Annotated in this window: 48 protein-coding genes (1 of these 48 cut by a window edge); 27 read left to right on the forward strand and 21 right to left on the reverse strand. The window is 33.9% G+C overall.

Annotated features, from left to right (window positions below; all coding sequences use genetic code 11):
• On the reverse strand, positions 1-5 hold the 5' end (the start) of the coding sequence (locus NCC77_RS03600) for a hypothetical protein (protein WP_349306036.1). 349 nt of this gene lie to the left of the window's left edge; the window shows 5 of its 354 coding nt (coding positions 1-5); the start codon lies at positions 3-5; the stop codon falls past the left edge of the window.
• 221 nt (positions 6-226) lie between these two features.
• On the opposite strand from NCC77_RS03600, the gene NCC77_RS03605 reads away from it, so the two are divergent.
• Positions 227-541 (forward strand): HPF/RaiA family ribosome-associated protein, encoded by a 315-nt coding sequence (locus tag NCC77_RS03605; protein ID WP_095929746.1) that lies wholly within the window; start codon positions 227-229, stop codon positions 539-541.
• A gap of 100 nt (positions 542-641) precedes the next feature.
• Here the strand turns inward: NCC77_RS03605 and NCC77_RS03610 are convergent, their stop codons facing one another.
• Entirely contained in the window at positions 642-1307 is a 666-nt protein-coding gene (locus NCC77_RS03610; protein WP_250834388.1) for a hypothetical protein, read from the reverse strand.
• A 244-nt stretch (positions 1308-1551) separates the two neighbouring features.
• Between NCC77_RS03610 and NCC77_RS03615 the strand changes: the two genes are divergently transcribed.
• From NCC77_RS03615 to NCC77_RS03635, 5 genes are all read left to right on the forward strand, one after another.
• Complete coding sequence (locus NCC77_RS03615; protein WP_250834389.1) at positions 1552-2040, forward strand: nuclear transport factor 2 family protein; 489 nt, start codon at positions 1552-1554, stop codon at positions 2038-2040.
• Between the two features lie 263 nt (positions 2041-2303).
• Positions 2304-3686, forward strand: coding sequence for an ammonium transporter (locus NCC77_RS03620; RefSeq protein ID WP_250834390.1), 1383 nt, complete (start codon positions 2304-2306; stop codon positions 3684-3686).
• 138 nt (positions 3687-3824) lie between these two features.
• Positions 3825-4502, forward strand: coding sequence for a tRNA (guanosine(46)-N7)-methyltransferase TrmB (gene trmB / locus NCC77_RS03625; RefSeq protein WP_095929742.1), 678 nt, complete (start codon positions 3825-3827; stop codon positions 4500-4502).
• Between the two features lie 43 nt (positions 4503-4545).
• On the forward strand, positions 4546-5181 hold the full coding sequence (locus NCC77_RS03630; RefSeq protein WP_250834391.1) for a LysE family transporter: 636 nt from the start codon (positions 4546-4548) through the stop codon (positions 5179-5181).
• A 140-nt stretch (positions 5182-5321) separates the two neighbouring features.
• Complete coding sequence (locus tag NCC77_RS03635) at positions 5322-5648, forward strand: MGMT family protein (RefSeq protein WP_111286436.1); 327 nt, start codon at positions 5322-5324, stop codon at positions 5646-5648.
• A gap of 258 nt (positions 5649-5906) precedes the next feature.
• Here the strand turns inward: NCC77_RS03635 and NCC77_RS03640 are convergent, their stop codons facing one another.
• Both NCC77_RS03640 and NCC77_RS03645 read right to left on the reverse strand, forming a co-directional pair.
• Positions 5907-7232 (reverse strand): sensor histidine kinase, encoded by a 1326-nt coding sequence (locus tag NCC77_RS03640; protein ID WP_250834392.1) that lies wholly within the window; start codon positions 7230-7232, stop codon positions 5907-5909.
• 99 nt (positions 7233-7331) lie between these two features.
• Complete coding sequence (locus tag NCC77_RS03645; RefSeq protein ID WP_250834393.1) at positions 7332-8684, reverse strand: sigma-54-dependent transcriptional regulator; 1353 nt, start codon at positions 8682-8684, stop codon at positions 7332-7334.
• A 160-nt stretch (positions 8685-8844) separates the two neighbouring features.
• Here NCC77_RS03645 and NCC77_RS03650 point away from each other — a divergent pair, with 160 nt between their 5' ends.
• The 3 genes from NCC77_RS03650 to NCC77_RS03660 all read left to right on the forward strand — a co-directional run bounded on the left by NCC77_RS03650 (position 8845) and on the right by NCC77_RS03660 (position 13503).
• Positions 8845-10089 carry an efflux RND transporter periplasmic adaptor subunit gene (locus NCC77_RS03650; protein ID WP_250834394.1) on the forward strand — a complete coding sequence of 415 codons (1245 nt, stop codon included), beginning with the start codon at positions 8845-8847 and terminating at the stop codon, positions 10087-10089.
• A 142-nt stretch (positions 10090-10231) separates the two neighbouring features.
• Positions 10232-10939 carry an ABC transporter ATP-binding protein gene (locus NCC77_RS03655; RefSeq protein ID WP_250834395.1) on the forward strand — a complete coding sequence of 236 codons (708 nt, stop codon included), beginning with the start codon at positions 10232-10234 and terminating at the stop codon, positions 10937-10939.
• A 134-nt stretch (positions 10940-11073) separates the two neighbouring features.
• Entirely contained in the window at positions 11074-13503 is a 2430-nt protein-coding gene (locus tag NCC77_RS03660; protein ID WP_250834396.1) for an ABC transporter permease, read from the forward strand.
• 65 nt (positions 13504-13568) lie between these two features.
• Here the strand turns inward: NCC77_RS03660 and NCC77_RS03665 are convergent, their stop codons facing one another.
• Positions 13569-15170 (reverse strand): L,D-transpeptidase family protein, encoded by a 1602-nt coding sequence (locus NCC77_RS03665; RefSeq protein WP_250834397.1) that lies wholly within the window; start codon positions 15168-15170, stop codon positions 13569-13571.
• A 419-nt stretch (positions 15171-15589) separates the two neighbouring features.
• Between NCC77_RS03665 and NCC77_RS03670 the strand changes: the two genes are divergently transcribed.
• The 4 genes from NCC77_RS03670 (at position 15590) to NCC77_RS03685 (ending at position 18168) form a co-directional block, all read left to right on the forward strand.
• Positions 15590-16717 (forward strand): Mrp/NBP35 family ATP-binding protein, encoded by a 1128-nt coding sequence (locus tag NCC77_RS03670; protein WP_095929733.1) that lies wholly within the window; start codon positions 15590-15592, stop codon positions 16715-16717.
• 141 nt (positions 16718-16858) lie between these two features.
• Positions 16859-17098 carry a NifU family protein gene (locus NCC77_RS03675; RefSeq protein ID WP_095929732.1) on the forward strand — a complete coding sequence of 80 codons (240 nt, stop codon included), beginning with the start codon at positions 16859-16861 and terminating at the stop codon, positions 17096-17098.
• Between the two features lie 216 nt (positions 17099-17314).
• Positions 17315-17794, forward strand: coding sequence for a hypothetical protein (locus NCC77_RS03680; RefSeq protein WP_095929731.1), 480 nt, complete (start codon positions 17315-17317; stop codon positions 17792-17794).
• Positions 17795-17850: 56 nt separating this feature from the next.
• Positions 17851-18168 (forward strand): 2Fe-2S iron-sulfur cluster-binding family protein, encoded by a 318-nt coding sequence (locus NCC77_RS03685; RefSeq protein WP_095929730.1) that lies wholly within the window; start codon positions 17851-17853, stop codon positions 18166-18168.
• Positions 18169-18215: 47 nt separating this feature from the next.
• Here NCC77_RS03685 and NCC77_RS03690 read toward each other — a convergent pair whose 3' ends face one another.
• The 6 genes from NCC77_RS03690 to NCC77_RS03715 form a co-directional block, all read right to left on the reverse strand.
• Entirely contained in the window at positions 18216-18770 is a 555-nt protein-coding gene (locus NCC77_RS03690; protein ID WP_250834398.1) for an SMI1/KNR4 family protein, read from the reverse strand.
• A 24-nt stretch (positions 18771-18794) separates the two neighbouring features.
• Positions 18795-19463: a hypothetical protein gene (locus NCC77_RS03695; RefSeq protein WP_250834399.1), complete on the reverse strand. Its 669-nt coding sequence runs from the start codon at positions 19461-19463 to the stop codon at positions 18795-18797.
• A gap of 12 nt (positions 19464-19475) precedes the next feature.
• Positions 19476-20156 carry a DUF6058 family natural product biosynthesis protein gene (locus tag NCC77_RS03700; RefSeq protein WP_250834400.1) on the reverse strand — a complete coding sequence of 227 codons (681 nt, stop codon included), beginning with the start codon at positions 20154-20156 and terminating at the stop codon, positions 19476-19478.
• A gap of 109 nt (positions 20157-20265) precedes the next feature.
• Complete coding sequence (locus tag NCC77_RS03705; protein ID WP_250834401.1) at positions 20266-21255, reverse strand: aspartate-semialdehyde dehydrogenase; 990 nt, start codon at positions 21253-21255, stop codon at positions 20266-20268.
• Positions 21256-21430: 175 nt separating this feature from the next.
• Positions 21431-21811 (reverse strand): large conductance mechanosensitive channel protein MscL, encoded by a 381-nt coding sequence (gene mscL / locus NCC77_RS03710; RefSeq protein ID WP_250834402.1) that lies wholly within the window; start codon positions 21809-21811, stop codon positions 21431-21433.
• A gap of 201 nt (positions 21812-22012) precedes the next feature.
• Positions 22013-24484, reverse strand: coding sequence for a bifunctional UDP-N-acetylmuramoyl-tripeptide:D-alanyl-D-alanine ligase/alanine racemase (locus NCC77_RS03715; RefSeq protein ID WP_250834403.1), 2472 nt, complete (start codon positions 24482-24484; stop codon positions 22013-22015).
• Positions 24485-24804: 320 nt separating this feature from the next.
• Between NCC77_RS03715 and NCC77_RS03720 the strand changes: the two genes are divergently transcribed.
• Positions 24805-25410 carry a hypothetical protein gene (locus NCC77_RS03720; RefSeq protein WP_250834404.1) on the forward strand — a complete coding sequence of 202 codons (606 nt, stop codon included), beginning with the start codon at positions 24805-24807 and terminating at the stop codon, positions 25408-25410.
• Here NCC77_RS03720 and NCC77_RS03725 read toward each other — a convergent pair.
• Positions 25405-26109, reverse strand: coding sequence for a porin family protein (locus NCC77_RS03725; protein WP_250834405.1), 705 nt, complete (start codon positions 26107-26109; stop codon positions 25405-25407). The two genes, NCC77_RS03720 and NCC77_RS03725, sit on opposite strands and share 6 nt — an antisense overlap.
• A 221-nt stretch (positions 26110-26330) precedes the next feature.
• Here NCC77_RS03725 and NCC77_RS03730 point away from each other — a divergent pair, with 221 nt between their 5' ends.
• From NCC77_RS03730 to NCC77_RS03745, 4 genes are all read left to right on the forward strand, one after another.
• Positions 26331-26684, forward strand: coding sequence for a hypothetical protein (locus NCC77_RS03730; protein WP_250834406.1), 354 nt, complete (start codon positions 26331-26333; stop codon positions 26682-26684).
• 164 nt (positions 26685-26848) lie between these two features.
• Positions 26849-29056 (forward strand): TonB-dependent receptor, encoded by a 2208-nt coding sequence (locus NCC77_RS03735; protein WP_250834407.1) that lies wholly within the window; start codon positions 26849-26851, stop codon positions 29054-29056.
• A gap of 252 nt (positions 29057-29308) precedes the next feature.
• Positions 29309-31411, forward strand: a complete 2103-nt coding sequence (locus tag NCC77_RS03740) for a prolyl oligopeptidase family serine peptidase (RefSeq protein ID WP_250834408.1) — start codon at positions 29309-29311, stop codon at positions 31409-31411.
• Between the two features lie 331 nt (positions 31412-31742).
• Positions 31743-32738 (forward strand): Gfo/Idh/MocA family protein, encoded by a 996-nt coding sequence (locus tag NCC77_RS03745; protein WP_250834409.1) that lies wholly within the window; start codon positions 31743-31745, stop codon positions 32736-32738.
• 109 nt (positions 32739-32847) lie between these two features.
• Here the strand turns inward: NCC77_RS03745 and NCC77_RS03750 are convergent, their stop codons facing one another.
• Positions 32848-33780, reverse strand: a complete 933-nt coding sequence (locus NCC77_RS03750; RefSeq protein WP_250834410.1) for an outer membrane beta-barrel protein — start codon at positions 33778-33780, stop codon at positions 32848-32850.
• A 177-nt stretch (positions 33781-33957) separates the two neighbouring features.
• On the reverse strand, positions 33958-38493 hold the full coding sequence (gene dnaE, locus NCC77_RS03755; protein WP_250834411.1) for a DNA polymerase III subunit alpha: 4536 nt from the start codon (positions 38491-38493) through the stop codon (positions 33958-33960).
• Between the two features lie 343 nt (positions 38494-38836).
• Between dnaE and NCC77_RS03760 the strand changes: the two genes are divergently transcribed.
• The 6 genes from NCC77_RS03760 to leuB all read left to right on the forward strand — a co-directional run bounded on the left by NCC77_RS03760 (position 38837) and on the right by leuB (position 46456).
• Complete coding sequence (locus tag NCC77_RS03760) at positions 38837-39640, forward strand: SDR family oxidoreductase (RefSeq protein ID WP_250834412.1); 804 nt, start codon at positions 38837-38839, stop codon at positions 39638-39640.
• 284 nt (positions 39641-39924) lie between these two features.
• Positions 39925-40845, forward strand: a complete 921-nt coding sequence (locus tag NCC77_RS03765) for a helix-turn-helix domain-containing protein (protein ID WP_250834413.1) — start codon at positions 39925-39927, stop codon at positions 40843-40845.
• A gap of 518 nt (positions 40846-41363) precedes the next feature.
• Positions 41364-42758 (forward strand): 3-isopropylmalate dehydratase large subunit, encoded by a 1395-nt coding sequence (gene leuC, locus NCC77_RS03770; protein WP_035646080.1) that lies wholly within the window; start codon positions 41364-41366, stop codon positions 42756-42758.
• A 172-nt stretch (positions 42759-42930) separates the two neighbouring features.
• Positions 42931-43527, forward strand: coding sequence for a 3-isopropylmalate dehydratase small subunit (leuD, locus tag NCC77_RS03775; protein WP_250834414.1), 597 nt, complete (start codon positions 42931-42933; stop codon positions 43525-43527).
• Between the two features lie 244 nt (positions 43528-43771).
• A complete protein-coding gene (locus tag NCC77_RS03780; RefSeq protein ID WP_250834415.1) occupies positions 43772-45292 on the forward strand; it encodes an alpha-isopropylmalate synthase regulatory domain-containing protein in 1521 nt (506 codons plus the stop codon).
• Between the two features lie 108 nt (positions 45293-45400).
• Entirely contained in the window at positions 45401-46456 is a 1056-nt protein-coding gene (gene leuB, locus NCC77_RS03785; protein ID WP_026727055.1) for a 3-isopropylmalate dehydrogenase, read from the forward strand.
• 118 nt (positions 46457-46574) lie between these two features.
• Here leuB and rbp read toward each other — a convergent pair whose 3' ends face one another.
• Positions 46575-46919: an RNA-binding regulator gene (gene rbp / locus NCC77_RS03790; protein WP_250834416.1), complete on the reverse strand. Its 345-nt coding sequence runs from the start codon at positions 46917-46919 to the stop codon at positions 46575-46577.
• A gap of 113 nt (positions 46920-47032) precedes the next feature.
• Positions 47033-47524 carry a DUF6252 domain-containing protein gene (locus NCC77_RS03795; RefSeq protein WP_250834417.1) on the reverse strand — a complete coding sequence of 164 codons (492 nt, stop codon included), beginning with the start codon at positions 47522-47524 and terminating at the stop codon, positions 47033-47035.
• Between the two features lie 190 nt (positions 47525-47714).
• On the opposite strand from NCC77_RS03795, the gene NCC77_RS03800 reads away from it, so the two are divergent.
• From NCC77_RS03800 to NCC77_RS03810, 3 genes are all read left to right on the forward strand, one after another.
• Positions 47715-48275, forward strand: coding sequence for a 30S ribosomal protein S16 (locus NCC77_RS03800; protein ID WP_248729074.1), 561 nt, complete (start codon positions 47715-47717; stop codon positions 48273-48275).
• A gap of 15 nt (positions 48276-48290) precedes the next feature.
• Positions 48291-48815 (forward strand): ribosome maturation factor RimM, encoded by a 525-nt coding sequence (gene rimM / locus NCC77_RS03805; RefSeq protein WP_095929708.1) that lies wholly within the window; start codon positions 48291-48293, stop codon positions 48813-48815.
• Between the two features lie 76 nt (positions 48816-48891).
• Positions 48892-49599: a tRNA1(Val) (adenine(37)-N6)-methyltransferase gene (locus tag NCC77_RS03810; RefSeq protein ID WP_250834418.1), complete on the forward strand. Its 708-nt coding sequence runs from the start codon at positions 48892-48894 to the stop codon at positions 49597-49599.
• Positions 49600-49652: 53 nt separating this feature from the next.
• Here the strand turns inward: NCC77_RS03810 and NCC77_RS03815 are convergent, their stop codons facing one another.
• From NCC77_RS03815 to NCC77_RS03835, 5 genes are all read right to left on the reverse strand, one after another.
• On the reverse strand, positions 49653-51305 hold the full coding sequence (locus NCC77_RS03815; RefSeq protein WP_250834419.1) for a S41 family peptidase: 1653 nt from the start codon (positions 51303-51305) through the stop codon (positions 49653-49655).
• Positions 51306-51356: 51 nt separating this feature from the next.
• A complete protein-coding gene (locus NCC77_RS03820) occupies positions 51357-52646 on the reverse strand; it encodes an HlyD family secretion protein (RefSeq protein ID WP_250834420.1) in 1290 nt (429 codons plus the stop codon).
• Positions 52647-52648: 2 nt separating this feature from the next.
• Positions 52649-54841 carry a peptidase domain-containing ABC transporter gene (locus NCC77_RS03825; protein ID WP_250834421.1) on the reverse strand — a complete coding sequence of 731 codons (2193 nt, stop codon included), beginning with the start codon at positions 54839-54841 and terminating at the stop codon, positions 52649-52651.
• Positions 54842-54953: 112 nt separating this feature from the next.
• Complete coding sequence (locus NCC77_RS03830) at positions 54954-56042, reverse strand: DUF6625 family protein (RefSeq protein ID WP_250834422.1); 1089 nt, start codon at positions 56040-56042, stop codon at positions 54954-54956.
• 8 nt (positions 56043-56050) lie between these two features.
• Positions 56051-57613 (reverse strand): TlpA family protein disulfide reductase, encoded by a 1563-nt coding sequence (locus NCC77_RS03835; RefSeq protein WP_250834423.1) that lies wholly within the window; start codon positions 57611-57613, stop codon positions 56051-56053.
• Between the last annotated feature and the right edge of the window lie 58 nt (positions 57614-57671).

Consider the following 57671-nt stretch of genomic DNA (forward strand, 5'->3'; position numbering starts at 1 on the left):
TTCATATTTTTTGCATTTAGGAACTCCAAATATATGAAAAACAAAAACAAATTGTAAGTTTTTTCTTTATTTAAAAATTAAAGTACTCTAAGTATATTTTCTCCAAATCGAAATTACAAAATTGAAAAATAAATCAATTTAAAATTTCATAATATTTCCTTAACCTACTTGTCTTTTCTCACAAAAATGGGTAAGTTTGAGAATGAATCATTAAATTTTATTTGTTATGAAAGTACAAATCAACACCGACAAAAACATTGAAGGAAGTGCAAGATTAGAAAGTTATTTTTCTGGAGAAGTAGAAAAAAGCTTAGACCGTTTTCAAGATAAAATTACTCGCGTAGAAATTCATTTTGGAGATGAAAATGGAGAAAAATTCAGCTTGCATGACAAAAAGTGTGTGATTGAAGTTCGTCCTGTAAAACTACAGCCAATTACGGTTACAGAACACGCCGAAAGTCTTGAAAAAGCTTTTAGCGGTGCATTGGCCAAAGCTAAAAAGACATTGACGAGCACTTTCGAGAAGATAAAAGAACATTAATATAATAAGTTGCAAAGTAACAAAGTAACAAAGTGACAAAGATTCCAAGAAAACTTAGAATCTTTGTCACTTTGTTACTTTATTACTTTGTCACTTTCACTTACGATTTTGGCAACGGTGCGCCAACTGCAATATCGCAACGGTGGCCTGGTTTTCCGTGTGGCGGGTTCATTCCGTCTGCTACTGTCGCTTCAGTACCTTCTGTGCTTAACAAAGCTGGAACTGGGTTTGATGCTGGCGGAGTAACCGTAAAATTTTGCGTAACTGTTCCGCTTTGAGCGGTATTTGAAGCTGTTGTTTTTGTAGTTTTTGCAGGAGCAGAATTTAAAGGTGCTCCAACAGGAATATCACATCTATGTCCTGGCTGTCCGTGTGGCGGATTCATTCCTTTTGCTACTTTAACTGGAGCAGCAGTTGTAGTCGTAACCATTTTCTGCTGAGTCGGATTTACCTGAACGGTTTGTGCTTGAGTTGCCTGCGCTTGCTGTGTTGGTGCCGAATTTAAAGGCGCCCCAACCGCAATATCGCAACGATGTCCCGGCTGTCCGTGAGCAGGGTTAATTCCTTTCGTATCGCTTAAAACTGTATTTGGGTTTGTTGCAGGTGCTTGCACCACTGGCGCCGCAGTTTTAGTTGTATCTTTTGCAAGTCCTAATCTTACTAATTCTGATGTTGCTGTACTTTCTTGCGGTTCTAATTCCTTTTTACAAGAAACAAAAAGTAAAGAAGTAACAGCTATTGAGCTTAGAAGTATTTTTGGATTCATGACTGGGGTATTTTTATTGATGAATCAAATATAGTGGTTTTTGAGATATTACACCATATAAGTAATGTAAGATAATTTAAGCTTTACTTACACATGCCACAAAGGCACCAAGGGCGCAAAGTTTTATTTTAAAGATTCTTAGTGCCTTGGTGCCTTTGCGGCAATAATTCGTTTTCTTTAGTTTTCTTATATCACTTATATGGTTCAAAAAAAATTATACCTTTAAACTCAAATAACATATCTCATGAAAAAAACACTTTTACTTCTTTTATTCGTTGCTTCTTTTGCCAATGCACAAGCAGACAAAAACAAAATCAATCAGACTCTTGACGCGTGGCACAAAGCTGCTGGCGAAGTAAAATTTGATGCTTACTTTAATACATTGGCAGACGACGCAATTTACATCGGAACCGATGCAACCGAGAATTGGACTAAAAAAGAATTTGCCGTTTGGGCAAAACCCTTTTTCGACAAAGGAACTACATGGAATTTTAAAGCTTTAGAGCGTCATATCTTTTTTGATAAAAGCGGAAAGATTGCTTGGTTTGATGAACTGCTAGACACACAAATGAAAATTTGCCGCGGTTCTGGGGTTTTAATAAAAGTAGGGAACGAATGGAAAATTCAGCATTATGTTCTATCGATGACCGTTCCGAATGACGAAGTTGATGCTGTAACCAAAATAAAAGCACCAATTGAAGACGCTTTGATTGCAAAACTTCAGAAAAAATAAAACATTTTACGGTTTTCTTATTATAAACATAACTTTTTGAGCACTTTAGAAGCACTGTTAGCAGATTATTTTTAATTAATTCGGCAAAAACAGTGCTTTTTTGTAACTTTAGAATAAGATACTGTCAAAAAAACGAGTGGTATTTTACAAAATTCATCAAAATAAAACCTACACCTCTATTTTATCAGCCTTAAAAACAAGAATATTTATTTTTTTCTAACTTTGACCCCAAAAAAAATAGGGTTAAACAAAGTATTTTAAAAATGAAAATAGAAAAACGCTGGATTATCTCCTTTATCATGATAAGCGTCGTATGTACGATAGGAGCTTTTTGGCCAACAGTTACCGAAAATAATTATGTTTTATCAGAATTTGGAACGACAGATCATATTGTTCCTGCCGATGTTGCCTGGATGCTTACTTCAAGCTGTCTGGTTTTAATCATGACACCAGGATTGTCTTTCTTTTATGGCGGAATGGTAGGAAAGAAAAACGTTATTTCGACTATGCTTCAAAGTTTTATCTGTCTAGGTGTCGTTACGCTTTTATGGGTTGTAGTTGCATTTAGTCTTGCTTTTGGAGAACCGGTTGGTTTTGGTTCTGGAGATCATTTTTACAGCTTTTTTGGTAATCCGACCACTTTTGCTTTTATGGATTATGTTGGCGTTCTGCCTCATAAACAATTGGCCAATACGATTCCGTTTATGCTTTTTGCTTTGTTTCAGATGAAATTTGCCATCATTTGTCCTGCAATTATCACAGGTTCGTTTGCAGAGCGCGTTCGTTTTATTTCTTATTTAGTTTTCATTAGTTTATTTACCATTTTTATATATGCTCCTTTATGTCACGCGGTTTGGTACCCAACGGGCATTTTAGGAAGTTATTTTGGCGTTAAAGATTTTGCTGGAGGAACTGTGGTGCACATGAGTTCTGGTTTTGCAGCTTTGGCGGGAGTTATTGTTTTAGGAAAAAGAAAAAACAGCCAGCATATTCCAACCAATATTCCATTTGTATTATTAGGAACAGGAATGCTTTGGTTTGGATGGTTCGGTTTCAACGCTGGATCTGCTCTAGCGGCCAACGGAACTGCGGCTATGGCTTTTGCTACAACGACAACTTCATCGGCTGCAGCGATGTTAACTTGGATTTTCTTTGACAGAATGAACGGAAGAAAAGTTTCTGCCCTTGGCGCTTGTATTGGTGCTGTTGTTGGTCTTGTTGCCATTACGCCTGCTGCAGGATTTATTTCGGTGCCAGAAAGTATGTTTTTCGGTTTCATTACGGCTCTAGTCTCTAATACCGCTGTAAATTGTAAATATTCTAAAAAATTCGACGATACGCTTGACGTTTTTGCTTGTCACGGTGTGGGCGGAATTATGGGAATGATCCTAACCGCTATTTTCGCTCACGGCGAAAATGCAAGTTTACTTCACGGCGGATGGAATGTTTTCGGACATCACATGATGGCATTGGTTCTAGTTTCAGTCTTTACTTTCTTTGGAGCTTATTTCTTGTTCAAAGTAACCAATTTCATTATTCCGCTAAGAGTTTCAGAAGAATCAGAACACATCGGATTGGATTTATCTCAACATGATGAAACTTTAGATCCGAAATCAAAACCAATTACTGAGCCTCATTACGGTTAAAAATATTTTTTTCAGCCACGAATTCACGAATTATTTTAAAAATAAAATTCGTGAATTCGTGGCGGAAAACTTTTTAAACCTAATTACGCTATTTTCATTCGTTTATATTCCTTAATTTTGCGGAAAATTTTTGTAAAAGTGGGAAGTAAAAATAAACTAAAAAGATTCAGAGAAAACGAAACATTTCAAAACGTTTTTCAGCCAACCAGAGAAGAAGTTGTAGGCGATTTAATGCCTTTAAAAGGAAAATGGAACTCTGATTTCTTTAAAAATGACAATCCATTAGTTTTAGAATTAGGATGTGGAAAGGGAGAATATTCTGTTGGATTAGCAGAAAAATACCCAAACAAAAATTTTATCGGAATTGATATTAAAGGTGCGCGTTTCTGGCGTGGTGCCAAAACTGCTGTTGAAGACGGACTTCATAATGTTGCTTTCGTACGTACACAAATCGAATTGATCAATCATATTTTTGCTGAAGGCGAAGTAGACGAAATCTGGATTACTTTCCCAGATCCGCAGATCAAATACAAGAGAACCAAACACAGAATGACCAATTCTGAGTTCTTGAAATTGTACAAAAAAATCCTAAAAAAAGACGGTGTTGTAAACCTTAAAACCGATAGCGAATTTATGCACGGTTATACGCTTGGACTACTTCACGGAGAAGGTCACGAAGTTTTATATGCCAACCATAATGTTTATAAAAACGAAGGAAGCCCAGAAGTTGTAACTTCTATACAGACTTTTTACGAAAAACAATATTTAGAAATTAATAAGGCAATTACGTATATTCGTTTCAAAATTAAAGACTAACTTTAATTTTGAAACCTTTTATCTAACCGATTTTAATAACTAAATGACCTATCTTACCCCATTACTTTCAGGCTTTATTGCTGCAGCCATCGGGACTGTTCCGCCAGGATTGCTCAACATGACAGCTGCGAAAATAAAAATAAAAGAAGGCAAAAAGAATGCTTTATGGTTTGTAATCGGGGCTGTTTTAGTTATTTTTTTTCAAGCTTATGTTGCCGTATTATTTGCTCGCGTCATAGACAATCGTCCAGATGTTGTAACCTTATTGCGTGAAGTTGGTTTTGTCATTTTTTCGATTTTAACTATTTATTTTTTATTTTTTGCAAAAGATCCGATAGCAAAGAAAAAAACGAAAATCAAAAAGAGTAAAAAAAGCAGTTTCTTTCTCGGAATGCTACTTTCTGGATTAAACTTCTTTCCGATTCCGTATTATGTTGTCGTAAGTGTTACTCTGGCTTCATACAATCTTTTTACATTTCAAAACCCGATTATACTAACATTTGTATTAGGTTCTGTTCTTGGGGCTTTCGGAATTTTATACAGCTATATTGCTTTCTTCGGAAGAATAGAAAAGAAAACCGATTACTTCATGAGAAACATGAATACCATTATCGGGACCATTACTGGATTAGTTGCTCTAGCAACACTTTTTAATATCCTGAATTACTACTTCGGATAATTTTTATAGCCACAGATTAAAGGGATTAAAATGATTTTTTTCTTTGTGGTTAATTATTTCTCACGCAGATTTTGCAGATTTTAGCAGATTAATAGTAATTTTAAAATCTTTATAATCCTTTTAATCTGTGGCAAAACATCATGGCAGAAGAGAATTTTTTTGAAAGAGTTTATGTAATCGCCAGACAAATTCCATTTGGAAAAGTTACTTCTTATGGCGCTATTGCAAAAGCTTTGGGCACAGCTCGTTCCGCACGAATGGTCGGTTGGGCAATGAATGCCTGTCATAATATGGATGATGTTCCTGCGCACCGAGTGGTAAACCAAAAAGGTCTTCTAACAGGAAAACATCACTTTGACGGAACCAATTTAATGCAGCAACTTTTAGAAAATGAAGGCATAAAAGTGGTCAATAATCAGATTGTAGATTTTGAAAAACATTTTTGGAAACCGGAAGTTGAATCGTAAAAATCATTTTCACCATATAAGTGATATAAGTTCATTTTAGCAGAAAGAATTTATATTTTTATTTTCTCTCGCAGATTTTGCAGATTAAACAGATTTATCGTTCAATAAAAAAAGAAAATCTTCCGAATCTGCAAAATCTGCGGGAACAAAAAAAACTTCAAGACTTTGCGAGATTAACACAATTCTCTTTATGTAGACGCACTGCAGTGCGTCTCTACGATAAAATCTTCGCGTCTTTGCGACTTTGTGGCAAACCCACTAAATCAAGCAAATCACAAAACTTGTTTTATCTTCATCGGTTTGATAGCTTAGATAACCTCCGTGCGCTTCAATTATGTTTTTAGAAAGCGTCAAACCAATTCCAGCTCCATCTTTTCTGGTGGTGAAAAACGGAAGAAAAACTTTATCTCTAATTTCCGCATCTACTCCTTTTCCGTTATCTGAAATCACAATGAAAAAACGATTATTTTCAGTATAGCTCGAGATTATTAATTTCTTTTCTGTTTTCTCTTTTAAAGCATGAATACTATTGGTAATCAAATTGATAATCACCTGCTCCATCTGATTTTTATCAATCATAATAGAACGTGAACTGTGTATCTCATTCATTAATTCTATTCTTTCTTCCTTCAAGATCGGACTCATAATTCGAAGGCAATCTTCAAACAGAGCATTGATTGGCGTCATTTGTTTATTCGGCGTTGGCAGCATTGCCAGTTTACGATAATTCTCGACAAAAAACTGTAAATGATCGCTTCTATTTATGATTGTCGAAATACTGCTTTTGATATCTTCAAAATCGTCATCTTCCAATTCATCCTGATCTACAATATGAAGCAAATTCTGCGAAAGCGCACGAATAGGCGTTAGTGAATTCATTAATTCATGCGAAATAATTTTCATCAGATTAATCCATGCTTCTTTTTCTTTTTTCTCAATAACGCGCTGAATACTGTCTAGTAAAATAATAAAATACTCTTTGTTATAAGTCTGCGTAAGAGAAGTTTGCAGCATAAAAGTCTGCAGATCCTGATCTTCAATTTTAATTGAAATGGCAGTTTTTAATTCTGTAAAACCAACCTTTTCAATTTCGCCACACAAACTTGGAAGATAATTTTTAAGGTATTTCCAATGACTTACTTTTGGCACTTTAAAAAGATTCGAAAAACAGTCATTCATTATAAAAATGGACCAATCCTCATTTTCTTTTTCTAAGATTAAAGCAGCGGTATCAATACTGTTCAGAATCGAACGGTAGATTAATTCTTTGGATATCTGCTCTTGTTTCTGAACCTTTAAAGTATCATACAAAAGATATAGACTATTAAAATTGTCTTTTTTATATTCTTCTGGAAAATGGGCAGAAAAGTCATCATGAAGAATTGAATTTATCGTTTTATCATAAAACAGCAACTGGTTTTTGACAAAAAAATACATTTCGATTAGAAAAATCAAAACGAAAACACCAACCAATAAAGCGTTGTATTGAAATCCTTTGTACAACAATAGCGCACTGCAAAGAAAGAGCGCCATGACAAACACAACTCTTATGAACAAGGCATTATAAAATTTCCAGTTTTTCATTTATTATTTTTTTTTGCCACAGATTAAAAGGATTAAAAAGGATTTTTTATTTTAAATCTGTGAAAATCCTTTTAATCTGTGGCAAAATTATTATTCGTTCTAATTCTTCAAATCGTATTTTTCTATTCTTCTGTACAAAGCAGCACGAGACAAACCTAATTCCTCTGCAGTTTTACTGATGTTTCCGTTGTGTTTAAAAAGTGCTTTTTCAATTGCTCCCTTCTCCATTTCCGATAACGGATTTTCATCATTTTCCTGAATTTCTTCAAAGTCCAAAATATCCAGATCCATTACCGAAATGGTATTGTTTTCAGCTAAAATCAGAGCGCGTTCAATTTTGTTTTCCATTTCTCGAACATTCCCTTTCCATGGATATTTTTCCAAATACAAGAGAACATTATCTTCAAAGCGCCAATTTTCCTGATTGTATTTTTCGGCAATCTGTTCCAAAATAAAATTAGCCATCGGTACAATATCGTCTTTTCTTTCTCTTAAAGAAGGCAGATTGATTTCCATGGTATTAATTCGGTACAGCAAATCTTCACGGAACGTTTTATTTTTGACTTCTGTTTTAATATCACTGTTCGTTGCGGCAATAACGCGAACATTCAGTGGTCGTGGTTTGCTTTCGCCTAAACGCGTTACGGTTTTGGTTTGTAAAACGTGCAATAATTTAGCTTGAAGATGCAAGGGAATATTTCCGATTTCGTCTAGAAAAATTGTTCCGTTTGATGCATTTTCAAAACGTCCCGGAGTATCAATTTTAGCATCAGTAAAAGCACCTTTGGCATAACCAAAAAGCTCGCTTTCAAACAGATTATCGCTTAGAGAACCTAAATCTACATGTACAAAAGGCTCGTTTTTCCTCTCAGAATGCTGATGAATAAATTCGGCAAAAACATATTTTCCTGTTCCATTTTCGCCCAAAATCAAAACATTGGCATCTGTTCGGGCTACTTTTTCGGCTATAGAATACGCTTGTTTTATTTTAGCTGAAGTGCCGACAAAATATTTCTTTTCGGTCTTTTCTATTTTTTCTAAAGTTGTTTTTTTGCCGTTTTTTCTGCTTTCCGTAACCGCTTTATCAATAACTTCTAACAGCTTTTCGTTATTCCACGGTTTTAGCACATAATCAAAAGCTCCAATCTTAATACCCTCTACAGCAGTTTCAATTTTACCAAAAGCGGTCATTAAGATCACAATTGTATTTGGAGAAAGGGTTTTAATTTCTTTTAGCCAATGAATTCCTTCACGCCCATCTTCAAAACCAATTCGGTAATTCATATCCAGCAAAACCACATTTATGTCATTTTCGCTTAAAATTGAAATGATTTTTTTAGGACTATTGGTTGTAAAAATCGTCTCGAAATGTTTTTTAAGAATCATTTTTGCAGAAAAAAGAATTTCTTCCTGATCGTCAACAACTAATATTTGGGCTAGTTTCTTTCTCATTTGGTCTTTTTTCTGTCCGCTTCCGAACGGTCAACTGTTCATTATCGGACACTGCTTTTTTGAAGTGTTTTTTAAAGCCTCTTTAAAATCAATACTTTACAAATAATAAATTTTATGGCACAGTATTTACCTATTGATTATCAGTAAAATAAATTAAAAAATGGACACGATAATTCCTCGTAAAAATAAAAAATTTAGATATCTCGCAATAGCAATTGCTGTTTTTTTAGTTTTGCTTACCATCTCGGTTTTTGCATTTAATACCAAAAGAACTTTAAATGTAAAAGCAGACGAATTGGTAATCCAAAAAGCAGAAAAAGCCTTTTTTGAAGATTTTGTCGTTTTTCAGGCAAAAGTAGAGCCATTGAACGTTATGCTAGTAAACGTTACCGAAGGTGGTTCTGTAAAAGAGATATTTGTAGAAAATGGTGCAATGGTAACCAAAGGACAATCGCTGGCTCGTTTGTACAATCCGAATACAGAATTGAATTATCTTACTCAGGAAACCGCTATTATTGAGCAAATCAACAATTTAAATACAGGAAAATTAAATATCAGAAATCAAGAATTGAACTTAAACAAAGATTTAGTTCTGATTGAACATGATTACAACGACGCGAAGAGACTATATGATATGAATGCGAAGTTGTATGAGAAAGATGTAATTTCTAAAAATGACTGGAATACTTTTAAAGAAAGCCTTCGTTTTCAGGAAGAACGCAAAAGAACAATTCAGCAAAGCATTCAAAAAGAAAAACAAAGCAATCAGGTTCAGATTTCGCAAATAAACCGTTCGATCCAGACTATGGAAAAGAGTTTGGATATTCTTAGAAACAACAAAAAGAACTTTTTAATTACAGCGCCAGAAACAGGACGATTAACCTCTTTTGAACCTGTTTTAGGAAAGACTTTTCAGGCAGGCGCAAGCATTGGAAGAATCGATTCTAACAAAGGATACAAGCTGATTGCCGAAGTAGACGAATTTTATCTGGAAAAACTTAGAGAAGGTTTAAAAGGACAGGTAGAATTTAAAGGAAAAAACCTTGAAGTTGTTGTGACCAAAGTAATTCCAGAGGTTAAAGGGGGACGATTTACTGTGGAGCTTGCTTTTGTAAGCAAAGAAAACATTGTTCTACAGGACGGACTTAGTTTTGGTGTAAAACTGATTTTGTCTGAAAAGAATAGAACTTTGGTAATTCCGAGAGGAGCTTTTAACCAGGAAGCAGCAGGAAAATGGATTTTTGTTGTAAATGGTAACAAAGCAGTAAGAAGAAATATCAAACTAGGCCGCGAAAACCCTTCTTATTATGAAGTCCTAGAAGGCTTAAAAGAAGGCGAATCTGTAGTTACTTCTTCTTACAGCGATTATAAGGATATCGAAGAGCTTTCTCTAAATAAAGAATAGTTTATTTTGTTTCAAGCTTCAGGTTTCACGTTAACGCTGCAACCAACTTGAAACCTGAAGCTTGAAACAAAATAAACAAAAACATAGTTTCAATCATCAATCAAAAAACGCATTTAATAACATTTCAAAACCTTAAAAAATTATGATCACAATTCAGAATTTAACCAAAGTTTTTAGAACAGAAGAAATAGAAACTGCTGCTTTGAGCGGTATCAATTTAGAAATAAAAAAAGGAGATTTTTTAACCATTATGGGACCTTCTGGATGTGGAAAATCGACTTTATTAAATATTATCGGGCTTTTGGATAGCGCTAGCACCGGAAGCTACAAACTGCTAGACCAAGAAATGATTGGCCTAAAAGAGAAAGGCAGAGCAAAAGTGAGAAAAGAAAACATTGGTTTTATTTTTCAGAATTTCAATTTAATTGATGAGCTTTCTGTTTATGATAATATCGAATTGCCATTGCTTTACAACAATGTAAAAGCTTCTGAGAGAAAACAGAAAATCGAGGCTATTGCTGAGAAACTTAACATTTCTCATCGTTTGAAACATTTTCCGCAACAGCTTTCTGGAGGACAGCAACAGAGGGTTGCCGTTGCAAGAGCGCTGGTAAACGATCCGAAAATTATTTTGGCCGATGAGCCAACAGGAAACTTAGACAGTAAAAACGGTAATGAAGTGATGGAACTTTTAACCGATTTGCACGCTAAAGGCACTACCATTTTGATGGTTACCCACTCTGATTATGATGCTTCTTTTTCGCAAAGAACCATTCATATGAAAGACGGAGTTATATTTTCTGAGAAATTAAATCAACGAAATGTTGATGTTTTTATGGACGCTAAATAATAAGACGATGATTAAAATTATTGTTACTGCACTTGTAGTTCTGGTAGAACTAGTATGCAAAATATTTACTATGATGTAAAACCGAAAGGTTTACCAAAAACAACCATATCAACTATAAAAAAATATACCACAAAATGATTTTTAACTGGTTTAAAATATTTATATATCATTTAAAACAAAGCAAATTGTTTTCGTTTTTAAATGTTTTAGGACTAAGCATCGGGATTGCTTCTGTCATTTTTGCGATCTTATATTGGAACAATGAAAATGCATACGATCAATGGAATCCTGAAAAAGAGAATGCTTATCTTGTTCTAAACAAAATTGGTTCGGGAGATATCTGGGCAACTAGTTCGATCCCTTTTGGCGAGACTTGTAAAGCTACGATCCCTGAAATTGACAAAATTTGTTTTCTCTACAATTGGTACGAAGATGGTGTTGTTAAATTTCAAAATCTAAAAATATTAGATAAAAAAGTTGTTCGTACAGACGAAAACTTTTTTGATTTTTTCCCTTTTGAAATTATAAAAGGAAACAAACAGAACATTTTAAAAGAAAAAAATAGCGTTGCCATATCCGAAGATCAAGCAAAATTGCTTTTCAAAAACGATGATCCAATTGGTAAATCAATTTCGTATGGTAATGGAGATTATATCGTAAAAGCGGTTTTTCGTGTAACTACACCTTCTTCAATTGAACCAAATTATGTCTTTAACGGGGTTAAACGTGAGGGCGACAGAGATCAATGGGGGAATTTTAATTATGCTTTAATGGTCAAAGCTAAAAAAGGAACCAATTCTGCTGCTCTTATAAAGAAAATGCAAAATGTAATTTTTGTTAACAGAACCGTAAAAGATGCCAAAGCCAGCGGTCAGACCGTCGAGCAATATTTAAAAGAAAACGGACAGGTAGAAGTAATCCTAGATCAATTGAAAACGTCTCGTTTATATGGCACAATAAGTTCAGGAGGCCAAAATTTTCCTGAAGGACAGGGCAATTTAAAATTGCTTTACATTATGGGCGGCTTGTCTGTTCTAATCTTATTTTTATCTATAGTAAATTATATCAATTTGGCAACTGCATCGGCCATCAAACGCGCCAAAGAAGTAGGTGTGCGTAAAATTGTGGGTGCAACAAAAAAGCAAATTGTTACGCAGTTTATTTTTGAAACCTCTATAATCGTAACGCTTGCAATTATTTTTGCACTTGCAATTGTAGAACTTTCATTACCTTATTACAATACCTTTTTGAGAAAAACTTTGACTATGAATGGCGGCGAATTTTACCTGCAGCTCATTTTTATATTTGGATTAGTAATCGTTCTTGCGGGTATTTTCCCTGCTGTTTATATCTCAAATTTTGAAACATTAAAGGTTTTAAAAGGGAATTTTTCAAGAAGTAAAAGCGGTATTTGGATTCGAAACTCAATGCTTATCTTTCAATTCGGAATTGCGGCCTTCTTTATCATTGGAGCATTGATTGTTAATTCGCAGGTTAGTTACATGATGAACAAAGATCTAGGCTTTAGCGGTGATCAGGTACTTTCTATTACGTACAATACAAAAGACCGATTAAGCAGAACAGATAAATATTTAGCAGAGAAACAAGAAATTAAAAAAATCCCAGGAGTTGTAGATGTTACTACATTTGCCGGCACTTTTGGAGGCAATTCGGGATCAAGTTCAGGATTTAAGCATAATGGAATTTTTGTACAGCCAAAAAACATCGAAATGGATTTTGGATTTCTTGAAATGATGAAGATTAAAATAGTTGAAGGGCGCGATTTATCTTCTCAATTTGCTTCAGACACTGTAAACGGCATGCTTATAAACGAGACACTTGCTAAAGAACTAAATCTTAAGAATCCAGTAAACACCATGATAACATCGGGCTGGAGTATTGGAAGCGGTGATAATTTGAAGTTTAAAGTTGTTGGCGTTGTGAAAGACTTTAATTTAATCAATTTACAAAATAAGGTTCCGCCAATGGTTTTTATTAGTTTAAAAACGCTAAAATGGAATAATTTTAATAGAGTGCTTGTAAAGGTTTCTCCAAATAATTTAACAGAAACGTTAGAAAAATTGAAATTATATTGGGAGAAAAACGTCAACCCTGACTATCCGTTTGATTACGAATTTGTTAACAAGGGATTTGCAAAAACTTACGAAGAGCAAGTCAAACAAAAAAACCTCTTTTTCATCCTAAATTTGGTCGTAATCATAATTGCTATATTCGGATTGTTCGCTTTGGCATCATTTTCGATGGAGAGAAGATTGAAAGAAATCGCCATTAGAAAAACATTAGGAGCTGAAACAGATATACTCCTAAAAGAATTGTCGAAACAATATATTGTTTTCTGTTTTATAGGATTTGCAATCGGGATTGTTCCTGCTTATATATTATTACAGAAATGGCTTGAAGATTTCGCTTTTAGAATTGGAATATCGACAGTTCCTTTTGTAATTGCCCTGATTTCACTTTTGTTTTTAACATTAGTAATTGTTTTAACAAAAGCATTTCAGGTAACTAGAATAGATGTATTAAAATATCTAAAATACGAATAAGCTTGTAGACCATTTTTTTTAAAGAAGCCCGACAGATTTCAGTAAAATCCGTCGGGCTTTTATTTTTAATCTTTCATTGTAATGGCATCATTATAAATCAACTTATCCAGACTTTGATCTCGATCGTAAACATCTGGGAAAAAATTGACTTCTCCATTGTCCTGAACCCAGCAGGTAAAATAACCTATATAAACCGGAATTTTACGTTTAAGCATACAAGTTGTTTCTTTTCCGCCATTCATAGCACTTTCAATTTTGTCTGCCGGCCAGTCTGGATCATCTTTTAAAATATGCAAAGCAAGCTGTTTGGCTTCTTTCACATTGATACAGCCGTGGCTAAAAGTGCGTTTTTCAAATTCGAATAAACTTTTTGCAGGCGTATCGTGCATATAAATATCGTTTGGATTTGGGAACATGAATTTTACTAATCCCAGCGAATTTTTCGGTCCTGGTTTTTGTCGCACTTTACCTCCGTTCCATTCCATATTATGTTCTTCCAAATAGTTCTTATCACTTGCAATCTGGAGTTTTAATTCGTTTTGAATAATGCTATTTGGAACGTACCAATACGGGCTAAAGACTATTCGATCCATATTTCCGCTAAAAATCACTGTCTCACTAAGTCTGTTACCCACAAAAATGTCTGAAACAAGATCATATTTTCCATCCTTAACATAAAACAGCCTAAACGAAGGAATATTAACCATGACGTACTCGTCTGCTTTTGCCAATTTGGTCGGAATCCATCTGCATCTTTCCATGTTCAGCATGATGGTTCTGATTCTCTTGCTAATCGGCTCATTCATTTGATTGATAATATCTCTCGTTAGGACATAATTTATTTTTAAATTATATCTTTTTTTATAATTTAAAACTCCCGCCATCAATTCTTCATCATAAATATCACTTCCAGAATCTTGCTTTAAGTCTCCTACTACAAATAAGCGATTTCTAATTTGTTTAATGGCGATAGCTGTGTCATCTGGTCTTAAATCTTTAAAAGTCGCACTGTCAATCGCAATTTTCTGCCATAGATTATCGGTTTCAATTTTACGGTATTTTTTCAGCGCACCTTTTAATCTGTAGTACTGACTGAATAACAGATTATCATCTTCATTCAATCGATTGGTATCTAACATTAATGAATCTAGAATGTGAGAATACGAAATGGATTTTGCAGGCAGATACCATCCTATTTTTTTTAATGTCGCAGGATCAACTCCAGAATATACATTGCTTGCATAAAATACATACATACTAGTAAGCAGTAATTCGGTATCAAGCTGAGATGGTTTGTTTGAAGAACTTTCATTAAACGCCTCATCAATTTGTTCTTTATAAGGCATTTTTTCTTCAATTCCCTGATCTTTCAGAACATTTACTTTCTGATACAATAAGGATCCAAATTCAGTGATACTTTTATCATCATACCAAAGAGATTTGTACTGTTTAGCTTTATAAATATCATCAACATCTTTTTGATATTTTTTAAGCTTTGGATATTTCTTGAAGAAAGCATTAATGGAAGCTGCATCGATTGTAAGGACCGCAACAGCTTTTCGATCTGACAGATCAGAATTACTTTTAGCATTGTTAGATAATGAATTGAATGAAAATGCAAAAAAACTGACTGTAACAATAATTAGAGAAAAAGTAAAATTTCGCATATTTTTAAAGTTTAAATTGGTAGAAATAACTTTAAAAAAAATACCGAAAACCCAAAAAATCACTCAAAAAACCTTAGTTTTCACATATTTTTTTCCTGTCTGGTAATCAATCGATTTGGGTAATCAAATATAACGAAGTTTTGTGAGAATTTTATTTATTTGAAAGAAAACTTACAGAAACGAATATTCTTTTAAATTGGAAGAACTTTTCTAAAAGCATCAAAATAGATAATGATCCTTAAATTCCATTTTAATGAAAAGTTATGTTGAATAATTTTGAATAATCTCAATATCAATAATTACAATCCAAAAACGCTTAATTTCCGAACTTAATCTGTTATCTTTGCACCCTGAAATCAGTTTAAATAAATATAATCTTATAAGACTGTTTTTAGAGAATAAAAAAATAGCCCATTACAATGAAACTAGATAGAAAAGAAATTCTAAAAGCCTTAGAGACAATCACTATTGCTGGAGAAGGAAAAAATATGGTTGAAAGCGGTGCTGTAACCAATGTAATTACATTTGGAGATGAAGCTGTTGTAGACCTTGTATTGCATACGCCTGCTATGCACATCAAAAAAAGAGCTGAAGATGATATTAGAAGAACAATTCATGAGCTAATATCACCAGATGCAAAAGTAAAGGTAAATATTAAAGTAGAAGCTCCAGAGAAACCGGAAATTAAAGGCCGTGCTATTCCTGGAATTAAAAATATTATCGCAGTTGCTTCTGGTAAAGGAGGAGTAGGAAAATCTACTGTAACTGCAAACTTGGCTGTTACACTTGCAAAAATGGGCTTTAAAGTTGGTGTTTTAGATGCTGATATCTATGGTCCTTCTATGCCAATTATGTTTGACGTTGAAAACGAAAAACCTATTTCTGTAACAGTTGACGGAAAATCAAAAATGAAACCTATTGAAAGCTACGAAATCAAAATGCTTTCAATCGGATTTTTTACAGCGCCAAGCCAAGCCGTAATCTGGAGAGGACCGATGGCAGCAAAAGCATTAAACCAAATGATTTTTGATGCAGATTGGGGAGAATTAGATTTCATGCTTCTTGATCTGCCTCCTGGAACTGGAGATATTCACCTTTCTATCATGCAATCACTTCCAATTACTGGAGCGGTTGTAGTAAGTACACCGCAAGCGGTAGCACTTGCAGATGCCAAAAAAGGTGTGGCAATGTTTATGCAGGACAACATCAATGTTCCTGTTTTAGGAATTATAGAAAATATGGCTTACTTTACACCAGAAGAATTGCCAGAAAACAAATATTATATCTTTGGACAAGAAGGTGCTAAAAACCTTGCTGAAGATTTAGGAGTTCCGTTTTTAGGAGAAGTTCCAATTGTACAATCTATTCGCGAAGCAGGAGATTACGGTCGTCCGGCAGCATTGCAAACTGGTTCTCCAATAGAAACAGTTTTTGAAGAAATTACTAGAAATGTTGTACAAGAAACAGTAAACAGAAACGAAAGCTTACCAGCAACAGAAGCTATTAAAATTACAACAATGGCAGGTTGCTCGGCAGTGAAAAAATAATTAGATAATTGAGATAATGAAACTAATGAGATAATTTGAAAATTAGATAATGAGATAATTTCACGCAACAAAGTGAATTTTCTATTTTCTAATTGGCACATTTTCGAATTAAAAACATTCTCTAATTGACACATTAATATTATGACAACAGAAGAATTAACAAGTAATGTTTTATTGGCCTTAGATGAGATAAGACCATTCTTAAAATCTGACGGTGGAGATATTTCATTAATTTCTATCGAAGATGACAAACATGTAAAAGTTCGTTTGGAAGGAGCTTGCATTAGCTGTAGCGTTAATCAAATGACGCTAAAAGCTGGTGTTGAAACAACCATAAAAAAATATGCACCACAAATTGAAACTGTGGTGAACGTAATGTAACAAAAAACAGTGTCTTTTTATTCAAATTAAACCTTCAAAGTTTAACAAGAATAATAGGTGATTTATTATTTGATTGAAAAAATCATAAAATAACACTGAAAAAAAGATGTTTTTTGCCACATTCACAAAAAACAACGCAAAGATTTAAGAGTTTCCGTTAAGGAATTGTTACATTTTTAACTTAAATTTGTCACAAAACCCTTAAATCTTAAACTTATGAAAAACTATTACGCTCTTTTTTTATTATTGTTTTTTGTTTCTGTAGGATATGCCCAAAGTAAGAATGTTGTGGTTGACAAGGCTTGGGTAAGTGAATCTGAAGAATGGTCTGACTTTCAATATTCAGGAAAGATTATCTTTTCAATCAATCCAAACGAAGCACCTGGAACATTGCGAATTGGAAACTATGATTTCTTATACGATTTCGTAGAAGGAAAAGCAAAATTTACAGTAAAATCAACTTACAGTTCAGCAGAATTCTCAAATCCGAGAAAGCTTTCTGCTTCAACTGACAAACAAGGTGTATTAAACACAACTTACGAAGGAACATTGATTTTCCAGTCTGATAGAGATTATTATTCTGTAATTGCAGTGGTTACCATTCTTGAAAAAAACGACAACGTTCTTGGTGTAAAAATGCACTTAAAGGAGAATGATAGAAAAGAATACGCATTTAGTACTAAACCTACTAGCTAATATAAATTAGGATTTTTTCACGTTATAAAATCCTTCCAAAAATTCCAATAATTAAAATGGATGTATTAATTAAAATTAAAGATCGAGAAGGAGTTATACACGAATTACAGGCTCCAACTGATATGGCAATGAATATAATGGAATTATGCAAAGCATACGAACTTCCTGTTGAAGGAACCTGTGGCGGAATGGCCATGTGCGCTTCTTGCCAGTGTTATGTTCTAAATGATGTTGCATTACCAGAAATGGGAGACGATGAAGAAGCCATGCTTTCTGAAGCATTTTATGTTAAGTCTAATAGCCGTTTAGGTTGTCAGATACCAATTACTGAAGAATTAGAAGGACTAGAATTAGAACTGGCTCCGGAATATTAAAAATAAAAGAAAAGCGAGGATTTATTGATTCTCGCTTTTTTGTTTTCTTATTCTACGATAAACCTTATTGGATAGTTATCTATCTTTTCAATCGCAAAATACTCATCAAAATCTTCAGATTTTGTATTAGAATAATAAATAGTAAGCTGAGCGATGAAATCTTCTAAATTTAATGAGATAACATTTCTGTCATTATCTCTATTCCAGTATTCAATTAACTGCCCTTTTTTTCCAGTAAAAATTCCACTTAAATCATAGCAGATATAACTTCCTCCTCCATTATGAAAAATTGGCAACCAATTTTCATTCCACCAATTTTCAATCTCAAAGTCATCAATCATGGAGTTAAACTCTTCCCTTGAATCTAATACATCTTCTAAAGACATAAACATTGAATTATTGACAAAAGCTTCGTAACAATTCTGATCCTGTCCATTTTTCCATTTATAAAGTTCTTTCAAATCATTAGGAATTTGAACTTGATATTTTTCTTCTAATATTTCTATTTCTTTATCACTCAATGGTTCTTTAAGATTATTATAATAATCAAGTCTCGATGTTTCCAATTGATCATTTAATCTGTTTACTAAATCTATCATCATTTTTAAATTATTATTTTTAAAAGATCATTTATAATCTTCATTAAAGCCTAATCTTTTTTCAATATCAACATTAGGAAATTTTAATTTGCAATATTCAATAAAATCTGAATTTCCTCCTTTTCCATTCAAAGACCATATTTTAGATTTTGTCGGATTTTCAGTTAATTCTATTAAGCCTTGTTCTGTTTTTAATTTTTCAAATGATGGTAAAATTTTCAAATCAATAAATTCGATTATCTTTTTAAATTTATATTCATCAATGTCATAAATATTACAAACATTACTTTCTTTTATTACAGATTCACTACTATATTCATCTATTTGTTCTACTACTTCTCCAAATATTTTTACAACTCTAATTTTTTTTGGATTATCAGTATACTTATGATTAAATATTGCACTGTGACCAAATAAAAATCCACTTGTTTTTTTAGTTTTAGGAATTATGGAAGAATAAAAATTTGGCAATATCTCAAGAGTAATAGATTGTCCTGAAATATTCGATTTACTTGACCAGAAACATATTTCTAATTTTAAATCTTCTTTTTTTAAAACAATTTTAGGTCTTGATCTTGAATATTTAAACCCTAGTTTTTCATAATGTTTACCTAGTTCATCACAGACCGCCTGAAAAATTTCTTTACAATCTGCATTTTTCTGATTTAACAATATTGTATTTTCTATCAAACTCATAAATCTTTCAATTTATCTTTTAATCAAATCTTCCAAAGAAAACTCTCTTAATAACTTATCCAAATACTTACCGCGACTGCTCAATTCTCGTTGATACGGAGCAAATAAACTAGTCGCTTTATTAAATTCTGCATTAAGGTTTTCTAATTCTATTTTTTCATCATTTGTTAATGACGTAGATTTCTTTTCTATAAAGCTCAAAATCCTTTTTATAGCGATTTCTTTATCAATAATGGCATTTTCATTATTGTCTAAAGTGCAAATTCCGTATACACCATTACAATAGTGATTCCACTCTTCTTCTAAAGCCTTTTCGACTTTTTCATTATCAAGATTCTCATTTTCATCAAAAACATTTCCGTATGCAAAAGCTTTGTGGACATGATTTTTTAAGTTTGACAACAAATTTTCTTTGAACTCCAGTTTAAATTTTTCAGGATTCGAATTATCCGCATTCTTTTTTATAAGTTCTAAAACACTTGTGTGAAAATACTTTTCTTCAACAATAATTCTATGATTATCATTTAATGAAGAGCTAATGTTTATTTCTGAATTTATAACATAAGAAGGCCCAGGAACAAGTTTACTTTCAATTAACCGATTTAATTTATCTGATGAAATATTTGCTGTTTTTATTACTTCTTCAAACTCTATATAATTGTCTTTGATGTAATTTAAGTTTATGTCTATCATATTCGTCTAATTTCAAATCAAATATACCATAAAACAGCGCACAAAAAAACCGTAATTACATTACTGCAATTACGGTTTTCTCTTTATAACAATTTTATTTAATCTCTAATTATACCAAACCAGCTTGAATTAAGTATTCAGCGATTTGGATTGTGTTTGTTGCAGCTCCTTTTCTTAAGTTATCGGCAACAATCCACATGTTTAATGTATTTGGCTGGCTTTCGTCACGACGAATTCTTCCAACAAAAACATCATTTTTACCTTCTGCGTATAATGGCATTGGATAACTAAAGGTATCTAAATTATCTTGAACTACTACTCCATCTGTATGGTGTAGAATTTCGCGAACTTCATTTACATCAAAATCATTTGTAAACTCAACGTTTACTGCTTCACTATGTCCGCCTACAACTGGCACACGAACTGCAGTAGCGGTAACTCTAATGGTGTTATCACCAAGAATTTTTTGAGTTTCGCGAACTAATTTCATTTCTTCTTTAGTGTATCCGTTTTCTTCAAAACTATCGCAGTGAGGAATCGCATTTCTGTGAATTGGATATTTGTAAGCCATCTCGCCTTGAACTCCAGCGTACTCGTTTTCTAATTGTTTTACCGCTTTTACACCAGTTCCTGTAATAGATTGGTAAGTAGAAACTATGATTCTTTTAATGTTGTATTTTTTGTGCAAAGGAGACAAAGCCAAAACCATTTGGATTGTAGAACAGTTTGGATTTGCAATAATTTTGTCTTCTTTAGTTAAAACATCAGCATTGATTTCTGGAACTACTAATTTTTTAGTAGGGTCCATTCTCCATGCAGAAGAGTTGTCGATTACAGTTGTTCCAGCTTCAGCAAATTTTGGAGCCCATTCTAATGAAGTATCTCCACCAGCAGAGAAAACAGCAATATCAGCTTTCATATCAACAGCTGTTTGTAATCCTACTACTTTATATTTGGTTCCTTTGTATTCGATTTCTTTTCCAACTGATCTTTCTGATGCAACAGGAATTAATTCTGTAACAGGAAAATTTCTTTCTGCTAATACTTTAAGCATTACTTCGCCTACCATTCCGGTAGCACCTACAACTGCAATTCTCATTTTTATATGTTTAAATAATCAATTAATCTAATTTGTAAGGCAAAAGTAAGTATAATAAAAGTTTCCACAAGGCGATTCACAAAAAATAACAAAATGTTATAAAATAAACATTTTGTAAAAAAACCACCTCTTTAAAAGGCGGTTAAGTTAGACTTAGTGTAGCGGTATTATATTTTTATTTATTTTTCAATAAATCTCTAATCTGTATCAATAATTCTTCTTGAGTTGGTCCAGCTGGAGGAGGTGGCGGTGCAACATCTTTCTTTTTAGCATGGTTCATTGCCTTAATTATCAGGAATAAAACAAAAGCCACAATAATAAAGTTAATTACTGCCGATATAAAGACTCCGTACTTTACACCTCCAAAAGCAGTTAATTGCTCAATAGTCGATAAATGCGCAGCATCTAAAGCTGGTTTCAACAGCAATGGCGTAATTACATCTTCAATAAATGAGCTGACAATTTTACCAAAAGCAGCTCCAATGATCACCCCGACAGCCAGGTCAACCACGTTGCCTTTCATTGCAAATTCCTTAAATTCTGAAAAAAATCCCATATCTGATCTGTTTAGTTGAATAATAAATGAATATCGAAAATACGCAATTTTATTGAAAAAAACACATTCGACACTCTCTTTTGAACCATATAAGTCATAGTAGAAATTATAAGCGTAACGCAATTGAAATGCATAGTAAGCTAAAAAAAGAAATGCATTTCGATAAAATGGACTTATATATCTTATATGGTTTAAATACTATTATCTAAAAAATACCCTCTTAACTCGTTGCGAAATACTGGTCATTATCTCGTACGGAATTGTTTTTAACGCCTCAGCCATCTCTATCACAGTCGGGCTTTCGCCGAAAATAATTACCGAATCGCCTTCTTTACAATCTATGTCGGTTACGTTGACCATTAGCATATCCATACAAACACTTCCAACGATTTTGGCTTTTTGATTTTTGATGGTGACAAAACCAACTTCATTTCCCCATAGTCTTGCTATTCCGTCTGCATATCCAATTGGAATTGTGGCAATTTTAGTTGCTGCATCGGCCATAAAACGGCGTCCGTAACCAACGCTATCACCAGCAGGAATGGTTCGGACTTGAGAAATGATGGATTTTAACGTTCCAACGTTTTCCAGATATTTTTGCTCTGAAGGATCATTTGAAACTCCGTATAAACCAATTCCTAAACGCACCATATTATACTGCGCGTTTGGAAAATTGCTAATTCCAGAAGTATTCAAAATATGTCGAATTGGGTTAATATTTAGTTCGCTGATTAGTCTTGAAGATAATTTCTCAAACAATGCAATTTGCTGATTCACAAAATCATAATGTTTCGGATCATCACTAGTTGCCAAATGCGATAAAATACTTTGAACACGAACTGTTGAATTTCCTTTTAAAGTCGCAATCAGTTCGTCGATCGTATTGTTTTCAAAACCTAAACGATGCATTCCTGTATCTATTTTGATATGAATTGGGTACTCTTTTAAGTTCTTTTCGCGAGCCATTTTCAAAAAGGCATTTAACCCTTTCAAACTATAAATTTCAGGTTCTAATTGATATTGAATAATAGATGGAAAACTAGTCGATTCTGGATTTAAAACCATAATTGGAAGTTTTATTCCGCCATTTTTCAACGCGATTCCTTCATCCGCGAAAGCGACACCCAAATAATCTACTTTCTGATGTTCTAATAATTTAGCAATTTCTAATCCGCCGTTTCCATAACCAAATGCTTTTACCATCACCATCATTTTAACATTTGGCGCTAGTTTTGACTTATAATAATTGAAGTTATGAGTGATCGCATCGAGATTAATTTCAAGAACGGTCTCGTGTGTTTTTTCTTCTAGAAGCGCAACAATTTCTTCAAATTGAAAAGATCTTGCTCCCTTTATTAGAATCGTTTCATTATTGAAATTCAAATCATCTATTTCAGTTATAAAATCGGCTGTGTTTTCAAACATTGTACTGTTTTGAAACTTCGTTTTAAAAGAAGAAATTGTGGGTCCGATACCAATTACGCGGTTTATTTTATTATCTGAAATTAATTGAGCCACTTTAGAATACAATTCTTCATTGCTGAATCCGCTCTGGAAAATATCTGATAAAATAACCGTTTTTGAAGCGCCTTTCTTCTTCTGGCTTTCTAAAAAGTCTAAAGCAATTTTAAGCGATTGAAAATCGGAACTGTAACTATCATCAATAATACTGCAATTGTTGATTCCGTTTTTTACTTCCAAACGCATACGAACAGGATATAGCATCTCAATTCGATTCTGGATCGTTTCTTGATCGTAATCAAAATGCAATAAAACCAACAAACAAGAAATCGCATTTTCTACCGAAGCCGAATCGTTAAACGGAATTTCTAAACTAAAAATTTCGTTTTTGTATCGATATTGAATAAAAGTATGGTCATTTTTATGTTCTCGTTTTTCAATAAAAACATCTGCGTTTTGATCGGTAAAACTCCATGAGAAAAGTTTTCGCGGATGCACCATATATTCTGCTGCAAACTGCGTTAAACAAGATTCGACAACTTCGGTTTTTTGATAGATAATGATCGGACAATCTTTAAACAAAAGTAATTTTTCATCAATCTTTTGCACCAAATTTAGAAACCCTTCATCGTGCGCGCTTCCAATATTAGTGAGCACGCCTATTGTAGGTTTAATTATTTTTTCCAGATGAATCATTTCGTTAACCGTCGAAATTCCAGCTTCGAAAATGCCTAAATTATGCTTTTCATTAATTGCAATTACCGAAAGCGGAACCCCAACTTGAGAATTGTAACTCTTTGGACTTCTAATAATATTATAATCAGGACTCAATAAAAAATTAAGCCATTCTTTTACAATCGTTTTACCATTACTTCCCGTTAATCCGATAACTGGAAAATGGAATAAATTTCTATAATAAGCAGCAAATTCCTGAAGTGCAAAAAGCGTATTTTCGACCACCAAAAAATTAGCTTTATCGGCACAACCTTCTGGAATATATTGAACAACAAAATTTTGAACTTTGTTTTCTATTAAATCTGGAATAAACAAATGAGCATCATTGTTAACCCCAGCCAGAGCAAAAAATAATGTTTGCGATCCGTTTTGAAGCGAACGGCTGTCAATTGAGATATGATCGATTAAAACATCAGCATCTGAGCCAATCCATTTGGCATTTAATACTGATACAAGGCTTTTTAAATTTAGGCTCATTTAGAAATTTCTTTTTTTCAAATTTAAAAAAAGGTTTGCCACGAATGTCCCAAATTTTTACAAATTAATTTCACGCAGATTTAAAAAAATTTAAGCAGATGCGCGCAGATTTTTTTATTAATTAAATTGGCTTAGATCTGCCTAAATCTGCAGAATCTGCGTGAAAAATTTCAGTCACAGATTAAAAGATTATCACTGATTATAATCCTTTTTAATCCTAAAAATCTGTGGCAAAAAAAATAATTCCCTTGAATTCATGTAATTCATGGCAGAAAAAATTTATTGATTATATTTGTTTTTACACCACAAATTTCCATGTTTTGAAAAAAGTACTTCCGATATTCTCCTATATATTACATCCGATTTTTATATCGTTATATGCAACTTTGTTTTACCTCTTTTACAAAGACGATATTTTCAGCACAAACGAAAAGTATTTTGTCTTAATTCAGATTTTGGTCATTAACGTCATTGTTCCTGTCTTATTTTATCTATTGTTGAAATCGACTGGACACGTAAAATCAATAATGCTAAGTCAGACTTCAGAACGAACGATTCCGCTTATTCTGCAATGTTTTCTGTATATTTTATTAGTTAAAAGAAGCATCGTAATTACGCGTTATCCAGAGCTTCATTTCTTTTTTCTTGCCGCATTATTCAGTACTATCTTGGCACTGGTATGCGTGCTGTTCAAGACAAAAGCAAGCTTACATATGGTCGCTATATCTGGTTTAACGATTTTTGTTATCGGATTAAACATTCATCTTCAGCTTCATAATCCGTATTGGCCCGCTTTACTTATTTTATTATCGGGAATTGTGGCTTCATCCCGTTTAGAAATGAATGCGCATACTTCTAGAGAAATATTAATTGGATTGTTTGTTGGCATAATGCCGCAGCTTCTATTTTTATATTTGTGGTTATAAAATGTAAAAAATCAATCCTGCATTTAAGGTTTTCATATTGATTTTTTCGCCAGACAAAGTAGTTGCCGAATTAAACAAAGGGCTTAAACCATAATAGATGTAGACATTCCAAGTGTTGTATCCCGCCGAAAGATAAGGACCGTATTGAAATTTATTGATATTATCGTTATTCTTAATTCTATATGTTTTTTCTCCATCATCCAAAATAGAGGTACTTGAAAACACATAACTCAATTTTATACCACCATAAATACGCCAGAACTTAGTGCTCTCGAAAGTCGAATTACGCCATCTAAATTCTATTGGAAGATCTACAGAATATTGTCGGTAACGATTAGAAACAAATTCTCCATAACTGTTAACTCCATATATAATTGCACCTGAAGCATCTTCAGAAATCGTTAAATTTTGATAATAATTCTGGTAACTTAAACCCAAACCCGTAGCAATAGCAATAGTTCTCGATTGATTAACCGGCATATCGCGCAAGAAACCTCCTGAAAGTCCAAGAGAAAACTTATTCTGTTTGAAATTAACTGGAATATCAGTAAACATATTATAAGTAACCGAAAAATAAAACTGATCTTCTCGATATAAAGAATCTATTTTCACAACTGGTTTTATCTCAGGCTTAACGTCTTCTTGTGCAAAAGAGTTAAAAAAAGTGAGTAAAAATAAGCAGCTAAAAATAATTCGCATATCGTAAATTGGGTTTTAAAAGAGGATTTCAAAATAAACGTTTTTATGTGTTTATTTATTTCATATACAAATATAATACAATGCTTTTAGCAACACTAAGAAATGCAAATATTCTTATTTTACCTGCTAATAAAATTAATTGCTGCATATTTTTCAATAAATCGACTGGAAAAGCCAAAAATAAATCAATTATCTTTTTATGTTTTATACCTTTGCAGTAAATGAAGAAAAAGCAGCTCATACTAAGTTTATCTTTTGCTGTCACGATATTGTTCTCAATATTGTTTCAGTCTATACATAGTTATGAGCATATTGTAAAGCAGCTTTCAGAAAAACAGTGCCATCATAATTACAATGATCCGAACGGCGAAATAACGCATCAGCATCATGATTATGACGTTTGTTTTGTTTGCCATTTTGCTTTTGAATCTTTTATTCTTCCACAAGATTTCTCTTTTGAATTTCGTTCATTTGATAGAGAAACCCCTTATTTCTTCCCATTTTCAGAGAAGATTTTTTCAATTTCGACCACTTCGTATTTCTTACGGGGACCGCCTGACGCTATAGTTTCTTAAGTTTCGATTATTCGAAAAAACAGCACATTTCTTTTAATTTAAAATTCAAATAACATTGAGTTTCCTAATCCTATTTTTATCCATTAGGATCAGAATGCTTTATTGTTGGCTTTTGGTTTTTCATTCGAAGAAAAAATTCCATTTAACTTTAGCATCATTTTCAAATGAAAAAATTTATAATTGCCCTTTTTTTAGGGTTTTCGAGCATGCTTTTTGCTCAAAATTCGGTTTCAGGAACCGTAACTGACAATCAGAATAATCCATTGCCTGGAGTTTCTGTTTATGCTCAAGAATTGCATAAAGGAACTACAACAGACGCAAACGGAAAATACGAATTGAATAATCTTCCAAATGGAACCTTACGTATTGCTTTTACTTATGTTGGATATGCCAATCAAAACAAAACGATTGCTAAATTATTAAAACAAAACACACTAGATATTGTTCTTGAAGAATCTATTTTAGAAATGGATGAAGTAGTGGTTTCAACGCCTTTTAACAAACTGCAATCGCAAAACGTAATGAAGATTGAACACGAAAGCATTAAAACATTACAGCAAAAAGGAACCTCAACTTTAATTGAAGGTTTGGCAACAATTCCTGGAGTTTCTCAGATTTCTACAGGAACTTCTATCGGAAAACCTGTAATTCGCGGACTTAGCGGTAATCGTGTTTTGGTGTATTCTCAAGGCGTTCGTATAGAAAACCAGCAGTTTGGAGACGAACATGGTTTAGGTTTAAACGATGCAGGAATAGAAAGTGTTGAAGTTATTAAAGGCCCAGCTTCTTTATTGTACGGTTCTGATGCTTTGGGAGGTGTTTTATATTTCAATCCTGAAAAATTTGCAGATGCAGGCGATTTTAAAGCTAATTTCAGTCAAAAATATTTTACAAATACGCAAGGAAGCAATTCATCGATCGGATTGAAAACTTCTACCGATAACTGGAAATTCTTGGCGCGAGGAAGCTACAACACGCATTCTGACTACAAAATTGCTGACGGCGATCGCGTAACCAATTCACGCTATAACGAAACTGATTTTAAAACCGGAATCGGGTACAGCAACTCTACTTTTTCTAGCGTTGTTAGATATAATTTTAACAAACTGGACATTGGAATTCCAGAAGATGGAATTGCAGAACAATCTTCGAGCAAAGACACTCAATTTCCGAGACAAGGAATTTACAATCATTTATTAAGTTTGAATAATGTGATTTTCTTTGAAAATTCAAAACTAGATGTTGATTTAGGATATATCGCCAATGATAGAAGCGAATTTGAAGATAGCAACGAAGCTTCTCTTCACATGAAATTGAATACTTTCAATTATAATGCAAAATATCACTTTCCTAAATTCGGAAAAATTGAAACTATTTTTGGTGTTCAAGGAATGCACCAGACCAACAAAAATTCTGGAGAAGAATATTTAATTCCAGATGCCACAACTAACGATTTTGGAGTTTTTGGAACTGCCAATTACGAATGGGATAATAGCGTTATTCAAGCCGGATTGCGTTTTGACAACAGAAACATTACTTCTATCGCACACGGAATTGAAGGCGAAGAAGGCTATTTTCAAGCTTTAGATCGTTCTTTTGATAGTTTTAATGCTTCTTTAGGCTACAAAACAAAATTTGCTGAGCCTTTAACTTTCCGCTTAAATGTTGCAACAGGATTTAGAGCGCCGAATTTGGCAGAATTGACTTCAAATGGTGTTCATGAAGGAACAAATCGTTACGAAATTGGAAATGCAAATCTGAAAACAGAACAAAACGTTCAGACAGATTTGAATTTAGAATATAAAAACTCGCATTTTGAGTTCTTCGTAAACGGATTTTACAATCACGTAAACAACTATATTTACACTTCGCCAACAGGAGAGGTTTTAGAAGACAATGATGTTTTTGCTTATATTCAGGATAATGCACAGTTGTACGGTGGAGAAGTCGGTCTTCATTTTCACCCTCATCCATTAGATTGGTTGCATTTTGAAACGAGCTTTGAAACGGTTACTGGTAAAAAAGACAACAAAGATTATCTTCCTTTGATTCCTGCAAACAATTGGAATAATACACTTAGAACTGAATTTAATATCAAAAATTGGCTAAGCGAAGGTTTTGCATCTTTGAATGTTTCTTCTACTTTCAATCAAGATAATGTAAGCGGCTTCGAAACAGCTTCGAAAGGCTATACTTTGGTAAATTTAGGTTTTGGAGGAACGGTCAAACTAGGAAAAACGGCTTTCGACATTAACCTTAATGGAAACAATTTATTTGATAAAAAATACATTGCACACCTTTCTAGATTAAAAACAGACGGAATTCCGAATATTGGAAGAAATATCGTTTTAGGGGTTAATTTCAATTTATAATTTTAAATTTTAAATTTAACCGCAAAGAGCGCAAAGTATTACGCAAGGTTCGCTAAGTTTTATTTTATAAAATGACGATTAAAAGATTCTCGCAAAGACGCCAAGCCGCAAAGAAATTTTAAAACTTTGCACATCCGCGTCTTTACGAGATTAATTTTGCGTGCTTTGCGTAAACTCTTTGCGTTCTTTGCGGTTAGTAACACAACAATCTCACAAAAAGCGCTATTTTTGTTACAACAGATAAAACTAATTATGAAAAAAACATTTTTATTAATGGCACTTACAACTGCAGGGGTTTCATTTGCCCAAACTAAATATCCGGAAACCAAAAAAGGAGAAACTGTTGATGTTTATTTTGATACTAAAATAAGCGATCCGTACCGTTGGTTAGAAGATGATAAATCTGCCGAAACCGGTGCTTGGGTAAAAGCTGAAAATGAAGTTACGTATGCGTATTTAGATAAAATTCCGTTTCGCGAAGAACTTAAAAAGCGAATGGAAAAACTATGGAATTACGAAAAAATAGGAGCTCCACATAAAGAAGGGAAATTTACTTATTACTCTAAAAACAACGGACTTCAGAATCAATCTGTAGTTTACAGAAAAGATGCAAACGGAAAAGAAGAAGTTTTCTTAGATCCAAATACTTTTTCTAAAGACGGAACAACTTCTCTTGGCGGTCTTGACTTTTCTGAAGATGGAAGCAAAGCAGCTTATGCAATTTCTGAAGGCGGAAGCGACTGGAGAAAAGTAATCATCATAGATGCGCTTTCTAAAAAAGTTGTAGAAGACACTTTGGTTGATGTGAAATTTAGTGGTGTTTCATGGTACAAAAATGAAGGTTTCTACTATTCTAGTTATGACAAACCAAAGGGAAGTGAATTATCGGCTAAAACAGATCAGCACAAATTGTATTTCCATAAACTGGGAACTTCTCAAAAAGACGATAAAGTAATTTTTGGAGCAGATCAAAAAAGAAGATATGTAGGCGGATATGTTACTGAAGACGATCGTTATTTGGTAATTACAGCTGCTAATTCGACTTACGGAAATGAATTGTACATTAAAGACTTGACAAAGCCTAACAGTCCAATTGTTACAATCGTAGACAATTTTAACAGCGACAGCAGTGTTATTGACAATGAAGGAAGCAAATTGTTTATCGAAACCGACTTTAATGCTCCTAACAAACGTGTCGTAACGGTTGACGCAGCAAATCCGAAACCTGAAAACTGGAAAGATTTTATTAAAGAAACCAAAGATATCTTATCTCCTTCAACTGGTGCTGGTTATATCTTTGCTAATTATACAAAAGATGCTGTTTCATTTGTACAACAATATGATTACAACGGAAAATTAGTTCGTGAAATCAAACTTCCTGCTGTTGGAACTGCTGGCGGATTTGGCGGTAAAAAAGAAGATAAAATTTTATACTACAGCTTTACTAACTATACAACTCCAGGAAGCATCTATGCTTTGGAGCCAAAATCTGGTAAATCTGAAGTGTATCAAAAACCAAAAGTAGATTTCAAAAGCGAAGATTACGAATCTAAACAGGTTTTCTATACGTCAAAAGACGGTACAAAAGTTCCTATGATTATTACGTATAAAAAAGGAACAAAATTAGACGGTAAAAATCCAACTATCCTTTATGGTTACGGCGGATTCAATATTTCTTTAACTCCAAGTTTTAACATTGCAAATGCTGTTTGGTTGGAAAACGGAGGTATATATGCGGTAGCGAACTTAAGAGGAGGTGGCGAATATGGAAAAAAATGGCACGATGCGGGAACGAAACTTCAAAAACAGAATGTATTTGACGATTTCATCGCTGCTGCAGAATATTTAATTGCTCAAAAATATACTTCTTCTGATTATTTGGCTATTCGCGGAGGATCTAACGGAGGTTTATTGGTTGGTGCAACTATGACACAGCGTCCAGATTTAATGAAAGTAGCTTTACCAGCTGTGGGGGTTATGGATATGCTTCGTTACAATGCTTTTACAGCAGGTGCCGGATGGGCTTTTGACTACGGAACTGCTCAAGACAGCAAAGAAATGTTTGAATACTTAAAAGGATATTCGCCCGTACACAATGTAAAAAAAGGAACTCATTATCCTGCTACAATGGTAACTACTGGTGATCATGACGATCGTGTTGTTCCTGCCCATAGTTTCAAATTTGCTTCTGAGTTACAGGAAAAACAAACAGGAGAAAATCCGGTTTTAATTAGAATTGATGTTAAAGCAGGACACGGAGCAGGAAAATCTGTTGCGGCTACAATTCAGGAAAATGTAGACATTCAAGCTTTCACGCTTTACAATATGGGTTTTAAAACTTTGCCTAAAAAGTAGGACTTTAAACTGATTTTTTTTAGCCACGAATTCACGAATTATTTTTGTGAGCTCTTGGCTAATTTATTTTATGCCACAGATTAAAAGGATTAGATAGATTAAAAAATCTGTGAAAATCTTTTCAATCTGTGGCTTTTATTTTTTTTCACTCAGATTCTGCAGATTTAGCAGATTGAATTAAAAAAATCTGCGAGCATCTGCTAACATTATTTTAAATCTGCGTGAAATTAGTTCGCATAATTCGATACAGATTTTTTAAACATTCAGATCAAAAAATTCGTGAATTCGTGGCTAATTTTCTTTTAAATTTGAGAAACTTAAAACTTAAACCATGAAAATTATAAAATGGGGAATTATTGGCTGTGGAAATGTAACCGAAGTTAAAAGTGGACCAGCTTTTCAGAAAGCTCCAAATTCGGCTTTAGTTGCGGTTATGCGAAGAGATGCGGCTCTTGCCGAAGATTACGCCAAACGCCATAATGTTCCGAAATGGTATTCTAACGCTGAAGATCTAATAAATGATCCAGAAGTTGATGCCGTTTATATAGCTACTCCTCCGTCTTCTCATAAAGAATACACTATTTTATGCGCCAAAGCTGGAAAACCTGTTTACGTAGAAAAACCAATGGCTTTGACATTTGAAGAATGCAACGAAATGATTAGCGCTTGCAAAGAGCATAATGTTCCTTTGTTTGTTGCTTATTACAGAAGAGCGTTACCTCGTTTTTTAAAAATTAAAGAAATAATCGATCAGGGGAAATTAGGAACTATTAGACACGTAAATTGTGTTTTGTATCATCCTTTTGAAGCACGTTATGATGACGAAATCAATCTTCCTTGGACTGTTCTGCCACATATTTCTGGAGGTGGAATTTTTGTTGATTTGGCCTGCCATACTCTAGATTTCCTAGATTTTGTTTTAGGTCCGATAAAATCAGTTCGCGGACATGCCACTTCTCAGTTAATGGCTTATCCTGCCGAAGATGCTGTTTCAATGTCATTTTTATTTGAAAACGGAATTCACGGATCTGGTCTATGGAATTTTGCAAGTTTTGAACGTTATGATAACACTGAAATTGTAGGCGATAAAGGTAAAATCTCGTTTTCTACTTTTGGAAATGATCCCGTTCATATTCAATATACCGATGGAGAAAAAGAAAGCATTACAATAGAAAACCCGCTTCACATTCAACAGCCGTTTATTGAAACTGTTATTACTGAACTTTTAGGGAATGAAAATGCTTCTCCATCAAAAGGTACTTCTGGCGCCAGAACCACTTGGGTTATTGATCAAGTTTTGAAGGAGTTTAGAGATTCGAAATTATAATTATCAATTAAAATCCTTCCTTCGTCAGGATGACAGACAAGACTCAAAAAAAAAAGAGGATATTCTTTCGAATATCCTCTTTTTGTAAACTATAAAAAAAATTGGAAAATTATAGGCTGTATCTTAAACCTAAAGTCAAACCTAAACCAGAAATTCCAACATAAGAACTAATATCATCTGTAGCTCTTGTATTATCAAATCCTGCAGCATTAGTTACTTTACTGTTTGAAGTTGTATTAATTTGATCAACATATTTCGTATGACTTGCAGAGTATGAAGCATCAGGACGGAAATTAGTTGGTGTATTTAATTTATCTACTCCATTTTCTGTATACACTTCAGTTTCTTTTGTTTTTCCGTGAACAGTAAAGTTACGGTACTCTAATTCTCCAAAAACAGCAATGTGTGTTCCTAATTTATAAGATGTTCCTAATGCAGCCAAAAATCCAACTGTTGGATTAGGTTTTACTACATCTTTAGCATAACTAGTAACAACACCTGCAGGGGTTGTATAAGCTCTATTTGTTTTAATTGTCAAATCTCCATGAACAGGTACAATAACTCCTACTTTCGTGTAAGGTTCAAAACCGTGAGATTCTCCTAAAAACAACACAAGAGCTGGAGCAACATCAAAAGCCTGAATTTTTCCTACTGCTTTTCCAGTAGCAAATACAGGACCAGCAGCAACTAATCTGTTAGTAGTTTCAACCATAGTTTTACTAGCACTACTGAAATAGTTAAATCCTACTTCTACTCCCAAACGAGTTGAAAAACGATATCCTGCAGTTATACCTGTACGAAATCCTTCTCCAAATGAACCATGATTTGTTTCTCTCGAAATTAAAGTTGTACCATCTGCTGCATATACATCTGTATTAGGCAATGCACCATTTACAATTGGAAATTCTGTAGCAGCTGTTTGAATAAAATAAGATCCACCCAATTTAAAATACCAGCTTTCTGGTTTTTCTGCTTTTTCTGATTGCGCCATTGTGGCCATAGAGCAAACTAATAACCCTAATAAAAATAGGTTCTTTTTCATAATTTTGATTTATTGATTAGTACAAACTTAGAACATTTTAACACATTCTTACAGTTTGTAAAGTTAGACTTGGAACGAAAACGTTGTAATTTGGGGCAATATTACTAAAAAACTATTATGCATGCATATTTTTAACATAAAAAATTAACATGTGTTTAAATTTTAACTGTTAATTTTTTAGTTCAATTTAAAATTAATCTGCATTTTCTCCAACTCCTGCAGTAATTCAGCAGAAATTTTAACCTTCAAACGACGGCTCGGCATGGTTAATTTGGTAACTACTTTTATTTCTTCAACCTCATTTACCTCTTGAATCTTAGTGTCTTCCATCGCACTATCTTCATTTTCATTTTCGGCTTCAAAAACAGCATCTTCAGCTTCAAAATCGGTTGGAGTTTCTACCTCAACCAATCGCTTTATTTTTTCTAACTCCATGATTTCAAAAGTCACAGAATTCTCTCCTTTGTATTCAGCAAACAAATGGCTCAGTTTATGAATAAACTCCGGATGAAGATCTTTGATATTTAACAGAACTATCAATTTCTTAGCGAAAGCTTCTAAAATATCCTGCAACTGACGAATCTCTACAAACTGCATTCTAGGATCCGACTTTTTACCTGTATCATGGTTTACCCATCCGTCTTTGATTAATATTTTCAAAAAGGCAAAATTGTTCTGAATTAAGAAGTGGCGGAATTTTAAATATTCCTCTCCAAAAATCTTAAACTCGTAACTTTCATCATACCCTTCTAAGTTGAAAGCCGCCCAACCTTTTCCATTTTTGGCTACACGATGCTGTACGTTATTGATAATTCCGGCAAAGTGCAAATTCTTTCCAACATATTCATTCATACTCTTCAATGCTTCCAATCGAGCATTACAGAAGTATTTCATTTCAAACCTAAAATCGTCAAGCGGATGCCCAGAAATATAGATTCCGACAACCTCTTTTTCTTTAGCCAGTTTTTCCATTGTACTCCAGTCTTCACATGGAGGTACAACCGGTTCTGCAATTTGTACTTCACTGGTTTCTCCAAACAAACTTACCTGAGATGAGTTTTCATTTTCCTGAAACTTCGATCCATAACGCATGGCTTTTTCGTAGAATGTAATTCCGTCACCATCATCGTGGAAATACTGCGCTCTGGTTGTTCCTTCAAAAGAATCAAAACCTCCAGCCAGTGCTAAGTTTTCAATCGCTTTTTTGTTGGCAGCACGCAAATCAATTCGCTTCGCCAAATCAAAAATCGATTTATATCTTCCGTCTTTTCTATTTTCTACAATTGTTTCAACCGCTCCAGAACCTACTCCTTTAATCGCTCCCATTCCGAAACGAACCGCGTAATCATCATTTACTGTAAATTTATAGTACGATTCGTTTACGTCTGGACCTAAAACCTGTAATCCCATACGTTTACATTCTTCCATGAAGAACGAAACCTGTTTGATATCGTTCATGTTATTTGAAAGTACCGCTGCCATATATTCCGCAGGATAATGTGCTTTCAAATAAGCCGTTTGGTAGGCAATCCAAGCATAACAAGTCGAGTGCGACTTGTTGAAGGCATAACTCGCAAACGCTTCCCAGTCTTTCCAGATTTTCTCTAGAACTTTTGCGTCGTGACCTTTTGCAGCCGCTTGCTCCACAAACTTAGGCTTCATTTTATCCAATACGTCTTTTTGTTTCTTACCCATCGCTTTACGCAATACGTCGGCCTCACCCTTTGTAAATCCTGCCAAAGACTGAGACAAAAGCATTACCTGCTCTTGGTAAACCGTAATTCCGTAGGTCTCTGATAAATATTCGGCACAGGCATCTAAATCGTATTTGATTTCCTCGTCACCATTTTTTCTTCGAACGAAAGACGGAATATACTCCAAAGGTCCCGGACGATATAAGGCATTCATGGCAATTAAATCTCCAAAAACCGTTGGCTTCAGATCTTTCATGTATTTCTGCATCCCAGGCGACTCGTATTGGAAGATTCCAACGGTTTCACCTCTTTGGAAAAGCGCATATGTTTCTTCGTCATCAATCGGGAAATTATCTGGATCCAGATCAATATTCGTTCTATATTTTACCAGTTTAACGGTATCTTTTATCAACGTAAGGGTCTTCAGACCCAAGAAGTCCATTTTCAACAATCCGGCACTTTCTGCCACCGAGTTGTCAAACTGTGTTACATATAAATCAGAATCTTTTGCGGTTGTTACTGGAACGTAATTCGTAATATCCGATGGTGTAATGATAACCCCACAGGCGTGAATTCCCGTGTTACGCATCGATCCTTCCAGAATTTTTGCCTGCTGAATAGTCTCTCCTGCCAAATCATCTTCATTGGCAATCGCGATTAATTCTTTTACATTATCAAATTCGTCAGAACGAAGCGCTTTTTTAACCTCATCTTCACTCTCCGAAATAAAACGCGCCAAATTCCATTTTGATGGCATCATTCCTGGAATCAGTTTTGCAATTCTATCGGCCTCGAATAATGGTAAATCCAATACACGCGCCGTATCACGAATTGCCGATTTGGTTGCCATTTTACCATAAGTGATAATCTGAGCCACCTGTTTTTGACCGTATTTGTTGATTACATAATCCATTACACGTCCACGACCCTCGTCATCAAAGTCGATATCAATATCGGGCATCGATACACGGTCAGGATTTAGGAAACGCTCAAAAAGTAAGTCATATTTAATCGGGTCAATATTGGTAATTCCCAGACAGTATGCAACGGCCGAACCCGCTGCAGATCCACGACCTGGCCCTACTGATACGTCCATTTTTCTTGCTTCGGCGATAAAATCCTGTACAATCAAAAAGTAACCTGGATAACCTGAGTTTGAAATCGTCATTAACTCAAAATCCAAACGCTCTTGAATCGATTCGGTTATTTCGCCATAACGTCTTTTGGCACCTTCCATTGTAAGGTGTCTCAAGTATTTATTTTCCCCTCTTACACCACCATCTTCTTCATCTTCGGGTACCATAAATTCTTCTGGAATATCAAATTTCGGAAGCAATACATCACGATAAAGTGAATATATTTCAACCTTATCTATAATTTCCTGAATATTGATAATCGCTTCGGGCAAATCGGCGAAGAGTTTTTTCATCTCTGCTTCCGACTTGAAATAATATTCCTGATTTGGAAGTCCGTAGCGATAACCACGTCCACGTCCAATAGGCGTTGCCTGCTTTTCACCGTCTTTTACACAAAGCAAAATATCGTGCGCATTGGCATCTTCTTTATTTAAGTAATAGGTGTTATTGGTCGCAATTAATTTGACATCATGTTTCTTAGAAAACTCAATCAGGGTTTTATTGACACGATTTTCATCTTCCTGATTGTGGCGCATCACTTCTAGATAGAAATCTTCGCCAAATTGTTCTTTCCACCAAATCAGAGCTTCTTCGGCTTGGTTCTCACCAATATTCAGAATTTTACTCGGAATCTCTCCGTATAAATTTCCAGACAAAACCATTATATCTCCCTTATATTGCTCCACAATCGCGCGGTCAATCCTAGGAACATAATAAAATCCGTTTGTATAAGCGATCGAAGCCATTTTAGCCAAGTTGTGGTAACCCGCTTTATTTTTAGCCATTAAAACAACCTGATAACCGTTGTCTTTTTTACTTTTATCTAAATGGTTTTCACAAATATTAAACTCACAGCCAACAATTGGTTTTACTTCCGTTTCTGTTGGTTCTTCTCCAGCTTCAACTAGAGCTTTATTTTTTCCAGAAGCCGCTTTGTTGTGGTTCATAACGGCACTCACAAAATGGAAAGCTCCCATCATGTTTCCGGTATCCGTCATGGCAACGGCCGGCATTCCGTTTTTAGCAGCAGCGGCAACTATATTCCCAATTCCGATAGTCGATTGAAGTACCGAAAACTGTGTGTGATTATGTAAATGCGCAAATTTTGCTGCTTTAAAATCGGCTTTATCTTCTTCTGAAACGACATTTTGCTGCCCTTCTCCAGCTAAAGCTTTAAGCTGCTCTCTGATTTTATCAGAAGCTGCTTTTAAGTTGATATGCTTTAAACCAATTAACTTAAATGGCTCAGCATTTTTTTGCTGAAATTCTTTGAAATATTCCTTCGGAACGTCTAATTCTTCTTTTGTAAAAACTTCTCTTCTAACCAATTCTAAAAAACAACGCGTAGTTGCCTCAACGTCCGCAGTTGCGTTGTGCGCTTCCGCGAAAGGCTGATCGAAAAGATAGCTATGCAATTCGGTCAAAGTTGGAAGTTTGAATTTTCCTCCACGACCTCCTGGAAGCTGCAATAACGAAGCGGTAACTTCGGTACAAGTATCCAAAACAGGCATTGAACTCATTTGAGACTCCACTCCCATTCTATGAAATTCGGCTCCCATAATATTAACGTCGAAACCTAAATTTTGTCCAACGATAAATTTAGTTTTGCTTAAAGCAATATTGAATTTTTCTAAAACTTCGGCCAAAGTGATTCCATCGGCTTCAGCCAATTCAGTTGAGATTCCGTGAATACGCTCGGCATCATACGGAATATTAAATCCTTCTGGTTTTACCAAATAATCCTGATGTTCTATAAGCTGTCCCATTTCGTCATGAAGCTGCCACGCAATTTGTATACAGCGAGGCCAGTTATCAGAATCGGTAATCGGGGCATCCCAGCGTTTTGGTAATCCGGTTGTTTCGGTATCGAATATTAAATACATAGAGTTGTAAAAGTCAAATTTTAAAGATCCAAATCTCAAATCTTACACATTGCAAAACATTGACAACATGAAACATAACAAAATGCGAAATGAAAAATGGAAGGAAGTCAAATTTACGCTTTTTTTGGAGAAATAAAGAAGTGAAAGTTGTTAACAAAAGCATTTTTAACACGATTATGAAAGTACACCAAAAACCTTAAAAAGTACATTTAATTTCATTATTTTCTCTTAAAAACTTCAATTATTCATTTTGGATACTCATTGCACCAAAATGAACACTTTTAAGCTGTACTGTATCCTGAACTTTGCTTCATCAAATTAAAACAATTAAAAAGTAATAATCATGAAAACAATTTTTATCACAGGCGCATCATCAGGTTTAGGAAAAGCAACAGCAAAATTATTCCACGAAAAAGGATGGAATGTAATTGCTACAATGAGAACTCCTGAAAAGGAAACAGAACTTTCTCAATTAAAAAATGTAACACTTTTGCCATTAGACGTTACCAATTACGAACAGATACAAACTACAGTTCAAAAAGCTATTGAATTAAGCGATATTGACGTTGTTTTTAATAACGCGGGATATGGATTAATTGGCCCTCTAGAAAGTCTTTCTGACGATCAAATCACCAAACAATTAAACACTAACTTATTAGGAGTTATTCGAGTTACCAATGCTTTTATTCCGTATTTCAGAGAAAGAAAAAGCGGTTTATTTATCTCTACAACTTCTATCGGCGGATTAATCGCTTTCCCTTTAGGATCTGTTTATCACGCAACAAAATGGGGATTGGAAGGCTGGAGCGAAAGTATGGCTTACGAATTAAATCCGTTTGGCGTACATATTAAAACGGTTTCTCCGGGTGGTATTAAAACTGAATTTCTGCATGGCTCTCTTGATACAGGAGCAAAACCCGAATACGAGGCCATGACCAACAGTATGTTTGCAAGTGTTGACACGATGTTTGAAATGGCATCAACCCCAGAGCAAATTGCCGATGTGGTTTATGAAGCAGCAACCGACGGAAAAAATCAATTAAGATATGTTGCTGGAGAAGACGCAAAAGCACTTTACAACCAACGATTAGAATTAGGCGCTGAAACTTTCCGCACCGAATTTGGAAAACAGTTTCTTGGAGCATAATAACTCCTAATAAGGCTGTCCAAAAAGCTTTCAATATTCTTTTTTTAAGCTCCAGCGGAGCGAAATATTTATAGAAATTCAATTATGAAAGTGCAAAATAGCTCCAGCGGAGCGACATATTTATTGCAATACAGATGTCGCTCCGCTGGAGCTTTGCTCTCAACAACAAATACGATTTCTATAAATATTTCGCTTCTCCGAAGCTGATCTTTCATAAATCAAGGAGCTTGTTTAATACTTTTTGGAAAGCCTCACTAGTCTTTTAATTTTCTTATTTTTATATCATGGAAAAGAAAAACAATAATCCGGAAAAAATCTCTTCTATATCGCAGTTTCATGACCTGCTTCGATTGCCAAAACCGCTTCATCCGATGGTGAGTTTGGTAGACAATACACAATTGGTCATTAATGGAGATTTAGCGAATCATGCCTTTTTGCTTGATTTCTATAAGGTATCTTATAAGTTTTCCACTAATGGCAAAATGGGCTACGGTCAAGGTTATTACGATTTTAATGAAGGCGGACTCCTGTTTGCTTCTCCCAAACAGTTAATTTTTACTAAAAATGAAGAAGGTGCTGAATATGGCGGCTATACACTTTTATTTCATCCCGATTTTATTCGAAATTACCCTTTAGGAAAAAGCATCAAAAAGTATGGTTTCTTTTCTTATGACATCAATGAAGCACTGCATCTTTCAGATAGTGAAAAAACAATTATTATTGGATTATTAAAAAGTATCGACAACGAACTTAACACGGCAATTGACGAAATGAGTCAAGATGTGATTGTTTCTTATATCGATGTTCTGCTGAATTACAGCAATCGCTTTTACAAACGCCAATTTATTACCAGAAAAACCATCAGCCACGATTTGTTATTAAAAGTCGAAGAAACTCTGGATAACTATATCAGTAATGCAGAAACCCTAAAAAGAGGATTACCTACGGTAGAATTTCTAGCTTCACAGATTAATGTTTCTAGTCATTATCTTAGCGATATGCTTCGTAATTTAACTGGATTAAATGCGCAACAGCATATTCATTCGAAATTAATAGAAAAATCAAAAGATTTTCTAATTACTACTAATCTTTCGGTAGCCGAAATTGCTTATCAATTAGGTTTTGAATATCCGCAATCGTTTAGTAAACTATTCAAAAAGAAAACTAGTCTTACCCCATTAGAATTTAAAAACTCCTTGAATTAATTTTCAAAAATACTGCTCTCAAAAAATCGGTTTCAGCCTTAAAAAATCATAAAATTTCATAAAAATACACTTCTTGGATGTCGTAGTATTTAGACTGTTTATTGAATCTAAATAATGTCCAAAAAACTCCTTTAAAAGCGATAAAAAACTCAAAAAACCTCTTTTAAGCAGCGATTTCAAAAATAACAATTATTACTATTTTTATTCATTTTGTTAGATTTTTTCAATTAAATTCTTATATTTTATATTGATTTTGAGATAAATTTGCAAACTATTAAAACAAAAAACAATCAGGTAAAATTAAAGCCGAAAAAGAAAAAGCAAATCAGTTTCTTCATCATTTTTCTTTCAAATTTTAGTCTGCAAAAGCCGTTTGGCAATTTGTAAATTAGTTTGGGTATCGTATATAATGAAATATCGAAATTGACGCTTTTTTATCTTTTTTTACTTTTGTTTTGCTATTATAATGAACAGGAAATTGCTGTGGTTATAGAAATTACAATTAAAAAAAATAAAAAATGAGTAAGACATTATTTGACAAAGTATGGGATTCACATGTAGTGCGTAAAATTGAAGATGGACCAGATGTGTTTTTTATTGACCGCCATTTCATTCATGAAGTTACGAGTCCTGTTGCTTTTTTAGGATTAAAATCAAGAGGCGTTAACGTTTTATACCCACAACGTACTTTTGCAACTGCAGATCACAATACCCCAACCATAAACCAACATTTACCAGTTCAGGATCCGCTTTCTGCTAACCAGCTTCAGGCTCTTGAAGACAATGCAAACGAATACGGAATTTCGCACTGGGGATTAGGCCACCAAAAAAATGGAATTGTACACGTAGTTGGTCCTGAAAACGGAATTACTTTGCCAGGTGCTACTATTGTATGTGGAGATTCGCATACGTCTACTCACGGTGCTTTTGGAGCTATTGCTTTTGGTATCGGAACTTCTGAGGTTGAAATGGTGCTTTCTACACAATGTATTATGCAGCCTAAGCCAAAGAAAATGCGTATCAACGTAAACGGTCAATTGAGCAAAGGTGTTGGTCCAAAAGACGTTGCACTTTATATTATTGCGCAATTAACTACTTCTGGAGGAACAGGATATTTTGTTGAATATGCTGGTGATGTTTTTGAAAACATGACTATGGAAGGCCGTATGACAGTTTGTAACCTAAGTATCGAAATGGGTGCTCGTGGAGGAATGATTGCACCTGACCAAACTACTTTCGATTTCTTAGAAGGAAGACTTTATGCTCCAAAAGGAGAAGCTTGGACAAAAGCTGTTGAATACTGGAAAACTTTAAAAACAGATGCTGATGCTGTATTTGATGCTGAATTAAACATTAAAGCTGAAGATATCGAACCAATGATTACTTACGGTACTAACCCAGGAATGGGAATTGGTATCACAAAACATATCCCAAGTGCAAACCAAGTTGAAGGTGGTGAGGAGACTTACAAAAAATCTTTAGCTTATATGGGCTTCCATGAAGACGATGTAATGATTGGAAAACAAATCGATTATGTTTTCTTGGGAAGTTGTACAAATGGACGTATTGAAGATTTTAGAGCTTTCGCTGAAATTGTAAAAGGAAGAAAAAAAGCAGATAATGTTACCGCTTGGTTAGTTCCAGGTTCTCACGTTGTTGAAGCACAAATTAAAGAAGAAGGAATTTTAGACATTTTGACTGAAGCTGGTTTTGTATTACGTCAGCCGGGTTGTTCTGCTTGTTTAGCAATGAACGATGATAAAGTTCCTGCTGGAAAATATGCGGTAAGTACTTCAAACAGAAACTTTGAAGGTCGTCAAGGTCCTGGTTCAAGAACTTTATTAGCAAGTCCAATTATGGCTGCTGCAGCTGCTGTTACAGGAAAACTAACAGATCCAAGAGAGCTTTTTTAAAGATTTAGGAATGAAGATTAACGATTTTTGATTTCAGATTTCGATACGCTTCATTAAAAAATCTTCTAAAATTTCAATTTACATTTTACAAAAAAAACATTAACGCTTACAATTTTAAGATACAACAACAAATCTAAAATCAGAAATCGTTAATCTAAAATCAAAAATCAAAATGGCATACGATAAATTTACTATACTTACCAGCAGTGCAGTGCCACTGCCAATTGAGAACGTTGATACAGATCAAATCATTCCAGCTCGTTTCTTAAAAGCTACAAAACGTGAAGGTTTTGGAGACAACCTTTTTAGAGACTGGAGATACAACGGAGACGATACTCCAAAAGCAGATTTCGTTTTAAATGATTCTACTTATTCTGGAAAAATTTTGGTTGGAGGAAAAAACTTCGGTTCTGGATCTTCTAGAGAGCACGCTGCTTGGGCAGTTTACGATTACGGATTCCGCGCTGTGGTTTCTAGTTTCTTTGCTGATATCTTCAAAGGAAACTGTTTGAATATTGGTGTTTTGCCAGTTCAAATCAGCCCTGAGTTTTTGGAAAACATTTTCAAAGCTATCGAGGCCGATCCTAAAACAGAATTAGAAATCAATCTTCCAGATCAAACTATCACTTTATTGTCAACTGGTCAGCAAGAATCTTTTGCTATTAACGGTTACAAAAAGAACAATATGATTAATGGTTTTGACGACATTGATTATTTACAAGATATGAAGGAAGATATTAAAACTTTTGCCGATAAACTTCCTTACTAAATAGAAATCTCATTCAGGATATTAGACCCGACAGGTTTCAAAAACTAGTCGGGTCTTTCTAAATTAAATGAGAAAAAATAGAACGCGGATGAAACAGATTTGCTATCGCAAAAGCGCGGATTAACGCAGATTTTATTTTAATAAAAAAATCCATTTTATCAGCGTCTTCGCAAACCTAATCAGTAAAATCAGCGTCAAAATTAAATAGGATATTACTAATATCCGACCCGTTAGAAACATCAATATGGAAAAAAGAAAAATTGAAATAATGGATACGACGCTTCGTGATGGTGAACAAACCTCAGGAGTATCTTTTTCTGCTGCAGAAAAATTAACCATTGCACAATTGTTGTTGGAGGAATTAAATATTGATAGAATCGAAATTGCTTCCGCACGCGTGAGCGAGGGAGAATTTCAGGCTGTTAAAGGCATTACTTCTTGGGCTGAAGAAAAAGGTTATATTGAAAGAATCGAAGTGCTAACGTTTGTTGACGGAGGCGTTTCAATCGACTGGATGAAAAAAGCTGGAGCCAAAGTGCAGAATTTATTGACCAAAGGTTCAATGAATCACTTAACGCATCAGTTAAAAAAAACTCCAGAACAGCATTTTTCTGAAATTTCTCAGATTATTGCTTTAGCCAAAGAAAACAATATAGAAACTAATGTTTATCTGGAAGACTGGAGCAACGGAATGCGAAATTCTCCTGAATATGTTTTTCAGTTTTTGGATTTCTTATCTACGCAGCCAATTAAAAGGATTTTACTTCCAGATACTTTAGGGGTTTTAATTCCATCTTTGACTTTCGAATTTATTTCAAAAATCAGAGCAAAATACCCAACTCTTCATTTTGACTTTCACGCTCATAACGATTACGATTTAAGTATTGCGAATGTTATGGAAGCCGTAAAAGCTGGAATCAACGGACTTCATGTAACGGTAAACGGAATGGGAGAACGTGCTGGAAATGCACCTCTTGAAAGTACTGTTGCCGTAATCAACGATTATTTGCCACAAGTAAACATCAATGTAAAAGAGACTTCTCTGTATTCTGTAAGCAAACTAGTTGAGACTTTCACAGGCTATAGAATTCCTGCCAACAAACCTATTGTAGGCGATAATGTTTTTACACAAACAGCAGGAATTCATGCTGATGGAGATAACAAAAACAATCTTTATTTTAATGATCTTCTTCCAGAACGTTTTGGAAGAAAAAGAAAATATGCTCTCGGAAAAACTTCGGGAAAAGCCAATATCGAGAAAAATCTTCAGGAATTAGGTTTAAAACTAAACAACGAGGATTTGAAATTAGTTACCCAAAGAATTATCGAGTTGGGCGACAAAAAAGAAACCGTAACGAAAGAAGATCTTCCGTACATTATTTCGGATGTTTTGGACAGTCATACTTACGAAGAAAAAATCACTATAAATTCTTATATGCTGGTTCATTCTAAAGGAATGCGCCCATCTACGACTTTATCTTTAAATTTAAACGGAGAAATAATCGAAGAAAATGCACAAGGAGACGGTCAGTTTGATGCTTTTATGAATGCTTTATCCAAGATTTATAAAAGCAAAAAATTAACGCTTCCAAAATTAATTGATTATGCGGTAAGAATCCCTCCAGGAAGTAGTTCTGATGCATTGTGTGAAACCATTATTACATGGGTCAACAACGGAAAAGAATTCAAAACCCGCGGATTAGATTCTGACCAGACTGTTGCAGCGATTATTGCAACGCAAAAAATGCTTAACATTATAACTTAATATAGTTGCAAAGTTTCAAAGTAACAAAGGGACAAAGATTTTAGTCTGCTTTTAAAAACTTTGAAACTTTGAAACTTTGTCACTTTGAACCTTAATAACACATATAGAATGAAATTAAACATAGCCCTTTTAGCCGGAGACGGAATCGGACCAGAAGTAATAAATGAAGCAGTAAAAGTATCTGATGCTATTGCAAAAAAATTCGGACATGAAATCACTTGGAAACCAGCTTTAACCGGTGCTGCTGCAATTGATGCTGTGGGAGAACCTTATCCAGATTCAACACACGAAGTTTGTAAAAATGCTGATGCCGTTCTTTTTGGAGCAATCGGCCACCCAAAATACGATAACGATCCTTCTGCACCAGTACGTCCAGAGCAAGGTTTATTAAAAATGCGTAAAGCATTAGGTTTGTTCGCAAACGTAAGACCAACTTTTACATTCCCATCTTTATTAGATAAATCTCCTTTAAAAAGAGAAAGAATTGAAGGAACTGATTTAGTTTTCTTAAGAGAATTAACTGGAGGAATTTATTTTGGTGAAAAAGGAAGAAAAGACAACGGAGATACAGCTTACGACAACTGTGTTTACACAAGAGCCGAAGTACAGCGTTTAGCTAAAAAAGGTTTCGAATTAGCCATGACTCGTTCTAAAAAATTATGCTGCGTTGACAAAGCAAACGTTTTGGAAACTTCACGCTTGTGGAGAGAAACAGTTCAAGCAATGGAAAAAGACTATCCAGAAGTTGAAGTAAGCTACGAATTTGTTGACGCTGTTGCTATGCGTTTGGTTCAATGGCCAAACTCTTATGATGTATTGATTACGGAGAACTTATTTGGAGATATCTTAACAGACGAAGCTTCTGTAATTTCAGGCTCAATGGGATTAATGCCTTCTGCCTCTATGGGAGCTGAAGTATCTTTATTCGAACCTATTCACGGTTCATATCCGCAAGCTACAGGATTAAACATTGCAAATCCAATGGCTACTATTTTATCTGCTGCCATGATGTTCGAAAACTTCGGATTGATGGAAGAAGGAAAAGCGATGAGAGATGCTGTAAACAAGGCTTTAGAAGCTGGAGTAGTTACCGAAGATTTAGCTAATGGCGGAAAAGCATACGGCACTAAAGAAGTTGGTGACTGGTTGGCTGCGAATGTATAATTAGTTATTTTTTGTTTCAAGTTTCAAGTTTAACGTTACAACAACCTGAAACTTGAAACCTGAAACAAAAAAAGGGATCAACTTTCGTTGATCCCTTTTATATTTTAGAAAAAAAACATTAATATTCTCTTCTGTTTCCGCGATCTCCGCCACGGTTGTTTCCGTAACCACCACGATCGTTTCCTCCGCGGTTGTTATTAAAACTTCTTCTTTCGCCTTCTGGTTTAGGTTCAGATTTATTAACAACGATTGTACGACCTGAAACTACAGCACCGTTCAATTCATCGATTGCTTTTTGAGCCTCTGCATCATTTGGCATTTCAACAAAACCAAATCCTTTACTTCTTCCAGTAAATTTATCAGTAATAATTTTAACAGAGTCAACTGTTCCATAAGCCTCAAAAGACTCTCTTAAATCTGCTTCCTCAATACTGAATGGAAGGCTTCCAACAAAAATATTCATAGATATTTATTTATAATAATAAGCAAATGTAGTCTTATTATTCTGTAATCTACTATATATTAGTTTATTTAAGTTTTTATTTTGATTTTGTAAAATATATTCAGACGAATAACTTAATCAACGGGAACAAAATTCCCTTCTGGCGCAACTGGAATTTTATAAAAAACACCTTCAGAAAAGTGCATTTCCTGCTTCTCAGCACTAGGATCAGTATTAATTACAGTAAATTTAAACGTCCCCGAAATAGTTTTTTCTTCCGTATTATATTCCGTCACCACAATTTGCCCGCTTCCTTTGGCAGCTCCTGTACTAAATTCTGCTTCTTGTCCTTTATAAGTGTTTTTATAAGTCGCTTTTGTAACATCATCTACACCTAAAACATAGGTCTTTACGGTTGGCGCAGGAAGTTTAAAACTTATTTGTTCATTCCCTAGAGAACCATGTATAACAAAAGTTCCGTTCGATTCTGTTCCTGCTTCATAAGCTTGAGCCCTCCAAAAATTATTGTCTTTTAAAGTCTGAAAAGCTGGATTATTAAATCTTACATCTTCTGTACAAGAGATAAGTAAAAGTAAAAATGATAAAAAGTAAAAGTATTTTTTCATGTTTAAAATGAATTTGATGCAAAAGTATTGCATTAAGAACTAAATACTTAAATTAAAAAGTCAAAAAAATGCTAAAAAAACAACTCAAGTATATTTAATCTTCTTTAAAACGTGTTTTTCATAAAAAAATTATATCTTTGCGCCCTTAATTAACAGAGGTCGAGTACCTCAAAATTTAATCAATAAGATTATGTCAGTAAAAATTAGATTACAAAGACACGGTAAAAAAGGAAAACCTTTTTACTGGGTAGTAGCTGCAGATGCACGCTCAAAAAGAGATGGTAAATACTTAGAGAAAATCGGTACTTACAATCCAAACACTAACCCAGCAACTGTTGAATTAAACCTTGACAGCGCAGTTAAATGGTTACACAATGGTGCTCAACCAACTGATACTGCAAGAGCTATCCTTTCTTACAAAGGTGCTTTATTGAAACACCACCTTGATGGAGGAGTTCGTAAAGGTGCTTTAACACAAGAGCAAGCAGATGCTAAATTAACTGCTTGGTTAGAATCAAAAGCTGGTAAAGTTGATGCTAAAAAAGATGGTTTATCTAAAGCAAAAGCTGATGCTAAAGCAAAATCTTTAAAAGCTGAGCAAGAAGTTAACGCTAAACGTGTTGCTGATGCTGCTGCTGCACAAGCTGAAGCTGAAGCTGCTGCACAAGCTACTGAGGCTACTGAAGAAGTTGCTGAAGCTACTGAAGAAGCTCCTGCTGCTGAAGAGAATAACGAAACAACTGAAGCATAATTTTACTTAGCGATAATGCGTAAAGAAGACTGTTTTTATTTAGGTAAAATCGCTAAAAAATTTAGTTTCAAAGGTGAAGTCTTGGTCTATTTAGACACAGATGAGCCTGAGTTATACGAAAATCTGGAATCAGTGTTTGTTGAACACAACAAACACTTGGTTCCTTTTTTTATTGAAACAAGTTCATTACACAAAAACGACTTTCTAAGAGTTCGTTTTGAAGATGTAAATACCGAAGAAGATGCAGATGCTTTATTAGGAAATGCAATCTACCTTCCTTTAACTATGTTGCCAAAACTTACTGGCAACAAATTCTATTTCCACGAAGTTATTGGATTTGAAATTGAAGACCAGCGTTTAGGTGTTTTCGGAAAAATAACTTCTATCAACGATTCAACTGCCCAGCCTCTTTTTGAAGTTTTAAATGGTGAAGTTGAAATCTTAGTTCCAATGATTGATAATTTCCTTGTAAAAATCGATCGTGAGAACAAAAAAGTAATCATGGATCTTCCTGAAGGTCTTGTGGAGATGTACCTTTAATTTAGTTTTCAGTCTCAGTTTTTAGTATTCAGTGTCTAACTGCATCATAAACTTTTAAATTCAATTATATACTGCAATGTTTTCATTCAAGCAATTTTCTGTTAAACAAGACAAAACCGCTATGAAAGTAGGCACTGATGGTGTTTTACTTGGCGCTTGGGCTCCCATTCATCATAATCCGTTTAGTGTTTTAGATGTTGGCGCTGGAACAGGAATTATTGCTTTAATGCTGGCACAGAGAAGTCATGCTGAACAAATTGATGCTCTAGAAATTGATGAAGACGCTTACGAACAAGCGGTAGAAAATTTTGAGAGTTCTCCTTGGGGCGATCGCTTATTCTGTTTTCATGCTGGTTTAGATGAATTTATTGAAGAACCGGAAGATGAATATGATTTAATCATTTCGAATCCGCCTTTTTATGCTGAGGATTACAAAACAGATAACGAACAGCGCGATTTAGCGCGTTTTCAAGATGCAATGCCTTTTGAAGAAATTGTTGAAGCTGCCGATTTATTACTTTCAGAAAACGGAGTTTTAGCCATTATTCTTCCTTTCAAAGAAGAAGAAAAGTTTATCGCCTTAGCTAAAGAAGCAGAATTATATCCTTTAAAAATTACAAGAGTAAAAGGAACTCCTAAAACAGAAATCAAACGCAGTTTATTGGCTTTTAGCCGAAATGAAGTTTCAGAAATTGAAATTGATGAATTAATAATCGAAATCGATCGTCATGTTTATACGCCAGAATATATTGAATTAACTAAAGAATTTTATTTGAAGATGTAAAAAACATCTTTGTCAAAGTTTAAAACTTTGACAAAGACTCTGTTTAAATTTTTCTATTTACCCTTTTTAGCAAAAAGAACAGCTCTTTCCAAAACCTCATCTCTTCCTTGCTGAATTCCTAAAATAGTAGGCTTCACTTCAATATCTGGAACAATTCCAATACGTTGGGTCTCTTTTTTGTTTGGATAAAAAACACCATAGCAAGTAAATGCTGAACCAAATCCTTTAATAATTTGAAATCTGTAATTTGCACCATCAGCTCCACCAGTCTGACTTCCAATTACTACACAATTAGGAACCGTTTGTAAACTCATTACAGTAAATTCAGCATGACTTACAGCTTTTTCATTAGTTATCACAATTACTTTTCCTTTATAATGATCTGGATTATTTTTTCCGCACTTCTGAATTCCTTCTCTCCAATAATAACGTCCAGGATAATTTACATCTGGATCAAGAAATCTGGCAAATTCTTTCTCTTCGGGATTAAGCCAATCTACAATTGGATACATAACCTCGTGTGGTCGATTTCTATTGTCAAAAATTATTGCATTTGTATTATTTAAGGCTGAAATTAAGGCTGGAACATCTGCTGGATCAAGTTCATTAAAATCAACATAACCGATATTGCCCTCTAAAATTTTCCATTTTTCTTTATCTGGAAATTGAACTTTTAAATCTTCATACTCATATCTATTAATAGACTTTATTGAAGTTTTTCCGTCTCGAATATACTCGATTTCAAATGAAGGTGTTTTTCCATTAAAAATTGCCCAATATGCATTCTTTAAAACAGATGGCTCGTTAGATCCTTCTACATATTTTCGGTTTTCATTCAAAATTTCTGCAATAGTCTTCCCTTCTACTTTTGTAATTACGTCGCTAATCTTAATGTCACTAACTTTTGCCAGAGAATCATTTTTCAATGCAACAACAATTGCTTTTTCATCAATGATAGTAACGTCTACGGGAATAAATTTATCGCCAAAATATTCAAACAATTGAGGCATACTAGTTGAGGCGTGAGTATCATTTAGCTTTACAGAGATCTCACGCATTGCCAAATTAAAATCCTTTTCAGATTCTGGCGCATAATATCTTGGCAGCATTTCATTTAATACTTTATCCCAATTTTCATCCATTTGATATTTATATGGAAAGAAATATTCGATGTAATTCCAATATCTAAAAAGGGCTAAAAGACGTAAATTTTTATCAGTCCATTTAAATTCTGCATATTTTACTTCATTTTTAAATTGCAATGGAGTACCATTACTGCCGAATTCGTAAGCAACATAATACTGTTTTTCCTGAATTCTATTTTCTTCAATAAATTTCAATTTTTTTGAAAGTGATTTCGAGAACAATTCTTTATTATTGACCCATGACAAATCGAAATTTTTATCAAAATATTCTTTTTTTACAGCAGGTTTTAAAGATTCCTGTTTTTTAATTTCCCCCAAAGAATCAATCCAATTTTCAATTACCAAAGAAAATGCTTCAGAAGTCTTCGCTTCTTCTACTTTTGGCAGAATTTGAAATAATTGTTCATCCCAATTTTTACTTCCATCTGCAACATTCGGATGATAATATTTTAGGAAACCCCAAACCTTGCAGGTTGCAGCTAACTTTTGAGTTTCGGTAATTGGTTTTGAAAAAGAAAATTGAAATAATAATAAAAAGGCAATAAGTACTGTTTTTTTCATTTAAATTTTGTGATTTTGGTTAATTGTTAGGTATGTGGGATTGGTTAATTTTTAAACTTGTTCAAAAATGCTTTTAAACTGATACAGAATTCTCTCAATTAAACGCAGATCTTCGGTTACAATCTCTGCATTTCCTTTCATTTCCTGCTGAAAAGCAATTTGTTTATTGTATGATGTTTTTAAACCGTTTGGAAGCGCAACATCTATTAGTAGATTTCCTTCTTTATCGGGCACTAGCGAAATATTTTTGATTTCACCTTTTAGAACCCCAAATTCTCTGTCAGGAAAATTTGCCAAACGAATATTGACCCTTTGCCCCACTTTTATTTTTCCTGAATTTAAAGCTGGAGCTTTTACTTTTCCTATGAAACTATTTTTTGCATCTGGAATAATAGAAAACACGTTATCGCCAACATTTATGGTCTGATTTTCATTCCAAACCTGCAAAAACGTGACTTTTCCGCTAATTGACGATTTTAAGGCATACGCCAACTCCCAATCTCTTATCACTTTTTTCAATTGATAAAAGGACTGCGAAACACTACGATCGAGATTAACTTCTTCTTTAGTGCTATTTATTTGCAAATTCTGGCTTGATTTTGTGTTGTCAATCAAAGAAGACCTCAATTGAGAAATCGAAGACAGCAGGCTTCGATAGTTCTTTTGCGCCTGAAGGAAATTCAATTTTTTAACTTCCATTTCCTGAGCAGAAATAATTCCTTTATTAAACAGCGTTTCAAAACGGGCTACTTCATTTTTCTGAAGCTCCAATTCGCGTTCGTTAATTATTTTTTGCTGTTGCAGGATTTCCAACCTTTCTGTTATTTGGATTTTTTCGGACTGTTGCGCTCTACTTTCGATCTGAAATGGATGCAGATCTTTATTGAGTTCCTGTGCCTGATAATCTTTCTGGAATGCAGCATACGCACTTTCTACTTCACCGAATTGCGTATTTTTCAATTGCTCAAAAGGAAATTCTTTTTGCGAGTTGTTGATGTCGTATTTATCAACAATATCCTTTAGTCGAAAAACATCTTTGTAATTGGCTGTATTTTCTATAATAGCCAATGTGCTGTTTTTAGGAACTAGCATTTTATTTTTAACCAAAATAGCCTCAATGCGTCCAGAAGATTTGGAAACTATTTTCTCTGGCGGAATATTAGTGGTAATTACAATTTCTGTTTTTACAACATCTGGATATTTGACAAACCAGGAAACAAAAAACAGTAAAACAATTATGGCAAATATTAAAACCGTACCCCATCGTATCATCCAATGTGGCACTTTGGTCAGGATATCCTGAACCTCTTCGCTTCTTAATTCAAATGTATCTTTGTTCATGATTAATTTCCTAATTGCAGCTGATTTCTAACCAATTCAAAATAACTACCCTTTTGTTCTACCAATGACGAATGGCTTCCTATCTCTATGATTTTTCCTTTATCTAAAACCACAATCTGATCAGCATTCATAACAGTACTCAATCGATGCGCAATTACAACAACCGTTTTGTCTTTGAAAAAAATATCGAGTTTTTTCATGATTTCCTTTTCATTATTGGCATCTAAGGCTGAAGTGGCTTCATCAAAAAATAAAATTTCGGGATTTTTATAAACAGCCCTCGCAATAAGCAGACGCTGTTTCTGTCCTGTACTCATTCCTAATCCTTCAGAACCTACCTTGGTATTAAAATTTAGAGGCAGCTCACTGATATACTGTTTAATATTTGCCACATCTGCAGCATAAAGCAATCTTTCTTTATCTATTTTATCTACTCCAATAGCAATGTTATTAGCAATGGTATCGCTAAAAATAAAACCTTCCTGCATTACAGCTCCAATATTAGCTCTCCATGCATGTTGCGAAATATTTTTAAGCTGTGCGTTTCCAATAAGCACTTCTCCTTTTTCAGGTTCATAAAACTTGAGCAAGAGCTTCATTAAAGTCGTTTTACCGCTTCCGCTAACACCCACTATCGCAGTTACTTTATTGCTCGGAATTAAAAGGTTTAAATTGTCTAAAACAGGAATATCTGAACCTAAGTATCTAAAAGAAAGGTTTTTAATTACTATGTCGACATTTTGCGGAACTTCACTTGTTTGGTTGGCTTCCTGCTGAACTTCGTCTTCTTTTTGATGAATTTCGGACAATCTGGCTAACGATATTTTAGCATCCTGAAGCTCCCTAACAAATTCAATAAGTTGCGTAATTGGCCCATTTAAACTCCCAACAATCGAACTGATTGCCAACATCATACCTAAAGTTATAGAACCATCAATCACTAATTTTGCCGAAAGAAATACGATAAAAATATTCTTTAATTCATTAATAATTGATGAACCAATTGTTTGGGTCTGCTCTAGAACCAATCCTTTTATCGAAACCCTAAAAAGTCTTGCTTGAACATACTCCCAGCCCCATCGTTTTTGCTTTTCGGCATTATGAAGCTTAATTTCCTGCATTCCGTTTATCAGCTCTATTACTTTACTCTGCTCATTCGAAATTTCTGCAAATCGTTTATAATCCAATGCTTCTCTTCTTTTCAAGAATAGAATTATCCAGCCAAAGTATAACACACTTCCTGCAAAAAACACCAAAAAAATCTGCAGATTATAATAGGCCAAAACAGCTCCCATTATAAACATATTAATTACAGAAAATAGAACATTGAGTGATGATGTGGTCAGAATTTTTTCGATACGGCGATGATCATTTATTCGCTGCATGATATCTCCCGTCATTCGCACATCAAAGAAGGAAATAGGCAGATTCATTAATTTGATAAAGAAATCTGAAATAAGCGAAATATTGATTCGGGTTGATAAATGCAGTAAAATCCAACTCCTAATGAGATCCAAACCTGTTCTTCCAGCAAAAAGAAAAAGCTGGGCAAAAAGAACCAGATAAATAAAATTTAGATTCTGATTTTGGATTCCGACATCAACAATACTTTGAGTCAAGAAAGGGAAGATAAGCTGCAGTAAACTGCTTGCCAATAAACCGATACTCAACTGTATCAAAAATGATTTATAGCGAAGAATATAATGCGATAACAGTCCAAAACCTATTTCTCCACCTTCTTGTTTATCAAATTCAGACTGAAAAAAAACTGGTGTTGGTTCTAGCAACAGCGCAACACCTTCTTTGGTTTGATCGTCGGCATTATTTCCTATCCAGAATTTTAAAAAATCTTCCTTATTATATTGAATTAGTCCAAAAGCTGGATCAGAAATGTAATATGTCCCTTTTTTGATTTTATAAAGTACAACATAATGGTTTTGGTTCCAATGCAGCACACAAGGCAAAGGCACCTCTTCTAATCTCTCCAAGCTTAGCTTTACCCCTAAAGTTCTAAAGCCTGTTTTTTCGGCAGCATCGCTTAAAAAAAGTAGATTACTTCCTTCACGAGTTGTCTCGCTTGCGTCACGCAATTCCTGAATTTTGATTGTTTTTCCGTAATGCTTTGCAATTATTTTCAAACAAGTTGGGCCACAATCTTTGTAATCTGCCTGTTTATAATGGGGAAATTTTTTCAATTGTCATTCAATTTTTTGTACAGCAATATAATCTAAAATACTTACAAAAAGTATAAAATTATTAGATGAGATAAAAAATAAATCGGTAAACCCTTCTGTCAAATATCTATAATCATTTTATACCAAAAATCTCTTTAGAAGCATTTCCTTCAATTTGTTTTTTTTCTAACCTTTTTACCTTTCTTGTTTTTTTATTATCTATGATTATAACTACCTCTGTTACATCATATGCGTTTTTATTAAAAAATAATAATGCAGCTGTTTTTAAATTTTCAAGCCATCTCAAAAATGCGTCTTTTAGATTTAAAATACTTAAATAAAATTGAAAGAATATCTTATAGAACTTAATTCTAGCGGAGTTCTCGGGATAAGAGGAAAAGTAATTCTTACCGATATAAAATTTTGAAGGTACTTTTTTCCAAAAAAAAGGCACAAAGTGTGGAAAATTCTTAAATGTGATTAAATGATACAATAGTATTTCGTACTGATCTTTAAAGCTGAGTGTACCATTCTCCCAAAGTAAATTTCCTGGAACACCTTCGACAACAAAGAAATCAAAATAGGCTCTAATTTTTTCTTCCTGATTAAGTCTTTTTATCACATGAGTCATTGTTTCTATTTCCGATTCTAATTCAAAAATAGATTCTCCCGCCTGAAGCTCTGAAAACAAGTTGCCACATTCATCAAATACAAAGTTTTTTTCGTTTTGAAAAACAAACTTATAATCTTTACTTTCCTCATATAATTTATTTACAAACTCATTATTTCTAAATAAAGTAAAAAAACCTGTAACGTATTCATCCCGAACACACACTACATCAAAATTATCTAAAATCTCATCGGTCATAAACGTCCTTATATTTCCGAAGATTAAATCAATGTCTCCATGTCCCCAAAAATCATAATCAGTAATAAATTCTGAAAAAATTACTCCGTATGCAGGTTTAAAATCACATAATTTATAAGGAGAATTCAATGAAACAGAAAAGCCCATTTTCTCACTTATTAATTTTTTCAATTCTAAAAATGAGTATTCAATTACGATTATATTTTTTGGCAGTTCTTCATTAATTTTTATGTCTGTGAAAATTATAAAATCAACTGATGGATTGTACTTACATGATTCAATGAAAAATTTAAAATACCATGGAAATTTCCCATAGTAAGGATATAGCAAAGCTATTTTCTTGGAATTATCCATGCTCTAGTTTATTTAATAAGGGAAGCCGTTATTTTATCATAAAATTTTTGTTTCTCACTTGGATAACCTTCAACTAAAGTTATTTTTTTTGTTTTGTAATTATAAACAAAATAATGAGGCACATAATCTATAACTTCTTTCATTATTTTTTCATTTCTATAAACCTCGCTTGCAAAAAGATGATACCCAACTAAACTGTAATCGCTAATCATTTTCTTCCATAATTCAACACTTGCTTCGTTATCAATAGTCACATAAATCGTTTTGATATCCTGTTTGTTTAAAAACACATGCAATTCGTCATTATATTCAAATTGTTTGATACATGGAGAGCAATATGTTGCCCAAAAATCAATGAACAAATTTTGATTTGGATATTTTTCAGCAATTGCCTCCTCAAAGGATTTCTTTACATCAATACGGCTATTTGAAATCGACAACCCAACAGCTGCGTCATACGAACTTAAACTTCCTATTGGAGAATTATTATTCTCCTTTTGCTTTAGATCATCTTCAAAGAGAAGATTCTCTATTATTGCATTATAATTGCTTTCAGGGTATTTTTTTATAAAAGCCCTATAAACAGCTATTAAGTCTTTTTTATTTTTTACGCAATTGAATCGTATTGACTCAAAAATACAACTTGCAATATATATTTCTTTGTATTGTTCGGGCTCTACAAAATCAATTACACCAAAATTTGATCTGCAACTTTTAAATAGCTCATCAAATTGATTCCAAAACCTATTGACTTTTTTATTTGTCTTTTTGGCCTGTGCTTCCATATTCCAGCCCGTCATATAGAGGTTTTGATCCAATATGGTACTATACAAACTATTTTCGCTAAATACAGAATATTTTGAATTATAAAACTCAACTAATTTTTGAGCTTCTTTTGGATCAAATGCTAATCCTAGTTTTTTTCTCGTTTCCTCGTTTCTTCCGTTTTCCGAATAATTACCCGCAAAAAAATTAATTCGCCCATCTATTTCAGCATTAACTGCTTTCAAACAGTTCGCACTAATTTTTTTCTCTTTGTGTAAAGCTTTGTAAAAATTAAATATTTTTTGTTTTTGAATATCTATATTTTTAATAACATCATCAGCATTTTTGTACTTTTTTAAAACCGTCAAAACATCAAAAACACTATCTGGACTTAATTTTAAATATGAATTTTTTGTATAAAGATTATTAAAAGCTGAATTATTCCCGCTTATTTCAATTCTATCTTTTTTTTGTTCTATTATTATGGAATCTCCTTTCTCTACAAAAAAAGAAAAACTTCCAAACATATATGGATCCTCATAAACTGTAATAAAGCCGTTAGAATCTAATTCTAATTCTTTTACAAATTGTCCATTTTCGACTTTTATATCGTCGTTATTTTTTTTATAAAAACTTTTAGGATAATTTCCAATTGGTTTTGCTACTTTAAGAAGTTTGCCATTTTGTTTATCAAAACCTTTGCCTAGAATAACTGCCTTATTTTGCGAAAAAGTTTCCTGATTAAAAAATAGCACAAGAAGCAAAACTAGTAGTCTTTGTTTATATTTATAAATACTTACAGTCATAATAATTTAAGATAATTCTAGAGGCTTTGTTGCTGGTTAAAAAAAGGTTTTATAAAGA

The organism is Flavobacterium tyrosinilyticum (genome assembly GCF_023656565.1).
Classification (GTDB): Bacteria; Bacteroidota; Bacteroidia; order Flavobacteriales; family Flavobacteriaceae; genus Flavobacterium; species Flavobacterium tyrosinilyticum.

Excerpts from the sequence above, each read along its gene's own strand:
- NCC77_RS03765 (WP_250834413.1), top strand. The coding sequence starts at position 39,925 with ATGGAAAAGAAAAACAATAATCCGGAAAAAATCTCTTCTATATCGCAG.
- NCC77_RS03610 (WP_250834388.1), bottom strand. The coding sequence starts at position 1,307 with ATGAATCCAAAAATACTTCTAAGCTCAATAGCTGTTACTTCTTTACTT.
- NCC77_RS03820 (WP_250834420.1), bottom strand. The coding sequence starts at position 52,646 with ATGAACAAAGATACATTTGAATTAAGAAGCGAAGAGGTTCAGGATATC.
- NCC77_RS03800 (WP_248729074.1), top strand. The coding sequence starts at position 47,715 with ATGTCAGTAAAAATTAGATTACAAAGACACGGTAAAAAAGGAAAACCT.
- NCC77_RS03620 (WP_250834390.1), top strand. The coding sequence starts at position 2,304 with ATGAAAATAGAAAAACGCTGGATTATCTCCTTTATCATGATAAGCGTC.
- NCC77_RS03640 (WP_250834392.1), bottom strand. The coding sequence starts at position 7,232 with ATGAAAAACTGGAAATTTTATAATGCCTTGTTCATAAGAGTTGTGTTT.
- NCC77_RS03700 (WP_250834400.1), bottom strand. The coding sequence starts at position 20,156 with ATGATAGACATAAACTTAAATTACATCAAAGACAATTATATAGAGTTT.
- rbp (WP_250834416.1), bottom strand. The coding sequence starts at position 46,919 with ATGAATATTTTTGTTGGAAGCCTTCCATTCAGTATTGAGGAAGCAGAT.
- NCC77_RS03635 (WP_111286436.1), top strand. The coding sequence starts at position 5,322 with ATGGCAGAAGAGAATTTTTTTGAAAGAGTTTATGTAATCGCCAGACAA.
- leuC (WP_035646080.1), top strand. The coding sequence starts at position 41,364 with ATGAGTAAGACATTATTTGACAAAGTATGGGATTCACATGTAGTGCGT.
- mscL (WP_250834402.1), bottom strand. The coding sequence starts at position 21,811 with ATGGGATTTTTTTCAGAATTTAAGGAATTTGCAATGAAAGGCAACGTG.
- NCC77_RS03655 (WP_250834395.1), top strand. The coding sequence starts at position 10,232 with ATGATCACAATTCAGAATTTAACCAAAGTTTTTAGAACAGAAGAAATA.
- NCC77_RS03795 (WP_250834417.1), bottom strand. The coding sequence starts at position 47,524 with ATGAAAAAATACTTTTACTTTTTATCATTTTTACTTTTACTTATCTCT.
- NCC77_RS03675 (WP_095929732.1), top strand. The coding sequence starts at position 16,859 with ATGACAACAGAAGAATTAACAAGTAATGTTTTATTGGCCTTAGATGAG.
- NCC77_RS03695 (WP_250834399.1), bottom strand. The coding sequence starts at position 19,463 with ATGAGTTTGATAGAAAATACAATATTGTTAAATCAGAAAAATGCAGAT.
- NCC77_RS03650 (WP_250834394.1), top strand. The coding sequence starts at position 8,845 with ATGGACACGATAATTCCTCGTAAAAATAAAAAATTTAGATATCTCGCA.
- NCC77_RS03630 (WP_250834391.1), top strand. The coding sequence starts at position 4,546 with ATGACCTATCTTACCCCATTACTTTCAGGCTTTATTGCTGCAGCCATC.
- NCC77_RS03735 (WP_250834407.1), top strand. The coding sequence starts at position 26,849 with ATGAAAAAATTTATAATTGCCCTTTTTTTAGGGTTTTCGAGCATGCTT.
- NCC77_RS03730 (WP_250834406.1), top strand. The coding sequence starts at position 26,331 with ATGAAGAAAAAGCAGCTCATACTAAGTTTATCTTTTGCTGTCACGATA.
- NCC77_RS03780 (WP_250834415.1), top strand. The coding sequence starts at position 43,772 with ATGGAAAAAAGAAAAATTGAAATAATGGATACGACGCTTCGTGATGGT.
- NCC77_RS03660 (WP_250834396.1), top strand. The coding sequence starts at position 11,074 with ATGATTTTTAACTGGTTTAAAATATTTATATATCATTTAAAACAAAGC.
- NCC77_RS03810 (WP_250834418.1), top strand. The coding sequence starts at position 48,892 with ATGTTTTCATTCAAGCAATTTTCTGTTAAACAAGACAAAACCGCTATG.
- NCC77_RS03680 (WP_095929731.1), top strand. The coding sequence starts at position 17,315 with ATGAAAAACTATTACGCTCTTTTTTTATTATTGTTTTTTGTTTCTGTA.
- NCC77_RS03690 (WP_250834398.1), bottom strand. The coding sequence starts at position 18,770 with ATGATGATAGATTTAGTAAACAGATTAAATGATCAATTGGAAACATCG.
- NCC77_RS03815 (WP_250834419.1), bottom strand. The coding sequence starts at position 51,305 with ATGAAAAAAACAGTACTTATTGCCTTTTTATTATTATTTCAATTTTCT.
- NCC77_RS03835 (WP_250834423.1), bottom strand. The coding sequence starts at position 57,613 with ATGACTGTAAGTATTTATAAATATAAACAAAGACTACTAGTTTTGCTT.
- NCC77_RS03605 (WP_095929746.1), top strand. The coding sequence starts at position 227 with ATGAAAGTACAAATCAACACCGACAAAAACATTGAAGGAAGTGCAAGA.
- NCC77_RS03645 (WP_250834393.1), bottom strand. The coding sequence starts at position 8,684 with ATGAGAAAGAAACTAGCCCAAATATTAGTTGTTGACGATCAGGAAGAA.
- NCC77_RS03745 (WP_250834409.1), top strand. The coding sequence starts at position 31,743 with ATGAAAATTATAAAATGGGGAATTATTGGCTGTGGAAATGTAACCGAA.
- NCC77_RS03615 (WP_250834389.1), top strand. The coding sequence starts at position 1,552 with ATGAAAAAAACACTTTTACTTCTTTTATTCGTTGCTTCTTTTGCCAAT.
- NCC77_RS03715 (WP_250834403.1), bottom strand. The coding sequence starts at position 24,484 with ATGAGCCTAAATTTAAAAAGCCTTGTATCAGTATTAAATGCCAAATGG.
- NCC77_RS03740 (WP_250834408.1), top strand. The coding sequence starts at position 29,309 with ATGAAAAAAACATTTTTATTAATGGCACTTACAACTGCAGGGGTTTCA.
- NCC77_RS03760 (WP_250834412.1), top strand. The coding sequence starts at position 38,837 with ATGAAAACAATTTTTATCACAGGCGCATCATCAGGTTTAGGAAAAGCA.
- NCC77_RS03665 (WP_250834397.1), bottom strand. The coding sequence starts at position 15,170 with ATGCGAAATTTTACTTTTTCTCTAATTATTGTTACAGTCAGTTTTTTT.
- NCC77_RS03670 (WP_095929733.1), top strand. The coding sequence starts at position 15,590 with ATGAAACTAGATAGAAAAGAAATTCTAAAAGCCTTAGAGACAATCACT.
- NCC77_RS03705 (WP_250834401.1), bottom strand. The coding sequence starts at position 21,255 with ATGAGAATTGCAGTTGTAGGTGCTACCGGAATGGTAGGCGAAGTAATG.
- NCC77_RS03725 (WP_250834405.1), bottom strand. The coding sequence starts at position 26,109 with ATGCGAATTATTTTTAGCTGCTTATTTTTACTCACTTTTTTTAACTCT.
- NCC77_RS03750 (WP_250834410.1), bottom strand. The coding sequence starts at position 33,780 with ATGAAAAAGAACCTATTTTTATTAGGGTTATTAGTTTGCTCTATGGCC.
- leuD (WP_250834414.1), top strand. The coding sequence starts at position 42,931 with ATGGCATACGATAAATTTACTATACTTACCAGCAGTGCAGTGCCACTG.
- rimM (WP_095929708.1), top strand. The coding sequence starts at position 48,291 with ATGCGTAAAGAAGACTGTTTTTATTTAGGTAAAATCGCTAAAAAATTT.
- NCC77_RS03830 (WP_250834422.1), bottom strand. The coding sequence starts at position 56,042 with ATGGATAATTCCAAGAAAATAGCTTTGCTATATCCTTACTATGGGAAA.
- dnaE (WP_250834411.1), bottom strand. The coding sequence starts at position 38,493 with ATGTATTTAATATTCGATACCGAAACAACCGGATTACCAAAACGCTGG.
- NCC77_RS03685 (WP_095929730.1), top strand. The coding sequence starts at position 17,851 with ATGGATGTATTAATTAAAATTAAAGATCGAGAAGGAGTTATACACGAA.
- leuB (WP_026727055.1), top strand. The coding sequence starts at position 45,401 with ATGAAATTAAACATAGCCCTTTTAGCCGGAGACGGAATCGGACCAGAA.